Here is a 48356-nt window from a genome sequence, read left to right on the forward strand (position 1 = left end):
ATCAGGATCAGGGCGCCGAGCTGCCACTGCCAGGCGGCGGCGAAGTCACCGCTTGCGTGGTGCAGGCGGGCCGCCACCCAGGGGCCGGTGGCCGCCACCATGAAGCCGACTCCTTGCATCAGGGCGCAGAGGGCGCCCGCCCGGCGCGGGTCGGGCAGGTGATCCAGCGCAATCACCATGATGAGGGAGAAGCTCCCCCCAAGCCCGGCGCCGCACAGCAGGCACCAGAGCAGGGGGGCGGCCTGGGGCGCGAGCCAGAGGCCGCCAAAGCCTGCCAGCTGCATGGCGATGGCCAGCGCCATCCAGGGCCGGCGGTCCAGCCGACCGGCTGCCAGCAGGGGCAGGCCAAGGCCGCTCGCGGTCTGGGCCAGGGCGAGCCAGGCCACCAGCTCGCCCCCTTGCTGGGCGCTCCAGCCCGCCGCCATGTAGGCCGGTGCCAGCCAGGCCACGACGATGCCGTAGCCGCTGTTGATGATGCCAAAGCAGGCGATGAGCAGCCAGGTACGGGGCAGGGGGAGCAGCCGCTGCTCCCCGGTGGGGGCGGGCGTGCTGGCCGGGGCAGGCAGGGGCACCCGCCAGGCCAGCCAGCCGAGGGCCAGCAGCACCGGCAGGCCCCAGAGCGCCAGCGCCCGAGACCAGTCCAGATACTCGGCAAGGCGCGGGGTGAGCACGGCCCCGAGCGCCCCGCCCCCCATCATGCAGGCGGAGAAGATCCCCATCACCAGGGGCACCTTTTGGGCGAACCCCTCCTTGATGAGGCCGGGCAGCACCCCCTGCACCAGGGCCGAGCCCAGCCCGCACAGGGCGGCGCTGGCGATGAGCAGGGCGCCGCTCGCCAGATCGACGCGCAGGGCGCTGCCAAGGGCGAGCAGCAGCAGGGCCGCCCCGAGCAGGGGGCGCGGGCCCGTGCGACCCAGGAGTGCCGGGGTGAGCAGCACGCCGACCCCGATAAGCCAGAGGGGCAGCAGGGTGACCCAGGCCAGGGTATCCACCCCGAGGGCCAGCCTCGCGTCGATGCGAGGGGCCAGGGGGCCGATGGCGGTGAGGAAGGGGCGCAGGTTGAGGGCGATGAGGATCACCAGCACCAGCAAGGCGCCGCTGCCCGGGGGAAGGAGGCGCTTATGCATGGGGCATGGGACCGTAGAGGGTCTTTGCCGCGATGGGGCTCGCCAGCTTGATGAGGGGCAGGGGCGGCGGACACAAGGGCAGGCGCAGGGCGGCGTAGGCGGCGCGGCTGTCAAAGCCGAAGGGGGCGGCATCCTCGTTGTCAAAGGCGTAGTAGACGGCGCTGATGCCGTTCATCACCAATGCCGACAGGCACATGGGGCAGGGGTGCCCGCTGGCATAGACGATGGCCCCGGCCAGCGGCCCCTGGCGACTCCCTTCCCGCAGCGCTTCCAGCTCGGCGTGACGGGTGGGATCCCCCGCCTCCAGCATGCGGTTGACGGCGCTCGCCACCAGCCGGTTCTCCCTCACCAGCAGGGCGGCGAAGGGGCGCCCTCCTTGCTGACGATGGGTCAGGGCCAGGTGCAGGGCCTGCTCCAGCCACTCCTGATGGCTGGGGACCGAGGCGGCGGTGAGGGAGTCGAGGAGGCGGGCACCGGAGTGGGGAGGCTGTGACATGGGTTCATCCTGGGAGAATAGGGGGTGACGGCAGCCTAACGGGCTCGCAAGTCATTTGGAAATTAAATGATAAAATGACTTTCAGTGGTTTTATAAATGGAGAATCCCCCCATGGAGCGACCCTTGCTGGATCCCCAATTGCTGCAGAGCTTTGTCGCCATCGTCGAGACCGGCAGCTTTACCCGCGCCGCCGAGCGCGTCCACCTTACCCAGTCCACCCTGAGCCAGCAGATGCGCCGTCTGGAGCAGCAGCTTGGCTGCACCCTGCTCGACCGATCCGCTCGCCAGGTGGTGACCACGGCCCAGGGGGAGACACTGCTCGGGCTGGCGCGCCGCATCCTGGGGCTGCTGGCCCGGGCGGGGGAGCGGGTGAGCGAGGCGAGCCACCCCCTGCGCCTCGGGGTGCCTGAGGATTTTGCCGCGGGCGCCATGACCCCTGTGCTGGCCGCCTTCGCCCGCGCGCACCCGCAGGTGAGGCTGGAGGTGCAAAGCGATCTCAGCCACGCCCTGTGGCAGGCGTTCGAAGGGGGGGAACTGGATATTGCTCTCATCAAGCAGGGGCGCGGCCAGGGGGAGCCCATCACCCGCTGGCGCGAGCCCCTGGCCTGGGTCGACAGCCGGGAGTGGCCCGCCGCCGGGCGCGATCCTGTTCCCCTGGTGGTGTTTCCAAGCGAGGGGCTCTATCGACGCCAGATGACCGACGCCCTGGATGCCGAGGGGATCCCCTGGCGCATCGCCTACGTGAGCGCCAGCCTCGCCAGCCTACAAGGGGCGGTGAGCGCGGGGATCGGGGTCAGCCTACTGCCGGCGCGCCTGCTGCAACCGGATCAGGTGGCGCTGGCTCACTGGCCCGCAGTGCGCCCTGTGGAGCTGGCCCTGCACCAGGGGCCGGGCACGAGCGAGCCCCTCGCCCGGCTGGGGGAGGCCCTTATGGCGCTCTGTGACGAGGTGATGGGGCCGAGGTAGCCCGGCCCCCCGGCCCGGGCGTTCAGGGGTCAGGCCAGGGCCTGTTTTGGCACCACGGCGAGCCAGATCTCCACCTCGCCGCTGCCGGTGGCGGCGTCAAAGCGGGCGCCGTAGCGCTCGAAATCCGGCTTGTGGGCAGATTGATAGTCAGATTGCGCGAGCCAGTCCAGCGCACTCTGCCAGGTCTGGGGCAGGGCCGAGACATGGCCGAGATGGCGGAAGATGGCGTAGGTCTGGGGCTCGATGCGCATCCGCCCGAATGTCTTGGGCAGCGCCTCCAGGGCGGCGACCTCCACCCCGCACAGGTATTCGCAGTGGGTGTCGGTAGCGGCGCAGATGACGCCAAAGGCGTGCTCGCCCAGCTGCCCCGGCAGGGGGAGCAGGGCGCTGAAGTCGCGCCACTGGCCGCCGAAGTCCCCCTGCTCGAAGGGGTGGTGACGGCGCAGGCCGGCCAGCTGCATGGCGCGGCCTTGTTCGAAGCGAATGGGTGCTGACATGGTACCTCCTGCGGGAGAGAGATCAGGACTCCCGACCTTCCTCGAGCTTGCGCTCATAATCCCGGCGAACGATGGCGAGTGCCGCCAGGGCGAGCGCGGGGGCGATGTGGTTGGTTTCCAGCAGTTCAATCAGATCCACCGCGAGCTGGACCTCGGGTGGTGCAGTTTCCAGGGACATCTTGGTTTCTCAAGGGCAAGGGGGGTCGCCATTATAGCGCCCGGCGCTGCGAAGACACGCCCCGGCTGCCCGGGGCGGGATGGGTCACATGTGCTGGCGCATCTCCTTGTCCAGCTCCTCGCGCAGGGCCATCAGCTTCTTGGCGTACTGCTGCAAGCTCAGATCGCTCTCGCTCACCGGCTGCCACTGGGGCACAGGGGTGGGTTTGCCGTGCTCGTCCATGGCCACGAAGATGATGATGCAGTGGGTGGTCTTGTGGCGCTCGGGGTCTGTGGGGTGGCGGCTGTAGACATCCACCGCCAGGTGCATGCTGGTGGTGCCTGTGTGGATCACCTTGGCGTGCACTTCCACCAGCTGGCCTATCTGGATGGGGCGCAAGAAGCGGATGCCCCCCACATAGACGGTGACGGCATAACCGCCACACCAGCCGGCGGCGCAGGCGTAGCCAGCCTGATCGATCCACTTCATCACCATGCCGCCATGGACCTTGCCGCCGAAGTTGACGTCGGCGGGCTCGGCGAGAAATTGCAGGGTCAGTTCACGGGCGCTCATGGTACTTCCTTCTCTTTGTGTGTCACGCAGGGGCGAGGTGCTCGTCTGCCAGACGGGCCCTGGCCTGCTCCGGTTTATCTGGATGGGGAGGGGCGCCCCCTTATGGTCAGGGCTATGCCCCCCAGTATGGCCAGGGAGGACAATAACAGTCGCAGCGACCAGGACTCATCCAACCAGAGCATCCCGGCCAGGGCGGCCAGCGGGGGCACCAGCAGCTGGACGCTGGCGGCCAGGGTGCGGCCAAGGTGGGGCAATACCTTGTACCAGAGCGCATAGCCGAGCCCGGAGGCCAGCGCCCCCGAGGCCAGGGCGTAGCCGATGGCGGCCGGGCTGGCCTGCAACTGCCCGAGCAGTAGATAGAGCAGAGCGGCGGGCAGGCTGGCGCGCAGAAAGTGGCCGGCATTGGCGGCGATGGGATCGCCAAAGCGCGAGGCTCGCAGGGTATAGCCGGCCCAGGCGATGCCGGCCGCCACCATCAGGGCTGCCCCCAGCGGATCCGGCGCCGTGATGCCGGGCAGCAGCAGGAAGATGACGCCTCCCATGGCGAGCAGCAGGCCCAGCCACTGGCGTGGCGGCAGCCGTTCTCCCCGCAGCAGGGGCGGCGCCAGCATGCTGAGCTGGACGGCGGCAAACAGCAGCAGGGCCCCCGTGCCTGCCGTCAGGGTCAGATAGGCGAACGAGAAGGCGGCGCCGTAGACAATGAGGGCGAGGGCGCCGCCCCAGTCCCCTTGCCGGGGGGATTGGCGCCGGGCCGAACAGAGCAGCACCAGTATCAGGGCGCCGCTGGTCAGGCGTAGCAGGGTAAACAGAGCCGGATCCATCCGCTCTTCGAACAGGGCGAGGCGACAGAGCACAGAGTTGGCGGCGAACGCCATCAGGGTCAGCAGGGTCAGCAGCAGCAGGCGGGGCAGGGGCATCCATTCACCTTGAGTTCAGAGGAGGCGGCACAGCATGGAACCTCATGCCAATGAGGAGGCCCCATGAAACAGATGCTGGAGCAATTGATGGGAGCTGGCAAGGGCTGGCTCAACGATGGTGGTGACAGCCGCAAGGCCCAGATGAAGGGCATGGCCCAGGGGGGGCTGGCGGCCGGGGCCATGGCGCTGCTGCTTGGCAACAAGAAGATGCGCAAATATGGCACCAAGGTCGCGGCGGTGGGGGGGGCGGCGGCCCTCGGCGGGTTGGCCTACAAGCTCTACCAGGACTGGCAGCAGAACCAGAGTGCGCCTGCGGCCGGCACGCCCCATCCCCTCAATGAGCTGGCGGGGGCCGAACTGGATGCCCGCGCCAATCTGCTGGTGCGTGCCATGGTGGCGGCGGCCCGGGCCGACGGCCACATAGATGCCGATGAGCGCCAGAAGATACAGCAATACCTGACCGAGCAGGGCCAACCCGATGCCGCCCGCTGGATTGACGCCGAGCTGGCCCGCCCCCTTGATCCCCAGGCCCTGGCCCGGGAAGTGACCGACATGGAGCAGGCCACCGAGGTCTATCTCGCCTCCCTGCTCACCGTCGAGGTGGATCACTTCATGGAGCGCGGCTATCTCGACGAGCTGGCCCGCGCCCTGAAACTCGATGACAACCTGAAAACCAGCATAGAGCGCCAGGTGGCCCAGCTGGGGGCGCCAGCCTGACGCCTCTTTGTCAGCCCCATGGTTAGCAAGGCCCCGTACGGGGCCTTGTTCATTGGTGGCCATTGGTGTGATCTGGCACCAGGAAAGGATACGTTTGACCCTTTACCATGGTGCAAACGTCCCTGTGACCCGCCCTTTCCCCGGGCCTGCGGGGTCAGCTAGTTCACCAAATGCAACGCAAGGAGCCGCCATTGGAGATACGCAAGGCAACCGAGCAGGATCTCGACGCCATCGTCGAACTGGATCGGCAGATAGGACAGATCCACTTCGAACAGGTGCCCGAGGTGTTCTGCGCTCCCTCTTCCCGGCAGCGGGGGTTTCTGCTGGACGCCATCCAGAGCGAAGGGCGGCTGTTTTGTGTCGCCCTGGTGGAGGGATGGGTGGTGGGGTTTCTGAGCGCCCGGATCGACATCAATGAAACCGTCCCGTTTCTCACCACGCTGCCCGTCTGCCGCATCACCACTCTGGTGGTGGATGAGCAGCACAGATCCCGGGGCATAGGCCGGGCGCTGATCGCCCATTGTGACGACTGGGCCAAGGCCCATGATGCCAGCCAGCTCAAGCTGGAGGTCATGTCATTCAATGCGCGGGCCAGATCGCTCTACGAGTCCCTTGGCTTCAAGCGTCAGTCCGAGATCTACGCCAGATAAGGCTCCCCTATTGCGGCGAGCCCGCCCGCAAGGCCCCGTCATGGGGCCTTGTCGCTTCCGGCATCCTGCTGGGGGGCGAGCTGTTGCTGGACCAGGGCCGCCAGCTCGGCAAGGGCCGCCTCCAGCGCCGGGCTCCAGGGGTGGGAGCTGTTGAGTCGCAGGCAGTGGTTGTGCTGGCCCTGGCTGGAGAACAGGGCCCCGGGGGCCAACGAGAAGCCGCTGGCCAGCGCCTGGGCATAGAGGGCCCGGCTGTCGAGGCGCGCGTCGAATGTCAGCCAGAGGAAGTAGCCGCCGTCCGGGGTCGAGATATGTACCTCGTCCTGGAAGAGGCGCAGCAGGGCCGCCCGCATCTGCTGCTGGCGCTGGGCCAGGGTGTGGCGCAGACGGCGAAAGTGGGCATCCACCCCGCCCTGGCGCAGCATGTCGGCGAGCGCCAGCTGGCTCGGCACATTGGTGGACAGGGTCGACATCAGTTGCAGGCGCTGGATGCGCTCGGCGTGGCGCTTCGTCACCACCCAGCCGACCCGAAAGCCCGGCGCCAGGCACTTGGTCCAGGAGCCGCACAGCAGGCTGTCGCCCCGGGCATCCCAATGGGTGATGGGCCTTGGCCGCTCGCGCCCGAAGTAGAGCTCTGCATAGACGTCGTCCTCCACCAGAGGCACCTCATGGGCGTTGAGCAACGCCATCAGTCCCTGCTTGTGGCCATCCGGCATGGTGTGACCGAGGGGATGCTGGACGTTGCCCATCAGCCAGCACGCCTTGATGGGGCGCTGGGCGAGGGCCTCCTCCAGCAGGGCGAGATCGATGCCCACCCCGGGGATCACGGGTATTTCCACCACCTTGAGCTTGAGCCGCTCTATGGCCTGCAGGGCGCCGTAGAAGGTGGGGGACTCCACCACCACCCAGTCCCCGGGCTCGGTCAGCACCTGCAAGCTTAAGGAGAGCGCCTCCATGGCGCCCGTGGTGATGATGATCTGCTGGGGATCCACCGCCATTCCCTCGCTGGCGTAACGCTGGGCGATGGCGCGGCGCAGCGCCTCGTTGCCGGGAGGCAGATCTGCCACCGTGCTGAAGGGGTCGAGGCGGCGCATGCAGCTTGCCAGGGCCCGGCCGAGCTGGGGGTGGGGGAAGAGGGCGGGATCCGCCACCGCGAGCCCCAGTGGCACCAGCTCCCGGGACTTGCTCGCCTGCAACACCTCGAACACCAGATCGTTGATGTCCACCGAGCCGCTGTAGCGGGCCTGCTGGGCCGTGCCGGCGGGCAGCGGGGAGGTGGCGGCCTTGACGTAGTAGCCGGACTGGGGCCTGGCCAGGATGAGGCCGCGGCTTTCCAGCAGCTGATAGGCCTGCAGCACCGTCATGGGGCTCAAATGATGGGTCTTGCAGCTCTGGCGGATGGAGGGGATGCGCTCCCCTGGCTGCCAGAGGCCGCTCTCTATCTGCTGCTGCAACAAGGCAGCCAGCTGACCGTAACGGGACATGGTGTGGCCTAAACTGTTATAGGTGGATTTCACTATAACTGCATCTGTTATAGGTGTCATGGCACGTGTTGTACTTAACGGGCGAAAACCTGCCTGTTAAATGCAACATAGAGAGTCATGCATGATAAGCCTGGATGATGTGGTCAGCCTCTCCCGAATACAGTTCGGCGCGACGGCGATGTTCCACTTTCTGTTTGTACCCCTCACCCTGGGGCTGTCCTGGATCCTGGTGATCGCCGAGTCGGCCTACGTGATGACCGGCAAGGTGATCTACAAGGACATCACCCGCTTCTGGGGCAAGCTGTTCGGTATCAACTTCGTCATGGGGGTCACCACCGGCATCACCCTGGAGTTCCAGTTCGGCACCAACTGGGCCTACTACTCCCACTATGTCGGCGACATCTTCGGCACCCCGCTGGCGGTGGAGGGGCTGATGGCCTTCTTCCTGGAGTCCACCCTGGTGGGTCTGTTCTTCTTCGGCTGGGACAAGCTCTCCCGTGGTCAGCACCTGCTGGTGACCATGCTGGTGGCGCTTGGCTCCAACCTCTCCGCGCTCTGGATCCTCATTGCCAACGGCTGGATGCAAAACCCGGTCGGCGCCGAGTTCAACCCCATGACGATGCGAATGGAGCTGGTGGACGTAGGAGCGGTGATCTTCAACCCTGTGGCCCAGGTCAAGTTCGTCCACACGGTGGCGGCGGGCTATGTGGCCGCCTCCCTGTTCGTGATGGGGGTGAGCAGCTGGTATCTGCTGCGTCGCATGGAGGTGCGCTTCGCCCTGCGATCCTTTGCCATCGCCTCGGGCTTTGGTCTGGCCGCCATCCTCTCGGTCATCGTGCTCGGGGACGAGTCGGGCTATCGCTCCGGCGAGGTGCAGAAGGTCAAGCTCGCCGCCATCGAGGCGGAGTGGGAGACCGAACCCGCCCCTGCCTCCTTCACCCTGTTCGGCCTGCCGGATCAGCGCGCCGAGACCACTCACGCTGCCATCAAAATACCCTATCTGATGGGCATCATCGCCACCCGCTCCCTGGATGAGCAGGTGACGGGTTTGAAAGATCTGAAGGCGCAGCACGAGGTGCGCATTCGCAGCGGCATGCAGGCGTTCGACGCCCTGGAGGCGCTGCGCTCAGACGGCAGCAATGCCGAGGCGAGAGCCACCTTCGAGCGCCACCGCGCGGATCTCGGCTACGGCCTGCTGCTGACCCCCTACGCCGCCGATATCGGCAAGGCGGACGAAGGGGCCATCGCCCGGGCGGTGGACGACTCCATCCCCCAGGTGGCGCCGCTGTTCTGGAGCTTCCGGCTGATGGTGGGCATAGGCGTGGTGCTGCTCGGGCTCTTTGGTGCCGCCTTCCTGCAGCTGTGCCGGGGCAAGCTGGTGCAATCGACCCGCCTGCTCAAGGCGCTGTTCTGGAGCATACCGCTGCCCTGGATTGCCATCGAGGCGGGCTGGTTCGTGGCCGAATTTGGCCGCCAGCCCTGGACCATCAGCGACGTGCTGCCGGTGTCCGCTTCCGTCTCCTTGCTGCAACCTGGGCAACTCTGGTTCAGCCTGATCGCCATCTTCCTTATCTACAGCACGCTGCTGGTGGTGGAGCTGTTCTTGTTGCGTCACGTGATCCGCAAAGGGCCCGCCAGCCTGCAGACGGGTCGTTATCAAGGTGAAGTGTTGAAAAACGGGAGTCCCGTCTGATGGATTACGAAACCCTGAAACTCGTCTGGTGGGGGCTGGTGCTCTTCCTGCTCATCGGCTTCGTGGTGATGGATGGCTTCGATCTCGGGGTCGGCATGCTGCTCCCCGTGGTGGCCAAAACCGATGAGGAGCGGCGAGTGCTGCTCAACAGCGTTGGGCCCGTGTGGGAGGGCAACCAGGTGTGGCTCATCGCCGGTGCCGGTACCCTGTTCGCCGCCTGGCCCCTGGTCTATGCCGCCTCCTTCTCGGCGCTCTATGTGCCCTTCATGTTCCTGCTGTTCGGCCTCTTCCTGCGCCCGGTCGGCTTTGACTATCGCAGCAAGCTGCCGGATCCGAACTGGCGCCGCTGGTGGGACAGGGCCCTGGTGATGGGGGCCCTGCTGCCGACCCTGGTGTTTGGCGCGACCCTCGGCTTCTTGTTGCAAGGGCTGCCGTTTCGCTTCGACTCGGCCCTTCGCATCCACTACGGCGCCTTCGATTTCAACTGGCCGCTGCTGTTGACCTGCATGGGCACGGCGCTGGCTCTGCTGATGCTCCATGGTTGCAGCTTCCTGCAGTGCAAGACCCAAGGGGTGATAGCAGCGCGCTGCGCCCGCCAGAGCCGCTGGCTCGGCCCATTGGCGAGCATTCTCTTTGCCCTCGGTGGTTTCTGGCTCAGCCAGATGCGCGGTTACCGGATAGCCGAGATAGGGGATCTCAACAGCGCCCTGACCCCCCTGATGAAGCAGGTGGTGACGGCGCCGGATGGCTGGTTTGGCAACTTCGTGGCGCACCCTGTGCTCTGGGCTGTGCCGGCCCTCGGCCTCCTGCTGCCGCTCTTGAGCACGCTGGCAAGCCACCTTGGCCGGGCGCGGCTGGCGATCGTCGCCAGCGGTGGTGCCTGCGCCGCCATGATGCTGACCGTGGCCATCGCCCTCTTCCCCTTCGTGCTGCCCTCGTCCCTGGATCCGTCGAGCAGCCTGACCCTGTGGGACGGCACCTCCAGCGAGGGCACCCTGCTCATCATGCTAGGCATAGTCGCCGTGCTGATGCCCATCAATCTGGGCTACACCCTCTGGGTCTACTGGGTGGCGCGGGGCAAGATGAGTACCGAGCAGGTGCGCCAGCAGGGCCATAGCCTCTACTAACACGGGAATTGAGGAGTCTTCGATATGTGGTATTTCACCTGGATACTGGGGCTGGGGTTTGCCCTGCTGTGCGGCCTGGTCAATCTGCTCTGGCTGGAGGCGCGCTGGGCCGCCGACGAGGATCTCAAGGAGTCTTGATCCGCTCTTTTTTGCCAATGAAAGAGGCCGACACTGGGTGTCGGCCTTGTCGTCTGTGGGAGGTTAAACCGCCAGCGCCAGTTTGGCTTCGCGCTTCTCGCTTGCATGGGTGAGGCCATAGGCCAGCAGCACGATGAGGGCCCCGATCCAGGGGGTGTGCATCAACCCCAGGTGCTCCACCACAAAACCGCCAACGACAGAGCCCAGGGCGATGCCGACGTTGAAGGCGGCGATATTGAGGCCGGAGGCCACGTCCACGGCGTTCGGGGTATGGCGCTCGGCCTGTTTCACCACCAGCACCTGCAGGCCCGGCACGTTGCCAAACGCGAAGGCACCCCACACCAGCACGGTGAGCACCGCCAGCACAGGGTGGGGCGCCGTGAAGGTGAGCATCAGCAGGATGAGTGCCAGGCCGCCAAACATCAGCTTCAGCGCGGGCAGCGGGCCCATCTTGTCCGCCAGCTTGCCGCCCCAGATGTTGCCGACCGCCACCGAGACTCCGTACACCAGCAGGATCAGGCTCACCGCATTGGCACCGAAACCGCTCACCTGCTGCAAGATGGGGGCGAGGAAGGTAAAGGCGGTGAAGGCGCCGCCGTAACCCAGGGCCGTCTTGGCGTAGACCATCAGCAGCGGCTTGTGGGTCAGCACGGCGAGCTGCTCGCGGATAGTGGAGGCTGTCCCCTTGGGCAGGTTGCTCGGGATCAGCAGCAGGCTACCGACCATGGCGATGACCCCGAGTGCGCTCACCACCAGGAAGGTCTCGCGCCAGCCGAACTGCTGACCAATCCAGGTGCCGAGCGGCACGCCTGTCACCAGGGCGACGGTCAGGCCGCTGAACATGATGGCGATGGCGCTCGCCGCCTTCTCTTTGGCCACCAGACCGGTGGCTATGGTGGAACCCACCGAGAAGAAGACCCCGTGGGCCAGGCCGGTGAGGATGCGGGCGACGATCAGGCTCTCGTAGCCGGGGGCCTGCCAGGCCAGCAGGTTGCCGGCGGTGAAGAGCGCCATCAGGCCCCCCAGCAGCCACTTGCGCGGCAGCTTGCCGGTGAGCGCCGTTAAGATCGGCGCGCCTATGGCGACGCCCAGGGCGTAGAGGCTGACCAGCAGGCCCGCCGAGGGGAGCGAGACATTGAGCTGCTCGGCTATGGTGGGGATCAGCCCCACTATTACAAATTCGGTGGTGCCGATCGCGAAGGCACTCAGGGTGAGGGCAAATAACGCCAGTGGCATACAAACTCCTTGGATAGTGGCTCCCGACGGGAGAATGGCGCCAGTATGCCGATGAGCTTTGTTGGCAAAAATGACGGTAACGTCAAATTACTTTTGCTAAATCAGCAGCAATGGAGCCGTGGAATGGGGTAGAGGGAGTGCCCGAGGCAGCGGAGGCAAAGCGCGTAGAAGCAAGGTGTACAGACCGAGCTGGGAACAAAGAGGAAAGGGGCAAGGGAAGGGGGCTGCTGCGCGGGCGGCGGTGGCGCGCGGTATTGGAGACAAAAAAAGCGGGAGGCACTGGGCCTCCCGCTGGTGTTCAAGAATGTCATTAGAGCGTTATTTGCTCCCTTCTCCCCTTGCGGGAGAAGGGTTGGGGATGAGGGGGAGCTATCGGGTTAAAGGTCTAATGACCTATAAAGAGGAGCTTGCCCTCACCCTCTCCCACAGGGAGAGGGGAGCACTTCGTGGGCTCATGGTACTCAATCTTGCTATTTGATGAGCCGTTGTCAGCTTAATCCCACTTTGGGGCGAAGTCCGGGTTGGCGCAGCGCTCGCCCCGCTCCAGGGTGGCAATCTGTGCCATCTCCTCGGGGCTGAGTTGCACCTTGAGGGCGGCCAGGTTGGCGGCGAGATTCTCCCGCTTGGTGGAGCTTGGGATCACCGTCATGCCCTGGGCCAGCAGCCAGGCCAGGGACACCTGGGCCGCCGAGACGCCGTGGCGCTTGCCTATCTCCATCAGCAGCGGCTCGCTCAGCACCTTGCCATAGGCCAGCGGCATATAGGCGGTGATGGCAATGCCCTGATCCTGGCAGAACTCCACCACCTTGCGGTTTTGCAGCAGGGGATGGATCTCCACCTGTTGGTGGGCGATGGCACCCGGCCCCAGGATAGCGATGGCTTCTTTAAGCTGGGCGACCGTGAAGTTGGAGACCCCGATCTCCCGGGTCAGGCCACGGGCTTTGGCCTCGGCCAGCTGCTCCAGATAGACCGCCATCGGCACCTCATCCTTGGGGGAGGGCCAGTGAATAAGCGCCAGATCCAGATAGTCGGTGCGCAGTTTCTCCAGGCTCAGCTCCAGGCTCGGGATCACCTTGCCCGGGCCAAATTCGCTGATCCACACCTTGGTGGTCAGGTAGATATCCTGGCGGGGGACGCCACTTTCGCTCATCAGCTGGCCCACTTCGGCCTCGTTGTCATAGATCTGGGCGGTATCTATGTGGCGATAGCCGAGATCCAGACCCTGCAGCAGGGAGTCGCGCAGGGGCTGATCTTTCAGGCGAAAGGTACCAAGACCCAGGTTGGGCATCTTCATCATCATATTCCTCAAGTTATTGTTTCTACGCTCAATATTGTGTCGGCCCATCCTCGCATCCAGGGCGGGCAGAGGACAGGCCGCAGCTGGATTCAGGCTAGCTGATAGCGGCGAACACTGGTGCTGGCAAACCAGCCCCGGGTGTTGGCCATGAAGGCGAGAAAATGGGGCTGCTGCTGGTGGGCACTGAGCGCCGCATCGCTCTCCCACTCCTCGTGCAGCATCCAGCCATGGGGGCTCTCCAGGCTCTGGTGCAACTGGTAGCAAAGGCACCCCGGCTCTTGCAGGGTAGCCGCTATCAAGGGGTCCAAGGCGGCGCGACACTCGGCGGTGAATTCGGGTTTGGCCTCAAGCTCGGCAATCACTGTGATGGGGGATGACATGGGCACCTCTTTGCTAAAACGACGGTCAGTATGCCCCCGGCAGACTGGGGGAAACAGGGCAGCAGTCGCAAAACACTATTGAGGTGAGTGCAGCAATGTGGCCTCCCCATGGCGGGTCGTGGTGCAGGTGGGCCAGGGGGAGGGCAGAGTATGATCAGGTGCTGGCCGGTTCCGACCAGACCGCAAACTCGTTGCCGCTGGGCTCGACAAAGTGGAAGCGGCGGCCGCCGGGGAAGTCGAACAGCGGGCGGTTGATGATGCCGCCATGGTGCTGCACCTTGGCCTGGGTGGCCGCAATGTCGGCGCTGTAGAACACCAGCAGGGCGCCCCCCTGATGGCTGTGACTGCATATATCTGCGCGGTAGAAGCCGCCATCCAGCCCTTCCCCTTCGAAGGCGCAATAATCGGGGCCGTAGTCCGCGAACTGCCAGCCAAAGGCGGCGGTGAAGAAGGCCTTGGTCGCGGCGAGATCCCTGGCCGCAAACTCCACATAGTTCAGTTTTTCATGGGCCCTGGTCATAAGGGTCTCCTTGTCCATGTCGGTGGTTATGTCGGTTGTCAGCCTTGCTGGGGGCGGCTCGTGGAGTGTGCCAAGGTATCCCAGGGGGTCAGCTTGAGTTGCTTGCGCCGAAACCAGAGCCAGGTCGCCATCAGCAGACCGAGCCCTATGCCGAACAGGGCGCTCTGGCGCAGGGCGAATGCCGGGCTCACCTCATGCTGCCAGCCGAGGTACCACATCAACACCCCCCAGATGGCACCTGTTGGCAGACCAAAAGCAAGTAGGTTGACCAGAAAGCGTTCATGGTGGGGCGGTCTGAGTCGCAGGCCCAGCCTGCGCAGCAGTCTGCACAGGGGCGGATTGTAGTTGGCGTGCCACACGCCTTTGCTTTCCAGCTCCTGGTGGGCTGCCGCCAACCGCTCTTCAAAGTTCATGATGTTTATCCTTGCAATGGTGTGGCGCCATACGGTGCCTTCTTGGTGGTATTGTATCGGCAAGGCGGGTTGGCGGTTTGAGCTGGCCATCACGTTGTTTATCTGTGGAAATAAAGAATGTGGCCCCCTGTCTGCCTTGCCAACCCAGGGCCATTGCGCCTATAAAGCCCCATGACTCTTGCCAGGATGACAACAATGAAGACCCATTCCGATGAACTGACCCTGTTCGTGGCCGTGGTGGAGGCGGGCAGCTTTCGCCAGGCGGCGGAGAACCTCGGCATGGACAACTCCGTGGTGAGTCGCGGCATCAAGCGACTCGAAGAGAAGCTCGCCACCCTGCTGCTCAACCGCACCACGAGGCGGGTCAGCCTGACCGAGGAGGGGAGCTGGTTCTATCAGCGGGCGGTGAAGATTTTGAGCGAGATGAGCGAGGCGGAAGGGCTGCTGCTGATGCGCCGGGAACAACCCGAAGGGGTGTTGAGGGTCGATGCCGCCACCCCTTTCATCCTGCACCGGCTGGTGCCCATCATAGGGGAGTTTCGCCGCCGCTACCCCGGCATAGAGCTGCAACTGCACAGCTCCGAGGGTTTCATCAACCTGATGGAGCGACGGGTGGACATGGCCATTCGCATCGGCGAGCTGAGCGACTCCTCCCTGCGGGCCCTGCCCCTTGGCCGCTCTAGGCTGCGCCTGCTGGCATCCCCCGCTTACCTGAGCGAGCGCGGCACCCCGCGCCAGCCGGCTGACTTGCTGGCGGGCCACGAGCTGCTCGGTTTTTTGCACCCCGATCACCTCAACCACTGGCCGCTCTTGAGTGCGGAGCAGGGGGACAGATTCCCCATCACCCCGACCCTGAGGGCCAGCAGCGGCGAGACCCTGCGCCAGCTGGCGCTGCGTGGGCAGGGGATCGTCTGCCTGTCGGATTTCATGACGGGGGAGGACAGGGCGAGCGGTGCCCTGGTGGAAGTGCTGGCCCGCAGCAACAGCGGCGCCTCGCGCCCCATCAACGGGGTCTTCTACTCCGATGCCCAGCGGGACATACGGCTGCGGGTCTGGCTCGATTTCCTCAAAGAGCAGCTCGGCGCCGAGGCCTTGTAGGTGGCGGCCAGGGCGTTGCACCCTCTGCCGACCCCTCTTTGCCAGAAGGGAGAGAGTGCATGCCTTTCCTGACGAAGGGGAGGGGCGAGGTGCTTGCGAGCGCCAATGAAAGAGGCCGACATCCCTGTCGGCCTCTTGTCTATCTGACGGATGGGACAGGTCGCACCATCACTCCTCTTGCGCCCAGCGCAAGGAGCGCTGCACGGCCTTCTGCCAACCGCCATAGAGGCGATCGCGACAGGCGCTGTCCATCTGGGGGGTGAACTCGCGGTCCACGCTGAACTTGTCCTTGAGCTCGTCGGCGCTCTTCCAGAAGCCGACGGCGAGGCCGGCCAGGAAGGCGGCGCCCATGGCGGTGGTCTCGATCCGGGTCGGGCGTACCACAGGGGTGCGCATCATGTCGGACTGGAACTGCATCAGGAAGTCGTTGGCCACGGCACCGCCGTCCACCTTCAGGGCTGCCAGCTTGATGCCGGAATCCTGCTGCATGGCGTCCAGCACGTCACGGCTCTGGTAGGCGATGGATTCCAGCGCCGCGCGGATCACGTGGTTGCGGTTGGTGCCACGGGTCAGGCCGACCATGGTGCCGCGAGCATAGGGATCCCAGTAGGGGGCACCCAGGCCGACGAAGGCCGGTACCAGGTAGACGCCATTGGTGTCGCCCACCTTGGTGGCGAAGTAGTCGGTGTCGCGGGCATCGTGAATGAGCTTCATCTCGTCGCGCAGCCACTGCACGGTGGCGCCGCCCATGAAGACGGCCCCTTCCAGGGCGTAGTTGACGTCACCCTTGGGACCGACCGCGATCGTGGTCAGCAGGCCGTTGCTGGAGCGAACCGGCTCTGTGCCTGTGTTCATCAGCAGGAAGCAGCCGGTGCCGTAGGTGTTCTTGGCCATGCCCTTCTCGAAACAGAGCTGGCCGAACAGGGCTGCCTGCTGGTCACCGGCGATGCCGGCGATGGGGATGCGGGCGCCGCCGCCACGGGTGGTGTAGCCATAGACCTCGGAGGAGGGCTTGACCTCGGGCAGCATGGAGGCGGGGATGCCCAGCTCGTCCAGCATGCGCTGATCCCACTTCAGATCGCGGATGTTGTAGAGCATGGTGCGCGAGGCATTGGTGGGGTCGGTGACGTGCACCTCGCCGTTGGTCATCTTCCACAGCAACCAGGTGTCGACGGTGCCAAACAGCAGCTCGCCGTTCATGGCCTGCTCCCGTGCCCCTTCCACGTTGTCCAGGATCCACTTCACCTTGGTGCCGGAGAAGTAGGCATCGACCACCAGGCCGGTGTTTTCGCGCACGTACTCTTCCAGGCCACGGGCCTTGAGCTCTTCACAGATGGCCGCGGTGCGGCGGCACTGCCAGACGATGGCGTTGTAGATGGGCTTGCCGGTGGCTTTCTCCCACACCACTGTGGTTTCACGCTGGTTGGTGATGCCGATGGCGGCGATCTGGTCGCTGTGCAGGCCGCTCTTGGCCAGCACCTCGGTGAACACGGAGGACTGGGTCGCCCAGATCTCCATGGGGTCGTGCTCGACCCAGCCCGCTTTCGGGTAGTGCTGGGTGAACTCGCGCTGGGAGACGGCCACTATGTTGGCATCCTGATCGAAGACGATGGCGCGAGAAGAGGTGGTGCCTTGGTCCAGGGCGACGACGTATTTTTGTTGTTCAGTTGACATGATGTTCTCCAGGTTTGGATGGGACCGCTCTTAGGCGGCGGCCTCTTCTTTGTTAGACAGCTTGGCGGCGTCTTCGGTCGCGACGCGGTTGCCCGGCACGCAGGGCGCCAGCACTTTCACATAGAGAGCGGTACCCAGCTGGGCGCCAACGATGGGGCCGAGGATGGGTACCCAGAAGTAGGGGTTGTCGCGACCGCCGGTCAGGGCCATGTCGCCCCAGCCTGCGAAGAAGGCGAACAATTTGGGACCGAAATCACGGGCCGGGTTCATGGCAAAGCCGGTCAAGGGGCCGAGAGAGGCGCCGATCACCGCGATCAGGATGCCGATGAGCAGGGCGGCGGCGAAGCCTTTGGGGCCGCCATTGTTCGCATCCCCCAGGGCCATGATGCCCAGCATCAGCACGGCGGTGATCACCAGCTCGACCGCGAACGCCTGCATGTTGCTGAGCAGGGCATTGGGGTAGGTGGAGAAGATGCCGGCGGTGCCGAGGCTCTCGACGCTGCCGCGCACCACGCCATGGGTCAGTTCCCACTGGGTGAACAGGTTGGCGTAGAGGAAGTAGACCAGGGCGGCGGAGGCGAAGGCGCCCGCTATCTGGGCGATGATGAAGGGCACCACCTTGCGCTTGTCGAAGCCGCAGAAGGTCATCAGCGCCAGGGTGACCGCCGGGTTCAGGTGAGCGCCTGATATGCCGCCGGTCACATAGATGGCGATGGCCACCCCCATGCCCCAGGTGATGGAGATTTCCCACTGGCCGAAGTTGGCGCCGGCCAGCACCAGGGCCGCCACGCAACCGACGCCGAAGAAGATCAGCAGGCCGGTGCCGATAAATTCGGCGAGGCACTCGCCGAGCAGGGTATTGGGTCTTTGTATGCTCATACCGTTAGATTCCTTTTTATCCACCCACAGACAGGTTTTGATATTCCATGTTTTCAGTCCACTTGGTCTCGACACCGTACTTGTTGTTTTTTGAACCTGCGCAAACGTTATGCTCGTTTGCGCTCGTTGTCGGACGAAAGAGAAAATAAACCTTTCTCCTCTGTTCGCCACACCCCTCTGTTGGGAAATGTGGACAAGATCCCATTCATTGCTAAGAAAATGTGACGAAAGACGGTGTTGTCAAAGTGGTTTACCTCTTAGTGGTTAGCCTGTAGGCCGCGCCATTGCCGCCTGTCGTTCCGCCGACTTTCTGCTCATTTGTGCCCATCAACTGTAATAAAACTGTAATATTTTCGGTTTCATCACAGATTGAATGTTCCAAAATGCGCATAATAGGCTCGCTTACGAATCAGGTTGTTCTGATCGTGCATCCTGGACCGGATAACTTCCTCAACCCCATAACAACAAGACAAGGACACTAAGATGCTTAGTTTGTTCAGGCCCGCGCCCCACATAGAGCGCCTGCCGGCCGACAAGGTGGACCCCTTCTACAAGCGCATGCGCTGGCAGATGTTTTTCGGGATCTTCCTCGGCTACGCCGGTTACTACCTGGTGCGCAAGAACTTCAGTCTGGCCATGCCCTATCTGGTGGAGCAGGGCTTCTCCCGCGGCGATCTGGGCCTGGCCCTGTCCGGGGTCTCCATCGCCTATGGCCTCTCCAAGTTCCTGATGGGCAACGTCTCCGACCGATCCAATGCCCGTTACTTCCTCTCCGCCGGTCTGCTGCTCTCGGCCGGCATCATGTTCATGATGGGCACCATGCACTGGGCGACCTCCAGCATTGCCATCATGTTCGTGCTCTTGTTCCTCAACGGCTGGGTGCAGGGCATGGGTTGGCCCCCCTGCGGTCGCACCATGGTGCACTGGTGGTCACAAAAGGAGCGGGGCGAGATCGTCTCGGTCTGGAACGTGGCCCACAACGTGGGTGGCGGCATGATAGGCCCGCTGTTCATCCTCGGCATGGGCTGGTTCAACGACTGGCGCAGCGCCTTCTACGTGCCGGCGGCGGCCGCCGCGGCCATTGCGGTGATCATCTTCTTCGTGATGCGCGATACCCCGCAATCGGTCGGCCTGCCTCCCATCGAGGAGTACAAGGACGATTACCCCAAGGATTACAACGAAAGCCACGAGCAGGAGTTCTCCGCCAAGGAGATCTTCATGAAGTACGTGTTTCGCAACAAGCTGCTGTGGTACATCGCCATCGCCAACGCCTTCGTCTACCTCATTCGCTACGGCGTGCTGGACTGGGCCCCGACCTATCTGAAAGAGGCCAAGGACTTCAGCGTGGATCACTCCTCCTGGGCCTACTTCCTCTATGAGTGGGCGGGTATCCCGGGCACCCTGCTGTGCGGCTGGATCTCGGACAAGCTGTTCCAGGGTCGCCGTGCCCCGGCCGGTATCCTGTTCATGGTGCTGGTGACCCTCTCAGTGCTGGTCTACTGGTTCAACCCGGCAGGCAACCCGACCGTGGACATGATGGCCCTGATTGCCATCGGCTTCCTCATCTACGGCCCCGTCATGCTGATCGGTCTCTACGCCCTGGAGCTGGCGCCCAAGAAGGCGGCCGGTACCGCGGCAGGCTTCACCGGCCTGTTCGGTTACCTGGGCGGCGCCGTGGCGGCCAACGCCATGCTGGGCTACACGGTCGACCACTTCGGCTGGGACGGTGGCTTCCTGGTATTGACCGTTTCCTGCGTGCTCTCCATCGTGCTGCTGGCCATGACCCTCAAGCACGAAAACATCGCAGTGGCAGCCAAGGCGGCCGCCAATAAGGCATAAAACGTGATCCTGACCTTATTGATCCGAAAGGGGATAAGGTAAACTCCAAAAGGCCCCGCATCTGCCGGGGCCTTTTTTTGTTTCATCATCGGAGTACACACGTGAAGCAAACCCAACGACATCTGGAGATATTGGACGTCCTGACGCGGCAGGGATTTGTCTCGACGGAAGATCTGGTGAGTCATTTCGACGTCAGCCCCCAGACCATTCGCCGGGATCTGAACGATCTCGCCGAGCAGAACAAGATACGGCGCCATCATGGCGGTGCCTCATTGCATTCGAGTACCGTCAATACCGCCTACAGTGCCCGCAAGGTGATGCAGCTCAAGGAGAAGGAGCGTATCGCCCGGGAAGTGGCCGCCAACATTCCCGACGGCTCGTCGCTCTTCATCGACATCGGCACCACCACGGAGGCCATCGCCCGGGCCCTGCTGGACCACAGGGAGCTGCGCATCGTCACCAACAACCTCAACGTGGCCAGCATTCTGACCGCCAAGGATGACTTCACCGTCATCATCGCCGGTGGCGAGATCCGCAACCGGGATGGCGGCATCGTCGGCGAGGCGACCCGGGACTTCATCGGTCAGTTTCGCATGGACTATGGCGTCATCGGCATCTCCGGCATCGATGGCGACGGCTCCCTGCTCGATTTCGACTATCACGAGGTGAAGATAGCCCAGGCCATCATCGCCCACTCCCGTCAGGTGTTTCTGGCCGCCGACCATACCAAGTTTGGCCGCAACGCCATGGTCAACCTGGGCCACCTCAATCAGGTCCACGCCCTGTTCACCGACCAGTCCCCTCCCGAGAAGCTGATGCGCATCATGGCCCAGCACCAGATCGCCTGCCATATCTGCTGATGACGCCAGTGTCCCCTTCTTACTGACGTCCCTCGGCTTCCCTTTGGCCGCCCCTCGGCGGCCTGATGCTTCGCTACCTTCCTTCCGTCCCGCGCCGGGTCTCGGCCTTAGTCCCGGTCACTGTCATCAAGCCGCCATCCTGCCGTCATGGCCCCCTGCCAATACAGAGCACACGACCTTGCCGCGCCAGTGGGGCTGGCAGGGAGGGCGGGGCAGAGGCGCCTTTTTCGACGACGTCCTCTATCTCGATCACACTTTCTTCATGAAATGTTCGTTTATCGCTTTTTAATGCTCTAATATGAGCGAAATAAAACATTGCCACGTTGGCGAACGCAAAAATAAGAAAGTAGGTGAACATGAGCGAACATTATGATCTGGTCGTCGTCGGTGGCGGCATCAATGGGGTCGGCATCGCGGCCGATGCGGCGGGTCGTGGCCTGAAAGTCGGTCTGTTCGAGGCTCATGATCTCGCCTCGGCGACCTCGTCCAACTCCAGCAAGCTGATCCACGGTGGCTTGCGCTATCTCGAGCATTACGAGTTCAGGCTGGTGAAAGAGGCCCTGGCTGAGCGGGAAGTGCTGCTCGCCATGGCGCCGCACATCGCCCGCCCCATGCGTTTTCGCCTGCCCCATCGCCCACACCTGCGCCCGGCCTGGATGATCCGCGCCGGTCTCTTCCTCTATGACAACCTGGCCAAGCGCGACAAGCTCAAGGGCAGCTGTGGCGTTCGCCTCCTGCCCCAGGATGGCCTGGTTGCCGGGATCGACAAGGGATTCGAGTATTCGGATGCCTGGGTCGACGACGCCCGTCTGGTGGTACTCAATGCCATGATGGCCCGCAGCAAGGGGGCCCATGTGCAGACCCGCACCCGCTGCGTCAAGGCAGAGCGTGGCGACAAGCAGTGGACCCTGACCCTGGAGCGGGAAGGGGGAGAGCGCTTCACCGTCACCTGCAAGGGACTGGTGAACGCGGCGGGCCCCTGGGTCAAGACCTTCTATGACGAGGGGATCCACGAAAAATCCCCCCGCGGCATTCGCCTCATCAAGGGCAGCCACATCATAGTGCCGCGCATTCACGAGCGCGAAGAGGCCTATATCCTGCAAAACGAGGATCATCGCATCGTCTTCGTCATCCCCTACCAGCAGGATTACTCCCTCATCGGCACCACGGACGTGGAGCACAAGGGCAGCGCCCGGGACGCCCACATCAGCGATGCGGAGGTGAACTATCTGTGCAACGTGGTCAATGCCCACTTCACCCGCAAGATAGCCCCCAAAGACGTGGTCTGGACCTACTCGGGCGTGAGACCGCTGTGCGATGACGAGTCCGATTCCCCCCAGGCGGTGACCCGGGACTATACCCTGGAACTCTCCGGCGACGCCGACGGGGCACCGCTTTTGTCGGTGTTTGGCGGCAAGCTCACCACCTACCGCAAGCTGGCCCAGGCGGCATGCCACAAGCTCAAGCCCTGGTTCAGCCAGATGGGAGAGGACTGGACCGCCACCAGCCGGCTGCCCGGCGGCGAATTCGATTGCAGCACCCAGGAGCTGGCCCGGGCCTACAGGCTCGAGTTTGACTGGCTGGACGAACGCAGTGCCCAGCGCATCAGCGAGGCCTACGGCAGCCAGGCCCGCCTCTGGCTGCAACAGGAGCGGGGCGAGCACTTTGGTGCCGGTCTGTACGAATCCGAGGTGCGCTACCTGCTGGAGTGTGAATGGGCCCACGGCCTGGAAGACATACTATGGCGCCGCAGCAAGCTGGGGCTGCGCCTGAGCGCGGCCGAGCAGGCCCGGCTGCAAGCCTGGCTCGAGCAGTATCATCACGCCTTGCCCCAGGCCATGTGACGACGAGGGGGATGAGGGGCATGCCCCTCATCCCCGGCAGTGTGGCCGCCTGGGCTGTCATCATCTGCCCGTCATCTTTTTCCCATATAAAAAGAATCTACCCCAGCCCCCGTCTACCTCCGGGGCTGGCGGTCTGACCGACCCTTCAAAACAACAAGAGCATCCAAGATGAAATCATTTGCCATCCCCCTGCTTGCCCTCTCCCTCGGCGCCGCTCTCTCTGTGCCTGCCCTGGCCGCCGATGAAGGCAAGATTGTGATCGCCCACCGCGGCGCCTCCGGCTACCTGCCCGAGCACACCCTGGCATCCAAGGCCCTGGCCTATGGCATGGGCGTCGACTATCTGGAGCAGGATCTGGTGATGACCAAGGATGACCAGCTGGTAGTGATGCACGATCACTTCCTCGACGGCATCACGGACGTGGCGACGCGCTTCCCCGGCCGGGCCCGCGCCGATGGTCGTTACTATGTGGTGGACTTCACCCTGGCCGAGGTGCGCTCCCTGCGCATGACGGAGCCGTTCCAGCTGGTGGACGGCAAGCAGGTGCCCGTCTATCCGGCCCGCTTCCCCCTGTGGCAGTCGGATTTTCGCATCCACACCTTCCAGGAAGAGATAGAGATGATCCAGGGGCTCAACAAGAGCACCGGCAAGCACATCGGCATCTACCCGGAGATAAAAGCCCCCTGGCTGTTCCGCCACGAAGGCAAGGACATCTCCAAGGCGGTGCTGACCGTGCTCAAGCAATACGGCTACACCAGTAAAGAGAGCAAGATCTACCTGCAGAGCTTCGACGCCGATGAGCTCAAGCGCATCGACACCGAGCTGATGCCAGCCATGGGGATGGATCTGAAACTGGTGCAGCTGATGGCCGAAACCGACTGGCACGAGACCATGGTCTACGACGCCAAGGGCCAGGCGACCCCCTATGACTACGACTGGATGTTCAAGCCGGGCGCCATGAAGACCATCGCCAGCTATGCCGAGGGGATTGGCCCCTGGAAGCCCATGGTGGTGACCGAGCCGGGTACCCAGGGCAAGCCTGTCATCACCGCCATGGTGAAGGAAGCCCACGCCGCCGGCCTCAAGGTGCATCCTTATACCTTCCGCCAGGACGAGGGTCAGATCCCGGCCTATGCCAAGGATTTCACCGACCTGCTCAACATCTTCCTCTATCAGGCGGATGTGGACGGCGTGTTCAGCGACTTCCCGGACAAGGCGGTGGAGGTCATCAAGGCCCACGGCAAATAATAAAAGAAGAGCAACACGGGAGTGCAAGCGGGGCCAGGTGCCCCGCTTTTTTGTGCCCGGGGTCGCCACCCGGAGGGGGCTGGGGGAGAGAGGGATGAGGTTGAAGGTGGAGGGTGTAATTATTTATTTACGAAATGGTGCTGTTCTGGCCCTGCCAACCGCTACATTCTGGTGGTGAATACCGGCGTGCTTGGTCATTTATCCATCTGATAGCGTGTAAAGACGCTGTTTTCACTTGATTGTTTGTTTTTCCTTGGTAAGGTGGGGGCGGTTGCGTAACGAAGTGCTGACTTGTGTAAACAAAAATGAACAGTTGGTGCTGTTGGCTTTAATACAGTAGAGAGAATGAGAAGATGCAAAGAGATCCCCTGAACAACATCCATATCCAGTCCGAACAAGTGATGATCACGCCTGCCCAGCTCAAGGAGAAACTGCCCATCTCCGATCGTGCCCTGGCATTCGTGCAAGGGGCCCGCAATACCATAGCCGACATCATCCATCGTCGCGATCACCGTCTGCTGGTGATCTGTGGTCCCTGCTCCATCCACGACATGGACGCCGCCAAAGAGTACGCAACCAGACTCAAAGCGCTGCATGACGCCTATCAGGACTCTCTCTACATTGTCATGCGGGTCTACTTTGAGAAGCCGCGCACCACGGTCGGCTGGAAGGGCTTTATCAACGACCCGAACCTGGATGGCACCTTCGACGTGGAGCTGGGACTGCACCGCGCCCGGGAGCTGCTCTGCTGGCTGGCCGAGCTGGAGTTGCCGCTCGCGACCGAGGCGCTGGATCCCATCAGCCCCCAATACCTGGCTGAGCTCTTCTCCTGGTCGGCCATCGGCGCCCGCACCACCGAATCCCAGACCCACAGGGAGATGGCCTCCGGTCTCTCCATGCCGGTGGGCTTCAAGAATGGCACCGACGGCAACCTGGGCACCGCCATCAATGCGCTGCAGGCGGCCTCCAGCCCCCACGCCTTCATGGGGATCAACCAGCAGGGCCAGGTCGCGCTGCTGCAGACCCAGGGCAACCCGGATGGCCACGTGATCCTGCGCGGCGGTAAGCACCCGAACTACGACTCGGTCAATGTGTCCCTGGCGGAAGAGGCGCTGGAAAAGGCGGGTCTGCTGCCCGGCCTGGTGGTGGATTGCAGCCACGGCAACTCCAGCAAGGATCACCGTCTGCAACCCAAGGTGGCGGACAACGTCATCCACCAGATCCAGGAGGGCAACCGCTCCATCATAGGGGTAATGCTCGAATCCAACCTGTTTGAAGGCAACCAGTCCAGCGAGCAGCCCAAGTGCGACATGCGCTACGGGGTCTCCATCACAGATGCCTGCATCGACTGGGAGACCACGGATGCGCTGCTGGCCCGCTGCCACAGCCAGCTGGCGGCGCCGCTCAAGGGCAGAACTGGGCGTTAAGCCGTGGTATCTTGTCACAACGTATTGATTCACATGGCGTCGCTTGCGGGCGGCGCCGGCAGGGACTGGATATGGCACAAGAGTTGAACGCCCTCAGGGACAAGATAGATGCGGTGGACAAGCAGTTGCTCGATCTGCTGGCCGCCCGTCTGGCCCTGGTGGGGGAAGTGGGCGAGGTGAAGAGCCGCCACGGTCTGCCCATCTATGCACCGGATCGGGAGGCGAGCATGCTGGCCCGCCGCCGGGAAGAAGCCGAGCGCCTCGGGGTGCCCGGGGATCTCATCGAGGACGTGTTGCGCCGGGTGATGCGCGAATCCTATATCCTCGAATCGACCAGCGACAAGGAACACCACTTCAAGTGCATGAAGCCGGATCTGGGCAAGGTGGTGATCATAGGGGGCCAGGGTCAGCTTGGCCGTCTGTTCGGCAACCTGTTCAGCCTCTCGGGCTACCGGGTCGAGACCCTGGAGCAGGCCGACTGGCCCAGGGCCGACGACATCCTGGCCGATGCGGGGCTGGTGATGGTGGCCGTGCCCATCGACGTCACCTGCCAGGTGATCGATCGGCTTGGCAAGCTGCCTGCGGATTGCCTGCTGGTGGATGTAACCAGCGTGAAAGCGGCGCCACTCGAGCACATGCTGGCGGTGCACCAAGGGCCTGTGCTGGGGCTGCACCCCATGTTCGGGCCGGACGTGGCGAGCCTGGCCAAGCAGGTGATCGTCTGCTGCCAGGGCCGTGACGGCGCCGCCAGCCAGTGGCTGCTGGATCAGATGACCATCTGGGGCGCACGCCTGCAGCAGGTGGAGGCCAAGGCTCACGACGAGGCCATGACCCTCATTCAGGCGCTGCGCCACTTCGCCACCTTCGCCTACGGTTGGCATCTCTCCCGGGAGGGAGCGGATCTGGAGCGGCTGCTTAATCTAAGCTCGCCGATTTACCGGCTGGAGCTGGCCATGGTGGGGCGGCTGTTTGCCCAGGATCCCGAGCTTTATGCCGACATCATCCTCTCCTCCCCCCAGAATCTGGCCATGGTGCGCCGCTACTTCGAGCGCTTTGGCGAGGGGCTCCATCTGCTGGAGCAGGGGGACAGGGCAGGCTTCATCGCCGCGTTTCGCCAGGTGTCCGACTTCTTCGGTCCCCATGCGGATCAGTTCCTGAAAGAGAGCCGTCTGCTGCTGGCCCAGGCCAACGACAGGCGCCACTACGGCTGAGGGCCGGTGAGCCGACATAAAAAACAGCAGGGGCCCGCGGGCCCCTGCTGTTTTTTGGCACAGGTCAACCCTGTGGGGCCGGCAGGTAGAGCTCGGCACCGTCCCAGCCCAGGGGCAGGGTGAGCAGCTGATCGATCAGCTCACGGCGATCGGATTTCTCCAGATAGGCGAGGTAAAGCGGACGGCGCAGGGGCTGGCCCCCTTCCACCAGATGCAGGCGACCCTGTTCCAGGAAGGGGGTCAGCATGCGCCTTGGCAGGTAGGCGGCGCCGCCGTTGGCCAGCACGAATTGCAGCGCCATGCTGGCGGAGCTTGAGTGCAGCACCGGGGTCTTCTGCAGGCTCTGCAACCGGCTCGGCTGAGGCTCGAAGCTGGTGCCCCAGTCGAGATGGATATGGGGCATCTGCATCAGGCTGTCGGCATTGGCGGCCGGGTCCCGGCTTACCAGCTCGAACACCAGCTCGCCGATGGGGTGCAGGGCTATCTCGTCGATCTTGGTCGGCTCGGAGAGCAGGGCCAAGTCCAGGGAGCGCTCCAGCAGCTGGCGGCAGAGGTGCTCGCGAGAGGCGGTCTCGAGCCGTACCGCCAGGCCCGGTGCCAGGGCATAGACATGGTTGAGCCAGTCGTTGAAATCCAGCTCCCAGAACACGGGAGGGGCGCCGATGGCGAGTTGCTGGCTGAAGCCGGGGGAGAGGGCCACGTCCTGCTTGGCGCGGCCCAGGGTGTGCAAGATGGCGTCGGCGTAAGGGAGCAGACGCTCACCGGAGGCGGTCAGCCTGATGTTGTTGCGATGGCGGGCAAACAGGCTGACCCCGAGTTGCTGCTCGAGCTGGCGGATGCGAAAGCTCACCGCCGACTGGGTCAGATAGAGATTCTCGGCGGCGCGGCCGAAGTGACGGGTCTTGCTGACTTCGATGAAGGTACGCAGCAGTTCGGTATCCATCAGTCGAGGGACTCGTCACCGCCACCCGCACTGCCACCGCCGCCGTCGAAGCTGCCGCCGGCATCGTCACTGGCGCCGCCGGCGACGGTGCACAGACGATGCACCCGCTTGGGACCAATCACCTTGAGGTACTTGAACCACACCTTGGCGTGGGGGTTGCTGCCGGCCTCACCGGCCTTGAGCTGCTCGGCAAAGGCGGTCTCCACCTCGTCCCGGGGGGCCAGGTTGCCCTGATAGATGGCCAGCATGGCGGTGCCGTATTTTTCCAGACTGTCTGCTTCGGCGACGGTGAATTCACCACTGCGACGCAGGCCACGGGGAAAATGTTTGAAGTCGTTGAAACGCTTGTCTGATTCGAAGCTCATAGTGCTCTTGTTCTGGTTAGTTTGACCTTTGCGGGCAAGTATCATCAGGCTTTTACAGAGTGCAAAATCAATTTTCTCACTATATGGATAAAAATATTTTATTGAACTTGTCGGTGTCGTGCCGATGGGAAACAGTTGGGGCCACTTGATTAAAAAGTGAGAAAAATAACGGAGTTATGACATGTTTCGTCATGAGATTGTCACCGAAATCCCCCTTTTTTGGCCAAGGAAAAGGGCGCACGGTGGCGCCCTTTGGTTGTCATTGTCGCAGCTGGCCGGATTGGGCCACAGGGCACGGGATCACTCGATCATGGCCGGCTGGGCCTGGGCATCGGCACGCCACAGACGGTAGCGTACTTCGTACTCCTGGGGCACATAGATGACGAAGGGCAGCTTGGAGTTGTAGTTCACGAAGAAGCCCTGGCCATAGATCTGGACGAAGCTCTCTTTCTTCTGGCCATCCGGGCAGGCCATCAGGGTACTGATGGGGTCTGATACCTTGCCCAGGGTCAGGTAGTTGTAACCCCAGCCCTTGACACTGTGCTGCTCCAGGTTGCCGGCGAAGCGGGGGACATTGCAGTCCACCAGCATCTTCTTGCCCACTTGCAGCTCGACCATCATGTCGGCTTCGTTCTCGACTTCCGGCAGACGGATCACGACACGTTCCTGGTTCACTTCGGCGGCCGGAAACATGCTGATATCAAATTTTTTCGGTTCGGCGGCGAAGGCATGCCCGCTCAGCAAGAAGGCGCCCAGCAGGCTAAAACGCAATACGGTTTTCATCTGTACCTCATGGGATTGGTCTATCGTCGCTAGACTAACCGCTCTGTGCCTTTCATACCAGCGCTCTGCCACGCAAATCCCGCCTGTTCGGCCACACAATGACGTTATCTGGCTATTTTCTGTCGATGTGCCGAGTGCTCGTACCGATCCGGGCGGAAAACGGCTGGCAGAGCCCTCTGCCAGTCGTGCTCTCAGCGTACCAGCAGCACCTGCTTCGCCCAGGAACCGGGTGAGCGCATTCCGACGGCGCCACTGGTGATGTCCAGATAGGCGACGCCCCTGCTGGCGGGCACCGGGGTCGAGGACCAGAGGTAGACATAGCCGTCGTTCACCTCCTTGCCGTCCCCGGCCATGGCGCGGGGGAAGAGGGTCTCGTTCAATGCCGGCTTGTAGCAGGCGGACTCCAGTATGCTGATGAGCTCCTTGATGGTGGGCAGGCGCCAATCGGTGTGGCCGCCGAAGCCGTGGAGGACATGGCTCGGCTCGGTGCGGATCCGCTCTGCGGTCAGCAGGGCCTGCTGCCAGTAGAGCCGGGTCGGCTCGCCGCTGCAGCTTCCATTCTGCCAGCTTTGGCCGAGCTGGCAGCGCATCCAGGTGAGGCCGGAAGCCCGGTCGGTGACGGTGCCGTTGCCGCGATCCAGGAAGCGGGAACTTGGGCTGGTACGCGGCAGGGTGTCGTCGCAGATGGCGATGGCCAGTGCCAGCGGGCTGCACAGGGTGAGCAGCAGGGTCAGAAGATACTTGTTCATCGGGTTACCTCGGCCACCAGGCGCAGTTGCAGACCGTTGGCATCATCGCTGTTTTGAACTGTGGTGGCGTAGTCGGTGCCGGCATCCTCGCCGAGGAAGATGTGGGCAATGGCGCTCAGGGGGGCGCTCTCGAGGCGCCGGGACGGGGTCAGGGTCTGGCTCCAGTAGTAGCCGCTGAAATCCTTGGTCGTGGTGCTGACGTCGGGGAAGTAGCGCACATCCAGGGTGACGAGCTGACCATCCTGGCGGGCGAGGGAGCCGTAGTGCTGCAGGCTCATCAACTCGCGGGAGTGGGGCAGACGCCAGCCCTGGATGCCGCACAGCTGCTGCGCATCGAGCCATTGGCGATACTGCTCGGTGGTGCAGATGGCCTCCCCCTCGGGGCAGGCGTAGTCCAGCTCCTCCTGGGTGGGCACATAATCGCCGAGGGCCCAGGCGAAGGTGCGGTGCTTGTCTCGCGGACTGTCCGGATCATCGAGCTTCTTCTCCCAGACGAGGCCGGTGTTGAGATCCTCCACGCACTCCCACTGGTCGGCATTGTCCGCCAGGGGCTGCCCCTGGCCGTCCAGCTTGCGATAGCGCAGGGGCGCCTGGCCCAGGCTCGCCTCCTGACCCGGGTGATCGGCGGGTTCCTGGGTCAGCAGGTAATCCACCCCGTCCGTGTAGGTGGTGACGCCGCCGGCGGTCACCAGGGCCCTGGGTTGCTGCTGCACCAGCACGCTGGCGAGTCGGCTCTGCTGGCTCAGCAGTTCGGGACTGGCGGCAAAGTGGCGGGCGAGCTCGGGCAGCAGGGTGACCAGCCCCTGCCAGATCTGGCGCAGGCGCTCGCCAGCGGCAAGACCGGGCAAGGTGGCGAGGTCATCGCGCGCCGCCACGGCCAGCTCGCCGAGGGCGCCATTGAACCCTTCCAGTTGTGCCAGCGCCGCGAGCCCCTGACCCGGTTGCAGGGGCGCCAAGCCACGCAGCAGCTCGGCCAGGGCCTGGGCCGGCGGCAGCCCGTCCGCGACCCGGGTCTGCAACAGCGTGCTCAAGGGGGTGGGGGTGAGGGTCTGATCATCCAGGCGCGCCGCCGGATGGGTCAGGGTCAGGGCGCCCGGATCCCGGGGGATGAACAGCAAGGGGCTGGTGAGCAGGCCGGGGGCGCTGGCGCTCAGCCGATGGGCACCTGCCTCGCCACTGACCACGGGCTCGCCTGGCTCGCAGCTGTCGTTCTGGTTCAGGTTGGCGCACAGGGTGCCCGCCGCCGGCAGCCTGGCCGTGAGGCGGTAGTCGGGGGGAGTCAGGGGCGCATCGTCGGACTCGCCACCGCCACAGGCGCTGAGCAGGGGGACCAGCAGACAGACCAGCGGTGTCATTCTCATCTTCATTTCTTGTCCTTGGAGGGGCCTTGGCCCCTCTTTGCTTTTACAGGGATGGATCAGCCGCGACGGCAGAGGCGGCGCCAGAGCGCCAGGGGCAGCAGCCAGAGCAGGTTGAAGGCACCGCCCCCGCTGCTGTCCGCGGTGTCGAAGTGGATGATGCCGTCATCGGGCAGGGGGGCTGGCTTGCCACACTGGGCGCCGGTGCGCTGGCTGATGCTCCAGCCGTTGATGCGGCCCTGGTTGCCCGGTTTGCTGTCCACCACCTCCAGGGTCCAGCGGCCGGCCAGCGGCTCTCCTGTCAGGGCGCTAAAAGCTTGCAGGGGCAGCAGCTCGGTGGGGAAGACCCCTTTGAGCCGTGGCAACGGGCTGTAGCCCTTGTCCCAGATCTGGATGCGGGTGCCTGAGGGGGAGTTGAGCCAGATCTCCAGCTCATCCAGGGCCTGATGCTGCAAGTCCAGGTTCAGTTGCAGGCGATCGCTCACCCGGGCATCGCTCTTCTCCAGCACCAGGCTGGTTTCGCTGATGCCGCGCACCTCCTCGCTCTGGGCATCCTTGAGGGTCATGGGCTGGCCGCTGGCCCGGCTGATGACGGGGGTGCCGATGGGCAGGGTGAGGGACTGCTGCCACTGGCGCTCGGTCGGGCTGGTGCCGCTCATGGCCAGGTTCACCGAGAGGCTCGCCTCGTCGCCACAGGCGAGCGGGCTGGTGGCCAGCAACCGCAGGGTGGCGGTGAGACTGGCACCTACCGCCAGGGTCGCCGGCTGCCAGGCATGGGGATCGGCCTGCAGGCCGGCGGGCAGGGACAGGGTCAGGGCGTTGAGGGTCACCGGGGTGCTGCCGGCGTTGCTCAGGTGCAGCTGCACCGATTGGCGCTGCCCCCACTCGAGGGCGCCGTCCTCGGTGAGGGCGACATTGACCGGGGCCTGCAACAGGCCGTGCTGGCGAAACGCCTGCTCCAGATGGCGAGCATAGGATCGCGCCGGGTAGAGGCGCGCCGCCGTGTCCACGGTAATGCGGGCCAGCTGCGGCATGCGGATGGCGGGCCCCAGGCCGAAGTGAGACTCGATGACCAGGCGATCGAACTCGTCCCGCGCCCCTTCCCCGTGCTCGGCCACCGAGGCCAGCAGGGCCTGGAACAGCGGGGTGCCCCACAGCTGATCCCCGTTGCTGCCGTTGATGGTGCGGTGAGCCGGGTAGTTGTAGTCCGGGTGGTAGCGGGCCCGAGCATCGTCCAGCTGGCGCGGGGTGCGGTCGGTGAAGCGGGCATCCCAGTTGAACACCATGGCGGGCTCGAACTGGCGGCCCGCCTCGCTGCGCTGGCGATGGCTGGCGGCCAGGAAGTCGCCGAAGCCCTCGCCGATGGCGCCCCAGTCCCCCTCTTCCCCGAGATCCGGCAGGATGTGGTGCTGCACTCCGTGGCCGAATTCGTGCCAGATCACCATGGGATCCTCGGCATCGGGGACGCCGCTGCGGCCCAGCTCCAGCCTGCGCTCGAACGGATCGTAGAGGGAGTTGTCCTGATAGCCTGCGTCCGTGTCGACGTCGAGGGCGCCGGGGATGAGGTCGGTGAAGCCGAGGGCCTTGAGGTGGCGCTGGGCCAAGTCCAGGTGGTAGTAGGCGTTGATGTCGGCAAAGCCCGGGTCGTCCCGGATCAGGCGAAAGGCCTGCGGGTTGTCCGCCTGGTAGGGAGCCGTGCTGGGTGCCATGGCATCCACCACTCTGGCGTGGGGGCCGCTCAGCACATAATCCGTGCCCTGCAGGGTGACCGGCAGTTCCACCTGGTCCTGATAGGCGGCATCCGCCAGCACCAGGGCCTCGTGCCAGACTAGGCTGGCGTCTTGCAGCTGGGTGCGGGGATCGGGATCGAATACCCGTGCCATGACGTTCTGATCCCCCGCATCCGGGGTGCGCACGGCCTGGGTGCTCGCCTGATCGCCCCAGCGGCCGATCTCGCGATCCCCCTCGCAACTGGCAAACAGCTGGACCCGGCTGGCCTTGGCATTGCCGTCCTTGTGTTCGCTCACCCGCTGGCGCAAGGCGGGGACCAGGGTGTCGCCGTCACGCCAGTACCAGGCTTCGACCGGCCCCAGCGGGTCTATCTGGCTGCCGTCGGCGCGCAGCTGGCCGAGCAGGGGATCCAGGCTGGTGCTGGCATCGCAGCCGGGCGTGGCGCTCTGCAAGGGGCGCAGATTGTGATAGAGACGCCAGGGTCTGCCCGCGCCGTCTATGCTGACGGCGGCCTGGGTGGTGGCTACCGGCAGGCCGTTGACCAGCATACGAAAGCTGTAGTGATGGCCGAGCAGGCTGGCCCTGTCGTAGTCGGGGGCCAGCGTCACGCCCAGGCGCTGCTCGAGCCAGGCCTGGGGCGTGGTGGAGAGGGGTGACTCATCGACAAACTGCAGCTCGGCCGCCAGCAGGGGCTGGGAGAGCAGGGTTGCCGCCAGCCAGAGGGCCAGGGAGGAGGGTTTCATGGGTGACTCCAAAACAGAAAAGGTGAAGGCGGACATCAGTGACGGACCCCAGCCAGGGAGAGCAGGAAGGCATATTCACGGGCAGCCTTCTGCTGCGCGGTGCCCGCACTGGCGAGATGGCCGCCGTCGAGTTCGGTGTGCAGCAGATAGGGACCGGCCCCCGTGCTGTGGGCCCGCAGGCGGGCCAGCCACTTGAGGGGCTCCCAGTAGGGGACCTGGCTGTCGTGCAGCCCGGCCGTCACATAGAGGGGCGGGTAGGGGGCCGGGTGCAGGTTGTCGTAGGGGCTCAGGCGGCGCATGGCCGCATAGTCGGCCGGGATGGCCGGATTGCCCCACTCCCCGTACTCCTGGCGGGTGAGGGGCAGCTCGGGATCCTGCATGGTGCCGAGCAGGTCGACGAAGGGCACCTGCAACACGGCCCCGGCGAAGCGGGTCGGCGCCTGATTGAGGGCCGCCGCCACCAGCAGGCCGCCGGCGCTGCCCCCCATGGCGAACAGCCGGTCCGGATCGATGGCGGGATCCCGGGCCAGGCTGTCTGCCACCGCCAGGAAATCGTCCACGCTGTGTTGCTTGCGCTGGCCGCGACCCTCCTTGTACCACGCCTCCCCCAGCAGGCCCCCGCCGCGCACATGGGCGATGGCGTAGACGAATCCGCGATCCAGCAGGCTCAGCACCTGGGGCTGGTAGTAGGGGCGCATGGGGGTACCGTAGGCGCCATAGCCGTAGAGCAGCAGCGCCTTGGGCGCCTGGATGTCCTTGCGCCACACCAGGGAGACAGGCACCCGGACGCCGTCCTTGCCTACCACCCAGCGTCGCTCGCTCTGATAGAGGGGGCTCGCGACCGGTTTGTCAGCGGCTTGCCATTGACCGGAGGCGAGATCCAGCCAGCGCTGGTGCGGCGCCTCGGCCATGCCCTGGCGGCGGATCAGGATCTGCTGGCTGGCGGGATCATGGGCCCCCTGGATCCAGGCCGTGCCCGCCCCTTCGGTGAGCGCCAGGCTGTGGGTCAGCCTGCCGTCTGCGTCCAGCACATCGAGCCAGTCGTCCCCTGCCTTGCGGTATTGCAGCACTGTATAGCGGGCAAACAGGCGCCACTTCTCGAGCTCCCGGCCCTCGCCGGACCAGAGGGGCTGCCAGGGACCAGCCGCCAGGTTCGCCAGGCTGGGCGCCTGATAAAGCCCCATGGCCCCGTCCCGGTTGCTCTTGACAAGCACCCTCTCCCCCTGGGTATCCAGGTAGTATTCGAGGCCGCGTTCACGGGCCCTGAGCAGGGTCGGGCCGCCCTCATCCAGCAGGTATTGCTCCGAGCTGTCGTGGTTGTTGCTCTGCAGCACCAGGTGGCGGTTGTCCGTGGTGCGATAGAGGCTGAGCAGCCAGGCGGGATCGGCCTCCTGGTGCACCAGCGCCTCCTTGCCGGCCTGCCAGACCCACAGCTGCCAGGGGCGCAGGGTACGGGGTTCGTTGGCAATGGTGTAGAGGGTCTTGCCATCCAGGCTCCAGAGCAGATCGCCGGCACGGTGGGGCAGGGTGGTGAGCGTCTCGCCGCTCGCCAGATCCAGCACTGTGATGCGGTAGTCCCGATCCCCTCGGCTGTCTTCGGCCAGGGCAAGCAGGCGGCCATCCGGGTGCAGGGCCCAGGTGGCAAGCTCGTAGTACCCCTCGGCGGGTTGACGGGGGGCCAGCCGCTGGCGGGGGGTGGCATTGGCGCCGCTGCGCTGCCACAGGCTGCCGTCCGCCGCCATGCGCCACTGGCTGCCGGCCGCGCTCAGCCACTCTTCCGGCAGGGGCTCGCCCCGCTCTCTGGCCTGCCACTCCCCTTGCAGCGTTGTTTCGAGGGGCTTTTGGGCGGCGAGTTGCTCGTCGGTCCAGCGATTCTGCTCGCGCAGGAGCGCTAGCAGATCGGGGGTGCGGCGACTGTCGTCACGCCAGCCGCCATAGGGATCGAGGCGGGCTATCTCCCCCTTCATCATTTGTGGACGCTCGGGGATAAGGGGCGCTGCCTCCTGGGTTGCCTCAGGAAGCGGGGTGGCCAGCAGGCTGGCCAGTATCAGCAGGCTGTGCATCAGATCCCCACGAAGGTGTAGCGCAGGCTGGCACTGACGGTGCGGCCGCTCTGGGTGAAGAGTCCGGCGTCGGTACCGGCTTCCAGCCCGGCCACGTCCTGATAGCGGGTGTAGCGGGTGTCGAACAGGTTATCGAGCTTGAGGTTGACCTTGAGGGCATCGGTGATCAGCCAGTCCGCCGTCAGGCCCAGGCTGAACCAGCCTGCGCTGGTGAGGCAGGCATCCTGGCGCTTGGTCAGGCTGTTGCCGCAGCTGGGCACCCGGCTCATGGCCGCGGCGTAGTCCGCCTGCACCCCCAGGCTCCAGTCATGGGTCTGGTAGCTCAGGCGAGTGTTGCCCTCCAGCGGGGTCAGGGTGCGCAGTGCCTCGCCCTGGCTGTCTTCCCCGTCGACCCAGCCGAGCTTGGTGGCCAGCTCCCACTCCTGGGTCAGCCAGTAGTTGGCGGCGAGTTCCGCCCCCCAGGTCTCGGCCTTGGCCACGTTGCGGTACTGGCGCAGGATGACGCCGTCACTCAGGCGCAGCCCCACCTCGCGCCAGTCGATGAAGTTGTAGTAGCGGTTGTAGAAGAGGGCCGGCTTGATGCTCCAGCTCTCCCCCTCGCCACTGATCCCCCATTCGAAGCTGTGGCTGGTCTCCTCCTGCAGCTCGGTATTGGCGATGATCTGGAACGGCGGCAGGGCGAAGTAGTGGGGAATGTTGCCGTACACCTTGTCGTAGGAAGGGGCCCGAAAGCCGTTGGCATAGCTGAGCCAGCTGCGCCACTGCTCGTTGATGCGGTAGCTGGTGGCCAGGCTGGGGGAGAGATGCCAGCTGTGGTTCTCGCCCTGGTTGCCCTCTTGCGGGCGCAGCCACTGGTGATCCATGCGCAGGGTGGGGGTGAATTGCCAGCGGCCCAGGGTCGCCACGTCGCCGAGCCAGACCCCGGCCCGGTCGGTGCGGGCACTGCTGAAGGGCTCGGACTGGCTGGGCTGGGGCACTCCCGCCTCCAGGCTCAGCTTCTCCACCGGCCGCTCGTGACGGGTGCGCTCCAGCTCGACGCCATAGCTCAGCTTGTGGGCGATGGCGCCGGTGACGAGATCCCGGCGCACGTCCAGCTCGCTGCCGATGCGCTTTTCGGTGAAGGTGGCGATCTCCCGCTCGCTGCGATAGCGGGGATAGCCGCTCAGCAGATCGTTTTGCAGCAGGCTGCGCTTGGTGGCAGTGTTCTTGGAGTGGTTGCCATAGAGGCTCCAGGTGAACTGATCCGCCAGCAGGCTGTCGAGACCGCTCGCCTCCCAGCCAAGCTTGCCCCCCTGGGTGCGTTGAGTGCCCTGCTCGTGGTATTGGCGTACCTGCCACTTGCCGTCGGGCTGGGGCACTTCGCGCGGCCCCTGATCCCGCTTCGCATTGTCCTCGAAGTAGTCGAGCTCCAGGCGCAGCAGGTGGTGATCGCTTAAGGGGAAGCGTGAGCTGGTGGAGGCGCTGAAACCGTCCAGATCCGCCGGGATGCGGCTCTCGTCATAGTTGGCGGTCTCGTGCCCCTGCCAGCCGGAGACCCGCAGCAGGTGCTCGCTATCCAGTATCCGGGCGGCGCCGGTGGCGCTCAGTTTCTGCTTGTCGCTGCTGCCGTCCTGCAGCACCTTGCTGCCGAGATAGGCATCCTGCCCCTGCAGGTAGTCCTCCGGCTGCTTGGTGGAGATGACGATGGTGCCGCCGATGGCGTCGGAGCCATGGAGTGACGATCCCGCTCCCTTGGCCACTTCTATCTGCTTGACGTCATCGAGATCGAAGCTGAAACGGCCCACCTTGTCGTTGAGGTCGTCAGCGCCGAAGCCGTCGCTGACCCGCACCCCATCCTTGATGATGAGCACCCGGTTGCCGCCCATGCCGCGGATGATGATGTTCTGCGGCCGACCGGCGGAGCCGGTCACCGAGACCCCGGGCTCGTTCTTGAACACGTCGGTGAGCTCGGTGGCGACCTGGCGCTCCAGATCTTCCTCCGTGATGACGGTGATGGAGCCGGAGACATCGGAGAGCTTCTGCTCGACGCGTTGTCCCTTGACCATGATGGTCTCATGGACCAGGGGGACAGGGGCGGGCGAACCGGTCTGGGCCGGCTCGCTGGCGGCCAGGGCTGTTCCGGACAGCAGCATGGGCCAGTAATGAACGGGTGACTTCATAAATGATAATGATTATTGTTTTAGCCTGAAGGGCGCGGATTATTGCAGATGAACCCTGTTGTATCAATGATTGATAATCATTATCACTTCAGTTTTATGATCTTGATCGTATTGGCTTTTTTTGAGAAAGAAATCACTAGCCGAGAGGAATACGTTTTCGGATGACCCTGTCAGGGAGACAGAAGGGGGGCGCCAGCGGGATCCCGTGGCAATAAAAAGCCCGCCGAGAGGGCGGGCTGATGGGACTCGTCGACCGGGCTAGGGAGCGCGATAGAAGCGGTTGAGCTCGTTCATCACCTGGATCATGGCTCCCATGTCCGGGGTGGCGTGCTGGATGTGGCGATAGCTGTCCCAGTCGCGCAGCTCGAAGTCTCCCTGACGGTTGAACTCGGTGATGGTCTTGCCCTGATAGATGGCAAAATCATTCTGATCGCCGGCCAGCAGCCAGTTGCGCTGGCCCGGCTCGAACAGGGTGCGGCCGCTGCTGTAGTCCCGCTCAGGATTGCGCACCCCCAGCATATTGGGCATCAGGGTCGGTACCAGATCCATGTGGCTGGTCCCCTGCGCTATGCTGGCGGCGGCCTTGCCCGGCCAGGCCAGCACCAGGGGCACCTGCACCTGGTAGCGGGAGTAGTTGGTGCCCGAACCCCAGCTGTTGCGCTCAGTGTCGTTAAATTCCTGACCATGGTTGGCGGTGACGACCACTATGGTCTCATCGGCGAGGCCCTGCTGCTGCAGCTGGCTCAGCATCTGTTCGAGCTGCTGGTCGGCATAGAAGACGGCGTTCTTGTAGCGGTTCTCCAGCTTCTGGCGGTTCTCCGGGCGATAGGCGGTGGCCGGGTTGAACCGGGTCAGTTCGGGCTGGAAGGGGCCCTTGACGCCGGCAGGCACCTGATAGTCCCCCGGACCCGACAGATAGACCAGGGAGAACCAGGGCCTGTCGCTTGGACGCTGTGCCAGCCACTGCTGCCAGTCCGCCACCAGCTTGCCGTCATCTTGCTGCCGTGACACGAACACCTGCTTGCGCAGCCCGGCGAGTATGCTCTGGCGGTACTTCTCGGCATCATCAAGGGCGCCAAACAGGCCGAATTCGTAATCCTGGCGCAGCATCTCGTCCAGCAGGACCGGCGGCGTCTTGTCCAGACGAATGTCGTTGTAGTAGTGGCCGGGCAGGCCATAGAAGAGGCTGAACATGCCCATGACATCGTCGTTGCCGCCGCTCAGGTGATGGCGGAAATTGAGGTGCTGATCCGCATAGCGTTGCAGATTGGGCATGTTGATGTTGTTGAGCATGTCATAGCGCAGTGAGTCCACCACCACGATCAGCAGGTTCTGATGGGTCGTGGGGGCGCTGACGCTCAGGGGGCGCAGCGGGTAGCGCAGGCGGCTGTCGCCATCGCCGTCCTGGGATTCGGCCTTCTTCTCGTACTGATCCAGATCCAGCCAGCCATGCTTGACCAGGAAGCTCTTGGCCGTCATGGGGTAGGAGAGGGGGAAGTTCGCCTTCTGCATGGTGATGGGCTGATACAGGGTGGCGTCGGCCCAGCTGTTGACCACATGGGTCAGGATGAAGCAGGCGAGCAGGGCCAGCCCGACATGGTTGCCGTACTGGCGGCGCTTGCGCTTGTTGATCTTGCGCCACACATAGGCCGACAGCAGCAGTTGCAGCAGGAAGATGGTGGGCACGGCGACGAAGATGATGCTCCAGATAGAGCCCTCTTCGGTCTGGGCCTGTTCCAGCAGCAGTTGCCATACCTGGCCGTTCAAGTGGAACTTGAACAGCCGGAACACCTGGGTGTCGATGAGCAGCAACACCAACGCCAGGGTGGCCACCACGGCGGAGACGAAGCGCAGCAGCTTCTCCCTGGGCAGCACGAAGCTCAAGGGGAAGATGGTCAGCAGATAGGTGACGAAGCTCAGGAAGGAGAAGTGGCCAATCCAGCTGATGATGAGGTAGACGACCCCGAGGGTGGTCGATGGCCAGCCGATGGCGCCCAGATAACGGGTGGCGATCAGCATGGCCAGGATGATGTTGAAGAAGGAGAACCAATGCCCCCAGGTGATCAGGCGAGAAACGTTATCACGATAGGGGTTGCCGGTTTCGACCATAGTGATCCATCTACTTGAAAAACATCAAAGAATGCGAAGAAACTCAATGGGCATCGTGGCGATGATCCACCGAGGCGGTGAGGGCCTGGATGAACTTTTCGGTGATCGCCTGACGCTGGGCCGGGGCCATGCCATTGATGATGTTGGTGGTCAGATTGCCGAGCACCATGAGACTGAGATCCACCGGTGCCTTGTGCTTTTCCAGGGCGGTGATCAGGTCGTTCATCAGGGCGTCAAATTGCTCGTTATTGTACTTTGATACGATGGGCATAATCTTGGGTTCATCTCGGTTCAAAGCGCCTTATAATACTTCACCCTTTCGGCTAACACTATGGCTTTGTGACATGAGTCTCGATATCGACAAGATCATTCTTCACTCCCTGCGCCCTGGCAGTGACGGTCAACCCCACGCCGATACCCGCAGCCAGACGCTGGTCCCTGACGAGGCGGTGCAGGGGCTGATGGCAGAGCTGCATCGCATCTACAACGGCAAGGGGGGCAAGGGGTTCGGTTTCTTTGCCGATCCCGAGGCGGCCGTCGCCGAGCTGGCGGACGGTGAAGAGGCACCCAAGCAGCCGTCTCCCGCCTTTCGCATCGCCCTTGAGCAACTGCTCGGCGAGCAGATGGAGTTTGTCCCCTTCTCGGTCAGCATGACCCAGCTGCTGGTGAAGCATCTGGTGGAGCATGCCCTGGACGAGCAGGGTGTATTGCTGTTTGCCAAATACAACTATGTCGGGGTCGATTATCTGATGATGGCCCTGCTGGAGGGCAAGGAGAGCGTGACCGTGAGCGAGGCGCTCGAGCTCAGCCATATTCAATATCTCGACATCGGCAAGCTTAATCTGGTGGCCCGCATCGATTTGACCGAATGGCAAACCCAGCCCGATTCTCGCCGCTATATCACCTTCAGCAAGGGACGGGTCGGGCGCAAGCTCGGGGATTTTTTCCTCGATGTATTGGGAGCCCGGGAAGGCATGGATGCCAAGCTGCAAAATAAAGGCTTGCTGCAGGCGGTGGAGGATTATTGCGACAGCCAGCAGCTGGAGCCGGCCGAGCGCAATGATTACAAGAAGCAGGTCTTCAAATATTGCACCGAGCAGGCCAGCGCCGGTGAGGAGATAGAAATTCGCGAATTGTCCGCCGAATTGCCGGGGGACAATGATCTCGATTTCTACAGCTTCATCGGCAAGGAGTACGAGTTGGAGGACCGCTTCCCGGCGGACCGCTCCACCCTGCGGGGGCTGACCAAGTTTGTCGGCTCCGGTGGCGGCCTGACCCTGAGCTTCGAGCAGAAACTGCTGAACAGCCGGATCTTCTACGATCCCCAGACCGATACCCTGACCATCAGGGGGGTGCCGCCCAACCTCAAGGATCAGCTCACCCGCTCCTCGTAATGTGATCCGTCCCTGATTTTTGCCAAAAAGGCACCCGGCCTGGCCCGGGTGCCTTTTTATTTTGCCCGCGGGCAGGGCAAGAAACCGGGCAGGTGCTTTAGTTAGCAAATTAAACCATGAAGCCACCCTGAAAGGGTTTTCAGCCCAATGAAAACCCTTTCAATTATGTAATTATGTTTCAGTTAGGTAACTTATTTCCCTTATTGGTAAGAGGGGGTGGCGGTAAAATGCGGTAACTACCTGAAACAAGAAAATGTTTTCAGAACTTTCTGGAAAGAAGTACGTAATTGCATTTCAAAAATGCGAGTTGCGTCATGTGAGGCAATTGGGCTTTGGGATAATATTCATCCTGCACACAATGCTCTTGCAGCGCGGTACAACAACAAGGAAAGGCTCATGAAAAAGACATTACTCTCTTCTCTGATCGGTTTGGCTACCCTGGGTGTGGCTTGCTCTGCCACTGCGGCTATCGACGAGGGTCAACTGACCATCTGGATCAACGGCGACAAGGGTTACAACGGCCTGGCCGAAGTGGGCAAGCAGTTCGAAGCCGAGACCGGCATCAAGGTGACCGTGGCGCACCCGGATCAGGTGGAAGTGAAGTTCCAGCAAGCCGCCGCCACCGGCAACGGCCCGGACATCTTCCTGTGGGCCCACGACCGTTACGGTGAGTGGGTCAAGTCCGGTCTGCTGGTGCCCGTCACCCCGAATGCCGACGAGAAGGCCAAGTTCGAGCAGTTCGCCTGGGATGCCATGTCCGTCGATGGCAAGACCTACGGTTACCCGGTTGCCGTTGAAGCCGTGAGCCTGATCTACAACAAGGACCTGCTGCCCGAGCCGCCCAAGACCTTCGAAGAGATCGCCAAGATCGACGAAGCCCTGAAAAAAGATGGCAAGCGCGCCATCATGTGGGCCTATGACACCCCCTATTTCAGCTATCCGCTGGTGGCTGCCAACGGTGGCTACGCCTTCAAGAAGACCGCCACCGGTTATGACGTGAAAGACACTGGCGTCAACAACGCAGGTGCCAAGGCGGGCGTGGGTTACATCGCCGACATGATCAAGTCCGGTCACCTGGAGAAGGGCATCGACTACGGCGTCATGGATGCCAAGTTCAACAAGGGCGAAGTGGCCATGATGATCAACGGTCCCTGGGCCTGGAGCAACCTGGACAAGAGCGGCATCAAGTACGGCGTCGCACCGCTGCCGACCCTGAACGGCAAGCCGGCCAAGGCCTTCGTCGGCGTGCTGGGCGCCACCATCAACGCCGCCAGCCCGAACAAGGATCTGGCCGTCGAGTTCCTGGAAAACTACCTGCTGACCGACAAGGGACTGGCTGCGGTGAATGCGGACAAGCCCCTGGGCGCCGTGGCACTCAAATCCTTCCAGAAGACCCTGGAATCCGATGCCAACATCAAGGCGACCATGATGAACGCGCAAAATGGCGAGCCGATGCCGTCCGTGCCCGAGATGAGCCGCTTCTGGTCTTCCTTTGAAACAGCCCTCAAGAACGTCACCTCAGGCCGTCAGGGTGTCGATGAAGCCCTGGATACCGCTGCCAAGCGTATCGTTCAGTAAGCAAGCACTACCCGGGAGGCCTTCGGGCCTCCCACTTTTCCTCCCCTTGGCGTAATAAGGTTAAATGGCATGGAAGTAGTACCTTCTCTCGAATCCTATGCCGGTCCCAATGACAAGCACACCTGGCTTAAGTGGACCATGGCGGCGCTGATTGCCGTGCTCAACGGCTATGCGGCCGTGATGATGTATGCCAGCGGCGAATGGGTGTTTGCCCTGCTCGATCTGCTGGTGGTCTCCGTTGGCCTCTACGTCTTCATGAACAAGAAGACCTATGCCCATCGCTACATCTTTCCCGGTGTGGCAGGCATGGTGGTTTTCATCATCTTCCCGCTCGCCTACACCATAGGCATAGCGTTTACCAACTATTCAGGCGCGAACCTGCTCTCGGTCGAGCAGGCGCGCAATTATCATCTCAAGAAGAGTTACAAGGTCGCCGGCGGCGAGTTTGACTTCACCCTGCTCAAAGGGGAGAACAACCAGTATCAGCTGCTGCTCACCCAGGATGGTCGCCGCTTCGTCAGCCCCTCCCTGACGCTGATGGACAACAAGAGCCGCAGCCAGGCAGAGCGTCAGGCCAGCCTGATTGACACCGAGCAGCAGGTCACCCTGGTGCCCCTCGAGGGAGAGCCGGTCTTCTCGCCTGCGCCGATCCGCGAGATCGTCGCCCACAGGACCCACCTCTCCGAGCTGGATCTGGTGCTGCCCGAAGGGGGCATACAGCTCACCATGAGCAGCCTGCGCAAGTTCGCGGCGCAAAAGCCCCTCTATACCCAGCTGACGGACGGTGTGGTGCTGAAATCCGGGGTCATGCTCAAGGAGAGCAACCTGCTGCGGGACAATCAGCGCAACGAGCTGATGATGCCCAACCCAGAGACAGGTTTTTACCAGTACATCGACGAGCAGGGCCAGTTTGTCGGCAAGAGCGTGGCCCCGGGCTTCGTGGTCGCCGTCGGTTGGAAGAACTTCACCCGCATCCTCACCGATCCGGGCATCCAGGGCCCCTTCTTCCAGATCTTCGTCTGGACCGTCATCTTCTCGACCTGCTCCGTGCTGTTCACCCTGGCCATCGGCATGGTCGTCGCCTGCCTGGTGCAGTGGGAGCAGCTCAGGGGGCGTGGCTTCTACCGGGTCATGCTGATCCTGCCCTACGCCATCCCGGCCTTTATCTCCATCCTGGTGTTCAAGGGCCTGTTCAACCAGAACTTCGGCGAGATCAACCTGTTCCTGGAAGCGGCGTTCGGCATCAAGCCGGACTGGTATACCAACCCCTTCCTGGCCAAGGTGATGATCCTCATCGTCAACACCTGGCTCGGCTACCCCTACATGATGATCCTGTGCATGGGGCTGCTCAAGGCCATCCCGGACGATCTCTACGAGGCGTCCGCCATGGACGGCGCCGGCCCTGTCCAGAACTTCTTCAAGATCACGGTGCCGCTGTTGATGAAGCCGCTCACGCCGCTGCTCATTGCCTCGTTTGCCTTCAACTTCAACAACTTCGTGCTTATCCAGTTGTTGACCAATGGGGCGCCGGACATCATAGGGGCCAGTACCCCGGCCGGGACCACGGATCTGCTGGTGAGTTACACCTACCGGATTGCGTTCCAGGGTTCCGGTGGCCAGGACTACGGTCTGGCCAGCGCCATCGCCACCGCCATCTTCCTGATCGTCGGGGCCCTGGCACTGCTCAACCTCAAGCTTTCCAAAGCTGATCAACTGTAAGGGGCGGCCAATGGCTATCGTACAACCCAAGTCTGTCAAATACCGGGTGTGGGCCACCCACCTGGTGATGTGGTGCTTCCTGGCGTTGATCATCTTCCCGCTGATCATGGTCATCGCCATCTCGTTTCGTAACGGCAACTTCTCGGTGGGGGAGATCATCCCCTCCAATCCGACCCTGGATCACTGGAAGCTGGCGCTCGGCATGACCATCACCAACGCCGATGGCAGCGTCACGCCGCCGCCTTTCCCCGTGCTGACCTGGCTGTGGAACTCCATCAAGGTGGCCGGGGTCACGGCGCTGATGATAGTGGTGCTCTCCACCACCTGCGCCTATGCCTTCGCCCGCCTGCGCTTTCGTGGCAAGCAGACCATCCTCAAGGGGATGCTGATCTTCCAGATGTTCCCGGCCGTGCTGGCCCTGGTGGCCATCTATGCCCTGTTCAACAAGATAGGGGAGTACATTCCCTGGCTTGGCCTCAATACCCACGGCGGCCTGATCCTGGCCTACATGGGGGGCATAGCGCTGCATGTGTGGACCATCAAGGGCTACTTCGAGACCATCGACTCCTCCCTGGAGGAGGCGGCGGCCATCGATGGTGCCACCCCGTGGCAGGCGTTCAGGCTGATCCTGCTGCCCCTGTCGGTGCCCATCCTGGCGGTGGTCTTCATCCTCTCCTTCATCGGAGCCATCACAGAGGTGCCCATGGCCTCCATCCTGCTGCAGGATGTGGACAATCTGACCCTGGCGGTCGGGGCCCAGCAGTACCTCTATCCCCAGAACTACCTGTGGGGCGACTTCGCCGCGGCCGCCGTGCTGTCCGGCCTGCCCATCACCCTGGTGTTCCTGCTGGCTCAGCGCTGGCTGGTGGGCGGTCTTACCGCCGGCGGGGTGAAAGGGTAAGTGCGCCTGCCCGGCAGCCAGCGCCAAGGTGCTGCTGTGCGGGCGGCGTCAAAGATCAAGGTTTATGGCCGGGGGAGCCGACTCCCCCCGCCGTCACGATTTGCAAAGATTCAAGAGCGGAGCTCGTCATGGCTGAAGTAGTACTCAACAACGTTCGCAAGAATTACGATCCGGCGGTTCACAAGGACACGCTGCGCAACATCAACCTCTCCATCAAGGAAGGGGAGTTCATCGTCTTCGTTGGCCCGTCCGGCTGCGGCAAATCCACGCTGCTGCGGATGATCGCGGGTCTGGAGGACATCACCAGCGGCGAGCTGACCATAGGCGGGCGTTACATGAACGACGTGCCCCCGGTGGAGCGCAACGTCGGCATGGTGTTCCAGTCCTACGCCCTCTATCCCCACATGAACATCTACGAGAACATGGCCTTTGGCCTCAAGCTCAAGAAGATGGGGAAAGACGACATCCACAAGCGGGTGATGCGCGCCGCCGAGATCCTCGGCCTCGAGCCCCTGCTCGAGCGCAAGCCCAAGGCCCTCTCCGGCGGCCAGCGCCAGCGGGTGGCCATCGGCCGTTCCATCGTCCAGCAGCCCCAGGTGTTCCTGTTCGATGAACCCCTGTCCAACCTGGATGCCGCCCTGCGGGTCAAGATGCGCATCGAGATCGCCAAGCTGCACAAGGAGCTCAACTCCACCATCATCTACGTGACCCACGACCAGATAGAGGCGATGACCCTGGCGGACAAGATAGTGGTACTGAGCCCGCTCAAGGGGGAGGCCACCAGCAACCTGGAGCAGTTTGGCGCCCCGCTCGATCTCTACCACAACCCGGACAACAAGTTCGTGGCCGGTTTCATCGGCTCCCCCAAGATGAACTTCCTCTCTGGCGAGTTGGCCGAGATAGGCGAGCAGGAGTGCCTGATCAAGCTGGCGTCCGGGGATCGGGTGCGCGCCCGGGTCGACGCCCGGCGCGGTGCGGTCGGTGACAAGGTGGAGCTGGGGGTACGCCCCGAGCACCTGGTGACCCTGGATCACCCCCATGCCGACAGCAAGGTGACGGGTCTGGTCCAGGTGGCTGAACACCTGGGGGCCGAATCCTTCGTCTACATGGAGGTCGAGGGGCAGGACTTCACCGTCAAGGCCAATGCGGACATAGCGGTGAGCAGCGGGGAGTCCTACAGTGTCGGCATCCCGGCCGAGGCCTGCTACCTGTTCGATGCCAGGGAGCAGGCGTTCCCCCGCACCGCCAAGTACATTCGCGGCTGATGGTGCCGCCCCTTGCTGATTGTCATTCAATGCCTTTTTGCCGGCCCTCTGGGCCGGCTTTTTATTGGCGGCGAGATGAGGGGCTGGGCCCATGGCAGGGCCACCTAGGCCCTGCGTCCGTGATGAGCCCGGCTAGGGGGTGTTTTTGCCCGCGCCGCCCTTGCCTCTGGCGGGTTTCGTCTTCGGCTTGCCTGGCGCTTGCTTGGCTTGTTTGCCCTGGGGCTCATGGTCCTGGCTGGCCTTTTTGCTGCGCAGACGCTTGGCCACATCCGGTACCAGGGTCTGCATGGCGAGGGCGGGGCGCTCGTAGCCCTGGTTGTCGATGGGGGGCAGGGTGACGGGGGCGTACTCTATGGCCTGATAGGGGATCTGGCCGAGCAGATGGCTGATGCAGTTGATGCGGGCGCTGCGCTTGTCGTCGGCCTCGACCACGAACCAGGGGCTGTCCGTGGTATCCGTGTAGATGAACATGTCGTCCTTGGCCCGGGAGTATTCGGCCCAGCGCGAGCGGGACTCCAGATCCATGGGACTGAATTTCCAGCGTTTGATGGGGGTGTTGATCCGGTCGAGGAAACGCTTCTCCTGCTCTTCATCCGATACCGAGAACCAGTACTTGAGCAGGGTGATGCCGGCGCGGGTCAGCATGCGCTCGAACTCGGGGCAGGCCCGCAGAAACTCGCGATACTCGTCATCGCTGCAAAATCCCATGACCCGCTCGACCCCGGCCCGGTTGTACCAGGAGCGATCGAACAGCACCATCTCGCCGGCGGCGGGCAAGTGGGCGGCGTAGCGCTGGAAGTACCACTGGGTGCGCTCCCTGTCCGAGGGGGCCGGCAGGGCGGTGACCCTCACCACCCGCGGATTGAGGGGCTCGGTGATCGCCTTGATGACGCCCCCCTTGCCGGCAGCATCCCGCCCTTCGAACAGCACCACCACCTTGAGCCCCTCCTGCTTGACCCACTCCTGCAACTTGACCAGTTCGGCCTGCAGGGGCTGCAGCGCCGCCTCGTAGGCCTTCTTGCCCAGCTTGTGTCCGTTTTCCTTGCCCATGTGTCTCTCCTTGTTGATCTCTTGCCAGCTTGCCCCACTCGGCCACCCTGTGCCAGGGCCATATGGTAAACTTGGCTCCACATCACAGGCGCGGCACCATGAGGGTGGCCCCGCCAGACCCGCTTGTTCGAGGACATCATGAGACAGTTTGTGGAGATTGACGCCAGCCCGCTCGCCTATCTGGATGAGGGACGGGGGCCGGCCATTCTGTTTGGCCATGGTTATCTGATGGATGCCGAGGTGTGGCGTCCCCAGCTGGAGGCGCTCAAGGGGCGCTATCGCTGCATCGTGCCCGAGCTGTGGGGGCACGGCCAATCTGGCCCCCTGCCTGCCGCCAATGGCAACCTGACCGATCTGGCCGGCCAGATGCTGGCGCTGATGGACAGGCTGGGCATAGAGGAGTTCGTGCTGGTGGGCCAGGGCCTGGGGGGCTGCTGGGGCGTCGAGTTGGCGAAGCTGGCGCCGGCGCGGCTGCGGGGCCTGGTGCTGCTCAACTGCTTCGTCGGTTGGGAGCCTCAGGTGAGCGGGACACGCTACCAGGGCTGGTTCGATGAGATGGAAGCGGCGCGGCGGGTGCCCAGCGTCATCGCCGCCGAATGGACCGGCCGCTATCTGGCCCATCAGCCGGCCCCCCTGTTGCAGCAGGCCATGATGACGCGGCTCGACCAGTGGCCACCCGAGCGCATCGACTCCCTGGTGCGGCTGGGGCGGCACTGGGTGGGGCGAGAGGATCGCATCGAATGGTTGCAGTATCTCTCCCAGCCGAGCCTGATCATCATGGGGTGCGAGGACGGGATGCACCCGGTGCTGGAGGGGTATCTGATGGCCGAGGAGCTGGGGTGCCCTCTCAGGGAGATCCCCGGGGCCGGTCATCTGGCGAGCCTGGAGCGGCCGGAGGCGGTCACCACGGCGCTCGAGGCTTTCCTCGCCGTGCTGTGAGCGGGCGTTGATCTGGCCCGACACGACGACAACAGGCCCCCA

44 protein-coding genes and 1 pseudogene are annotated in these 48356 nt (G+C 63.7%); 19 read left to right on the top strand and 26 right to left on the bottom strand.

Annotated elements, in window-relative coordinates; translation table 11 throughout:
- Positions 1–1127, bottom strand: a 1127-nt coding sequence (locus BN1119_RS08160; RefSeq protein ID WP_041996607.1) for an MFS transporter, incomplete at its 3' end; no start/stop codon positions are given.
- Positions 1120–1623 (bottom strand): nucleoside deaminase, encoded by a 504-nt coding sequence (locus BN1119_RS08165; protein ID WP_041996348.1) that lies wholly within the window; start codon positions 1621–1623, stop codon positions 1120–1122. The genes BN1119_RS08160 and BN1119_RS08165, both read right to left, overlap by 8 nt.
- Positions 1624–1746: 123 nt before the next feature.
- Between BN1119_RS08165 and BN1119_RS08170 the strand changes: the two genes are divergently transcribed.
- The gene (locus BN1119_RS08170; protein WP_041996610.1) at positions 1747–2589 is read left to right on the top strand and encodes a LysR family transcriptional regulator; all 843 of its coding nucleotides are present in this window, start codon (positions 1747–1749) and stop codon (positions 2587–2589) included.
- 29 nt (positions 2590–2618) lie between these two features.
- On the opposite strand, the gene BN1119_RS08175 is transcribed toward BN1119_RS08170, so the two are convergent.
- The 4 genes from BN1119_RS08175 to BN1119_RS08185 form a co-directional block, all read right to left on the bottom strand.
- The gene (locus BN1119_RS08175; protein ID WP_041996351.1) at positions 2619–3086 is read right to left on the bottom strand and encodes a GyrI-like domain-containing protein; all 468 of its coding nucleotides are present in this window, start codon (positions 3084–3086) and stop codon (positions 2619–2621) included.
- 22 nt (positions 3087–3108) lie between these two features.
- Positions 3109–3264, bottom strand: coding sequence for a pleiotropic regulatory protein RsmS (gene rsmS, locus BN1119_RS19930; RefSeq protein WP_084205358.1), 156 nt, complete (start codon positions 3262–3264; stop codon positions 3109–3111).
- Positions 3265–3348: 84 nt separating this feature from the next.
- Entirely contained in the window at positions 3349–3816 is a 468-nt protein-coding gene (locus tag BN1119_RS08180; RefSeq protein WP_041996354.1) for an acyl-CoA thioesterase, read from the bottom strand.
- A 74-nt stretch (positions 3817–3890) separates the two neighbouring features.
- Positions 3891–4733, bottom strand: coding sequence for a DMT family transporter (locus tag BN1119_RS08185; RefSeq protein WP_041996357.1), 843 nt, complete (start codon positions 4731–4733; stop codon positions 3891–3893).
- Between the two features lie 63 nt (positions 4734–4796).
- On the opposite strand from BN1119_RS08185, the gene BN1119_RS08190 reads away from it, so the two are divergent.
- Entirely contained in the window at positions 4797–5450 is a 654-nt protein-coding gene (locus BN1119_RS08190; RefSeq protein WP_041996360.1) for a tellurite resistance TerB family protein, read from the top strand.
- A 191-nt stretch (positions 5451–5641) separates the two neighbouring features.
- Positions 5642–6100 carry a GNAT family N-acetyltransferase gene (locus BN1119_RS08195; RefSeq protein ID WP_041996363.1) on the top strand — a complete coding sequence of 153 codons (459 nt, stop codon included), beginning with the start codon at positions 5642–5644 and terminating at the stop codon, positions 6098–6100.
- Between the two features lie 38 nt (positions 6101–6138).
- Here BN1119_RS08195 and BN1119_RS08200 read toward each other — a convergent pair whose 3' ends face one another.
- Entirely contained in the window at positions 6139–7581 is a 1443-nt protein-coding gene (locus tag BN1119_RS08200) for an aminotransferase-like domain-containing protein (protein ID WP_041996365.1), read from the bottom strand.
- Between the two features lie 121 nt (positions 7582–7702).
- Between BN1119_RS08200 and BN1119_RS08205 the strand changes: the two genes are divergently transcribed.
- Genes BN1119_RS08205 through cydX form a run of 3 tightly spaced genes read left to right on the top strand, consistent with a single transcriptional unit; the run spans position 7703 to position 10539 of the window.
- A complete protein-coding gene (locus BN1119_RS08205) occupies positions 7703–9274 on the top strand; it encodes a cytochrome ubiquinol oxidase subunit I (protein WP_041996368.1) in 1572 nt (523 codons plus the stop codon).
- Positions 9274–10401, top strand: coding sequence for a cytochrome d ubiquinol oxidase subunit II (gene cydB / locus BN1119_RS08210; protein ID WP_041996371.1), 1128 nt, complete (start codon positions 9274–9276; stop codon positions 10399–10401). Before BN1119_RS08205 ends, cydB begins: the two co-directional genes overlap by 1 nt.
- Before the next feature lie 24 nt (positions 10402–10425).
- Positions 10426–10539 carry a cytochrome bd-I oxidase subunit CydX gene (gene cydX, locus BN1119_RS08215; protein WP_005310033.1) on the top strand — a complete coding sequence of 38 codons (114 nt, stop codon included), beginning with the start codon at positions 10426–10428 and terminating at the stop codon, positions 10537–10539.
- A gap of 63 nt (positions 10540–10602) precedes the next feature.
- Here the strand turns inward: cydX and BN1119_RS08220 are convergent, their stop codons facing one another.
- The 5 genes from BN1119_RS08220 to BN1119_RS08240 form a co-directional block, all read right to left on the bottom strand.
- The gene (locus tag BN1119_RS08220; RefSeq protein ID WP_041996375.1) at positions 10603–11775 is read right to left on the bottom strand and encodes an MFS transporter; all 1173 of its coding nucleotides are present in this window, start codon (positions 11773–11775) and stop codon (positions 10603–10605) included.
- A gap of 493 nt (positions 11776–12268) precedes the next feature.
- Positions 12269–13072, bottom strand: a complete 804-nt coding sequence (dkgB, locus tag BN1119_RS08225) for a 2,5-didehydrogluconate reductase DkgB (RefSeq protein WP_041996378.1) — start codon at positions 13070–13072, stop codon at positions 12269–12271.
- An 89-nt stretch (positions 13073–13161) separates the two neighbouring features.
- Positions 13162–13452: a putative quinol monooxygenase gene (locus BN1119_RS08230; RefSeq protein WP_041996381.1), complete on the bottom strand. Its 291-nt coding sequence runs from the start codon at positions 13450–13452 to the stop codon at positions 13162–13164.
- A 154-nt stretch (positions 13453–13606) separates the two neighbouring features.
- Complete coding sequence (locus BN1119_RS08235; protein WP_041996384.1) at positions 13607–13972, bottom strand: VOC family protein; 366 nt, start codon at positions 13970–13972, stop codon at positions 13607–13609.
- A gap of 38 nt (positions 13973–14010) precedes the next feature.
- Positions 14011–14385 carry a DUF6404 family protein gene (locus tag BN1119_RS08240; RefSeq protein WP_041996387.1) on the bottom strand — a complete coding sequence of 125 codons (375 nt, stop codon included), beginning with the start codon at positions 14383–14385 and terminating at the stop codon, positions 14011–14013.
- A gap of 195 nt (positions 14386–14580) precedes the next feature.
- On the opposite strand from BN1119_RS08240, the gene BN1119_RS08245 reads away from it, so the two are divergent.
- Positions 14581–15483: a LysR substrate-binding domain-containing protein gene (locus BN1119_RS08245; protein WP_041996390.1), complete on the top strand. Its 903-nt coding sequence runs from the start codon at positions 14581–14583 to the stop codon at positions 15481–15483.
- Positions 15484–15651: 168 nt separating this feature from the next.
- Here the strand turns inward: BN1119_RS08245 and glpK are convergent, their stop codons facing one another.
- On the bottom strand, positions 15652–17157 hold the full coding sequence (gene glpK / locus BN1119_RS08250; protein ID WP_041996393.1) for a glycerol kinase GlpK: 1506 nt from the start codon (positions 17155–17157) through the stop codon (positions 15652–15654).
- 30 nt (positions 17158–17187) lie between these two features.
- Positions 17188–18036: an MIP/aquaporin family protein gene (locus tag BN1119_RS08255; protein WP_041996396.1), complete on the bottom strand. Its 849-nt coding sequence runs from the start codon at positions 18034–18036 to the stop codon at positions 17188–17190.
- Positions 18037–18519: 483 nt separating this feature from the next.
- On the opposite strand from BN1119_RS08255, the gene glpT reads away from it, so the two are divergent.
- On the top strand, positions 18520–19875 hold the full coding sequence (gene glpT / locus BN1119_RS08260; RefSeq protein WP_041996399.1) for a glycerol-3-phosphate transporter: 1356 nt from the start codon (positions 18520–18522) through the stop codon (positions 19873–19875).
- Between the two features lie 101 nt (positions 19876–19976).
- The gene (locus BN1119_RS08265; RefSeq protein ID WP_041996402.1) at positions 19977–20735 is read left to right on the top strand and encodes a DeoR/GlpR family transcriptional regulator; all 759 of its coding nucleotides are present in this window, start codon (positions 19977–19979) and stop codon (positions 20733–20735) included.
- 145 nt (positions 20736–20880) lie between these two features.
- On the opposite strand, the gene BN1119_RS20430 is transcribed toward BN1119_RS08265, so the two are convergent.
- Positions 20881–21093, bottom strand: coding sequence for a hypothetical protein (locus BN1119_RS20430; protein WP_157438640.1), 213 nt, complete (start codon positions 21091–21093; stop codon positions 20881–20883).
- On the opposite strand from BN1119_RS20430, the gene glpD reads away from it, so the two are divergent.
- The 4 genes from glpD (at position 21092) to tyrA (ending at position 26465) form a co-directional block, all read left to right on the top strand.
- A complete protein-coding gene (glpD, locus tag BN1119_RS08270) occupies positions 21092–22579 on the top strand; it encodes a glycerol-3-phosphate dehydrogenase (protein ID WP_041996403.1) in 1488 nt (495 codons plus the stop codon). The genes BN1119_RS20430 and glpD overlap by 2 nt on opposite strands.
- Before the next feature lie 168 nt (positions 22580–22747).
- Complete coding sequence (gene glpQ, locus BN1119_RS08275) at positions 22748–23827, top strand: glycerophosphodiester phosphodiesterase (protein ID WP_041996405.1); 1080 nt, start codon at positions 22748–22750, stop codon at positions 23825–23827.
- 353 nt (positions 23828–24180) lie between these two features.
- Positions 24181–25254, top strand: coding sequence for a 3-deoxy-7-phosphoheptulonate synthase (locus tag BN1119_RS08280; protein WP_041996407.1), 1074 nt, complete (start codon positions 24181–24183; stop codon positions 25252–25254).
- A 71-nt stretch (positions 25255–25325) separates the two neighbouring features.
- A complete protein-coding gene (tyrA, locus tag BN1119_RS08285; RefSeq protein ID WP_041996409.1) occupies positions 25326–26465 on the top strand; it encodes a bifunctional chorismate mutase/prephenate dehydrogenase in 1140 nt (379 codons plus the stop codon).
- 64 nt (positions 26466–26529) lie between these two features.
- Here tyrA and hdfR read toward each other — a convergent pair whose 3' ends face one another.
- The 10 genes from hdfR to BN1119_RS08335 form a co-directional block, all read right to left on the bottom strand.
- Positions 26530–27408 (bottom strand): HTH-type transcriptional regulator HdfR, encoded by an 879-nt coding sequence (gene hdfR / locus BN1119_RS08290; protein ID WP_041996411.1) that lies wholly within the window; start codon positions 27406–27408, stop codon positions 26530–26532.
- On the bottom strand, positions 27408–27773 hold the full coding sequence (gene maoP / locus BN1119_RS08295) for a MaoP family protein (RefSeq protein ID WP_041996414.1): 366 nt from the start codon (positions 27771–27773) through the stop codon (positions 27408–27410). The genes hdfR and maoP overlap by 1 nt, the downstream gene beginning before the upstream one ends.
- A gap of 300 nt (positions 27774–28073) precedes the next feature.
- Positions 28074–28556, bottom strand: coding sequence for a serine protease inhibitor ecotin (gene eco / locus BN1119_RS08300; protein ID WP_041996416.1), 483 nt, complete (start codon positions 28554–28556; stop codon positions 28074–28076).
- Positions 28557–28747: 191 nt separating this feature from the next.
- Positions 28748–29305: an Lcl C-terminal domain-containing protein gene (locus tag BN1119_RS08305; protein WP_041996418.1), complete on the bottom strand. Its 558-nt coding sequence runs from the start codon at positions 29303–29305 to the stop codon at positions 28748–28750.
- The gene (locus BN1119_RS08310) at positions 29302–30672 is read right to left on the bottom strand and encodes an Lcl C-terminal domain-containing protein (protein WP_052448038.1); all 1371 of its coding nucleotides are present in this window, start codon (positions 30670–30672) and stop codon (positions 29302–29304) included. Before BN1119_RS08310 ends, BN1119_RS08305 begins: the two co-directional genes overlap by 4 nt.
- A gap of 50 nt (positions 30673–30722) precedes the next feature.
- Positions 30723–33137 carry a proprotein convertase P-domain-containing protein gene (locus tag BN1119_RS08315; protein ID WP_041996424.1) on the bottom strand — a complete coding sequence of 805 codons (2415 nt, stop codon included), beginning with the start codon at positions 33135–33137 and terminating at the stop codon, positions 30723–30725.
- A gap of 35 nt (positions 33138–33172) precedes the next feature.
- Positions 33173–35200 (bottom strand): prolyl oligopeptidase family serine peptidase, encoded by a 2028-nt coding sequence (locus BN1119_RS08320; RefSeq protein ID WP_041996427.1) that lies wholly within the window; start codon positions 35198–35200, stop codon positions 33173–33175.
- The gene (locus tag BN1119_RS08325; RefSeq protein ID WP_084205360.1) at positions 35200–37359 is read right to left on the bottom strand and encodes a TonB-dependent hemoglobin/transferrin/lactoferrin family receptor; all 2160 of its coding nucleotides are present in this window, start codon (positions 37357–37359) and stop codon (positions 35200–35202) included. The genes BN1119_RS08320 and BN1119_RS08325 overlap by 1 nt, the downstream gene beginning before the upstream one ends.
- A gap of 258 nt (positions 37360–37617) precedes the next feature.
- Entirely contained in the window at positions 37618–39468 is a 1851-nt protein-coding gene (locus BN1119_RS08330; protein WP_041996433.1) for a DUF3413 domain-containing protein, read from the bottom strand.
- Between the two features lie 43 nt (positions 39469–39511).
- Complete coding sequence (locus BN1119_RS08335) at positions 39512–39739, bottom strand: YejL family protein (RefSeq protein WP_005299589.1); 228 nt, start codon at positions 39737–39739, stop codon at positions 39512–39514.
- A 73-nt stretch (positions 39740–39812) separates the two neighbouring features.
- Here BN1119_RS08335 and yejK point away from each other — a divergent pair, with 73 nt between their 5' ends.
- The 5 genes from yejK to BN1119_RS08360 all read left to right on the top strand — a co-directional run bounded on the left by yejK (position 39813) and on the right by BN1119_RS08360 (position 46325).
- Entirely contained in the window at positions 39813–40862 is a 1050-nt protein-coding gene (yejK, locus tag BN1119_RS08340; RefSeq protein ID WP_041996435.1) for a nucleoid-associated protein YejK, read from the top strand.
- Positions 40863–41258: 396 nt separating this feature from the next.
- Entirely contained in the window at positions 41259–42440 is a 1182-nt protein-coding gene (gene malE, locus BN1119_RS08345) for a maltose/maltodextrin ABC transporter substrate-binding protein MalE (RefSeq protein WP_041996447.1), read from the top strand.
- Between the two features lie 69 nt (positions 42441–42509).
- Positions 42510–44159 (top strand): maltose ABC transporter permease MalF, encoded by a 1650-nt coding sequence (gene malF, locus BN1119_RS08350; protein ID WP_041996449.1) that lies wholly within the window; start codon positions 42510–42512, stop codon positions 44157–44159.
- Positions 44160–44169: 10 nt separating this feature from the next.
- Entirely contained in the window at positions 44170–45060 is an 891-nt protein-coding gene (gene malG, locus BN1119_RS08355; protein WP_041996451.1) for a maltose ABC transporter permease MalG, read from the top strand.
- A 128-nt stretch (positions 45061–45188) separates the two neighbouring features.
- Positions 45189–46325, top strand: coding sequence for an ABC transporter ATP-binding protein (locus BN1119_RS08360; protein ID WP_041996453.1), 1137 nt, complete (start codon positions 45189–45191; stop codon positions 46323–46325).
- 246 nt (positions 46326–46571) lie between these two features.
- Here BN1119_RS08360 and ppk2 read toward each other — a convergent pair.
- Positions 46572–47375 (bottom strand): annotated as a pseudogene (gene ppk2, locus BN1119_RS08365) (polyphosphate kinase 2); the annotation flags it as partial.
- 138 nt (positions 47376–47513) lie between these two features.
- Between ppk2 and BN1119_RS08370 the strand changes: the two are divergent.
- Positions 47514–48314, top strand: coding sequence for an alpha/beta fold hydrolase (locus BN1119_RS08370; protein ID WP_041996615.1), 801 nt, complete (start codon positions 47514–47516; stop codon positions 48312–48314).
- Positions 48315–48356: the final 42 nt, after the last annotated feature.

The organism is Aeromonas bivalvium (assembly GCF_000819765.1).
Taxonomy (GTDB): domain Bacteria; phylum Pseudomonadota; class Gammaproteobacteria; order Enterobacterales; family Aeromonadaceae; genus Aeromonas; species Aeromonas bivalvium.

Bases quoted from the DNA above. Each gene is read 5' to 3' on its own strand.
- BN1119_RS08220 (WP_041996375.1), bottom strand. From the start codon at position 11,775: ATGCCACTGGCGTTATTTGCCCTCACCCTGAGTGCCTTCGCGATCGGC.
- BN1119_RS08280 (WP_041996407.1), top strand. From the start codon at position 24,181: ATGCAAAGAGATCCCCTGAACAACATCCATATCCAGTCCGAACAAGTG.
- BN1119_RS08310 (WP_052448038.1), bottom strand. From the start codon at position 30,672: ATGAAGATGAGAATGACACCGCTGGTCTGTCTGCTGGTCCCCCTGCTC.
- BN1119_RS08320 (WP_041996427.1), bottom strand. From the start codon at position 35,200: ATGCACAGCCTGCTGATACTGGCCAGCCTGCTGGCCACCCCGCTTCCT.
- BN1119_RS08335 (WP_005299589.1), bottom strand. From the start codon at position 39,739: ATGCCCATCGTATCAAAGTACAATAACGAGCAATTTGACGCCCTGATG.
- maoP (WP_041996414.1), bottom strand. From the start codon at position 27,773: ATGAGCTTCGAATCAGACAAGCGTTTCAACGACTTCAAACATTTTCCC.
- glpK (WP_041996393.1), bottom strand. From the start codon at position 17,157: ATGTCAACTGAACAACAAAAATACGTCGTCGCCCTGGACCAAGGCACC.
- tyrA (WP_041996409.1), top strand. From the start codon at position 25,326: ATGGCACAAGAGTTGAACGCCCTCAGGGACAAGATAGATGCGGTGGAC.
- BN1119_RS08230 (WP_041996381.1), bottom strand. From the start codon at position 13,452: ATGTCATCCCCCATCACAGTGATTGCCGAGCTTGAGGCCAAACCCGAA.
- BN1119_RS08370 (WP_041996615.1), top strand. From the start codon at position 47,514: ATGAGACAGTTTGTGGAGATTGACGCCAGCCCGCTCGCCTATCTGGAT.
- malE (WP_041996447.1), top strand. From the start codon at position 41,259: ATGAAAAAGACATTACTCTCTTCTCTGATCGGTTTGGCTACCCTGGGT.
- BN1119_RS08205 (WP_041996368.1), top strand. From the start codon at position 7,703: ATGATAAGCCTGGATGATGTGGTCAGCCTCTCCCGAATACAGTTCGGC.
- BN1119_RS08315 (WP_041996424.1), bottom strand. From the start codon at position 33,137: ATGAAACCCTCCTCCCTGGCCCTCTGGCTGGCGGCAACCCTGCTCTCC.
- cydB (WP_041996371.1), top strand. From the start codon at position 9,274: ATGGATTACGAAACCCTGAAACTCGTCTGGTGGGGGCTGGTGCTCTTC.
- BN1119_RS08190 (WP_041996360.1), top strand. From the start codon at position 4,797: ATGAAACAGATGCTGGAGCAATTGATGGGAGCTGGCAAGGGCTGGCTC.
- BN1119_RS20430 (WP_157438640.1), bottom strand. From the start codon at position 21,093: ATGTTCACCTACTTTCTTATTTTTGCGTTCGCCAACGTGGCAATGTTT.
- BN1119_RS08180 (WP_041996354.1), bottom strand. From the start codon at position 3,816: ATGAGCGCCCGTGAACTGACCCTGCAATTTCTCGCCGAGCCCGCCGAC.
- BN1119_RS08185 (WP_041996357.1), bottom strand. From the start codon at position 4,733: ATGCCCCTGCCCCGCCTGCTGCTGCTGACCCTGCTGACCCTGATGGCG.
- hdfR (WP_041996411.1), bottom strand. From the start codon at position 27,408: ATGGATACCGAACTGCTGCGTACCTTCATCGAAGTCAGCAAGACCCGT.
- dkgB (WP_041996378.1), bottom strand. From the start codon at position 13,072: ATGATGAAGATGCCCAACCTGGGTCTTGGTACCTTTCGCCTGAAAGAT.
- rsmS (WP_084205358.1), bottom strand. From the start codon at position 3,264: ATGTCCCTGGAAACTGCACCACCCGAGGTCCAGCTCGCGGTGGATCTG.
- yejK (WP_041996435.1), top strand. From the start codon at position 39,813: ATGAGTCTCGATATCGACAAGATCATTCTTCACTCCCTGCGCCCTGGC.
- glpD (WP_041996403.1), top strand. From the start codon at position 21,092: ATGAGCGAACATTATGATCTGGTCGTCGTCGGTGGCGGCATCAATGGG.
- BN1119_RS08235 (WP_041996384.1), bottom strand. From the start codon at position 13,972: ATGACCAGGGCCCATGAAAAACTGAACTATGTGGAGTTTGCGGCCAGG.
- BN1119_RS08360 (WP_041996453.1), top strand. From the start codon at position 45,189: ATGGCTGAAGTAGTACTCAACAACGTTCGCAAGAATTACGATCCGGCG.
- glpT (WP_041996399.1), top strand. From the start codon at position 18,520: ATGCTTAGTTTGTTCAGGCCCGCGCCCCACATAGAGCGCCTGCCGGCC.
- BN1119_RS08200 (WP_041996365.1), bottom strand. From the start codon at position 7,581: ATGTCCCGTTACGGTCAGCTGGCTGCCTTGTTGCAGCAGCAGATAGAG.
- BN1119_RS08325 (WP_084205360.1), bottom strand. From the start codon at position 37,359: ATGAAGTCACCCGTTCATTACTGGCCCATGCTGCTGTCCGGAACAGCC.
- BN1119_RS08245 (WP_041996390.1), top strand. From the start codon at position 14,581: ATGAAGACCCATTCCGATGAACTGACCCTGTTCGTGGCCGTGGTGGAG.
- BN1119_RS08165 (WP_041996348.1), bottom strand. From the start codon at position 1,623: ATGTCACAGCCTCCCCACTCCGGTGCCCGCCTCCTCGACTCCCTCACC.
- BN1119_RS08330 (WP_041996433.1), bottom strand. From the start codon at position 39,468: ATGGTCGAAACCGGCAACCCCTATCGTGATAACGTTTCTCGCCTGATC.
- cydX (WP_005310033.1), top strand. From the start codon at position 10,426: ATGTGGTATTTCACCTGGATACTGGGGCTGGGGTTTGCCCTGCTGTGC.
- eco (WP_041996416.1), bottom strand. From the start codon at position 28,556: ATGAAAACCGTATTGCGTTTTAGCCTGCTGGGCGCCTTCTTGCTGAGC.
- BN1119_RS08255 (WP_041996396.1), bottom strand. From the start codon at position 18,036: ATGAGCATACAAAGACCCAATACCCTGCTCGGCGAGTGCCTCGCCGAA.
- malF (WP_041996449.1), top strand. From the start codon at position 42,510: ATGGAAGTAGTACCTTCTCTCGAATCCTATGCCGGTCCCAATGACAAG.
- BN1119_RS08305 (WP_041996418.1), bottom strand. From the start codon at position 29,305: ATGAACAAGTATCTTCTGACCCTGCTGCTCACCCTGTGCAGCCCGCTG.
- malG (WP_041996451.1), top strand. From the start codon at position 44,170: ATGGCTATCGTACAACCCAAGTCTGTCAAATACCGGGTGTGGGCCACC.
- glpQ (WP_041996405.1), top strand. From the start codon at position 22,748: ATGAAATCATTTGCCATCCCCCTGCTTGCCCTCTCCCTCGGCGCCGCT.
- BN1119_RS08240 (WP_041996387.1), bottom strand. From the start codon at position 14,385: ATGAACTTTGAAGAGCGGTTGGCGGCAGCCCACCAGGAGCTGGAAAGC.
- BN1119_RS08175 (WP_041996351.1), bottom strand. From the start codon at position 3,086: ATGTCAGCACCCATTCGCTTCGAACAAGGCCGCGCCATGCAGCTGGCC.